The sequence below is a fragment of the Kitasatospora sp. NPDC048286 genome (assembly GCF_043201735.1).
In the GTDB taxonomy this organism is placed as follows: domain Bacteria; phylum Actinomycetota; class Actinomycetes; order Streptomycetales; family Streptomycetaceae; genus Kitasatospora.
This window is the reverse complement of the sequence record NZ_JBICZE010000011.1, coordinates 247,647-301,064: the sequence shown is the minus strand read 5'-3', so window position 1 is coordinate 301,064 and position 53,418 is coordinate 247,647. Positions and strand designations below refer to the sequence as shown.

Below are 53,418 nucleotides of genomic sequence, written 5' to 3'. Positions count from 1 at the left end.
TACGACCCGGACTTCGACCCCCACCCCACCTGCCTGCGCATCGAGGTCCACGACGCCCGCCGGGACCGCGAGCCCGTCCTGCGCGCCCTCACCCTCGACGGCGAGGCCGGACGCGGCCTGCACCTCGTCAAGTCCCTCTCCAAGGAGACCGGTTGTTCCCCCCGCCAGCCGATCGGCAAGATCGTCTGGTCCGAGGTGACCGCCGCGTGAGGGCCGACCACGACATCCGCGTGGAGATCCCGGGCCTGCGCCCGCCCACCGTCCACACCTGCAACGCCGACAACCTCGAACGCCTCTGGAACTCGCTCCACCACCTGCCGATGTCCCGCTTCCAGCACTACCTCCTGGAGCGCCGCCTCACCGGCCCCTGCGCCAGCCGCGACATCATCCGCGACCTCGACGACGCCCCCGTCCTCACCCTCCCCCTCGGCGAACACGAACTCCGCATCACCTGGGCCGACTGACGCCCACTGAACGGGCATTCGCCGCCCCGTCCCCCTCTGGCCCGCGTGCCCGCTCTCGGCGAGGATGGCCGTCAGGAGCGGAAGCGCGGGCAGCACCCCGGAAGGGACCGGCCGGGCTTCGAGCGAGCGGGAGAGGGCGAACGACGTGCCGTTACGCATGCACTTCACCGTCGAGGACCTCGCGCGCACCCGCATCGCCGACAGACCGGCCACCTGCATCGAGCTGGGCACCGCGGCACGGCAACTCCAGGAGCGCACCCACCCGGTACGGCTCGGGGCCTGGCGCCACCGCACGCTGTCCGCCCTGCGTCCCGCCTCGCGTATGGCCTTCGCGCTGATGCCCCCGCGCGGGCGGATCACCGACTTCCTGAGCGGCACGAACGCCGCTACACCCGCCGAGCTGATCGAACAGATCCGTTCCACGCCCCGCAGCCGCCTGCGAACCAGCCTGGAGGGGACGGCCCGGCACCAGCCCCTGCCCTCCTGGGCCCACCGGCTGCCCGAAGACCCGCTGCTGCTGCGGCAGTTGTGCGACAGCTTGGAACACGTGGCCGACCACGCCCTCCTTCCCCACTGGCAGGAGGTCCAGGCCATGGCCGCGGCCGACGCCGCGGTGCGTTCCCGCCAGTTGCTCGGCGGCGGCGTCGAAGCCGTTCTCGCGCGCATCAACCCGCGGCGGGTCCGCTGGCGGGCTCCCGTACTGGAGATCGCGATGGCCTCCGGTCTGGACGCCGACGTGAACCTGGGCGGACAGGGGTTGCTGCTCCAGCCGTCGGTGTTCGGCGTCGAGGCCCCGGTCGTCGACTTCGACGCGGTGCCGCAACCCGTCCTCAGCTATCCGGTGGCCCGGCTCCAGGAGGGCGCGGCCACACCACTGTTCGCGGCCCTCCCGTCCGGCGACGGCCCGGCGGTGCCGGCGGTCGACGCCGTCGGCTCCGTGCTGGGCCACACCCGGGCCGCGGTGCTCGGCACCATCGCCCGTCACCCGGGCTGCTCGACCCAGCAACTCGCCGCGCTCGTCGGCATCGCCAAGGCCAGCGCCAGCGAGCATGCCACGACGCTGCGCAACGCGGGCCTGATCGTCACCCACCGGGACCGCCGGACGACCGCCCATGTCGCCACCCCCACCGGCATCGCGCTGCTCAACGCGCCCTCCGCACGCCCCTGACCGGCCCCGGTCCCGCAACGGCGCCCGTCGGAACTCCCGGGCCGTCGCCGAGCACTGAGCAGGTTCCGCACCACGTCCACGCTGCCACGGGCCGCGCGGTCGCCCGGACCACCGGTGTTCGGGCCAGACCGAATCGCGTTGGGGAGCGGCTGCGCCGGCGTGCAGCCTGAGCACGGACGCCGGGTGCCAGGGGTTCGCAGCGCACCTCACGGCCCCGCGTCCGCCCCCCACCACCACCGCGAGCCGTGACCGTCCGCGCACCGCAGACGGCCACGGCTCCGAGAGCGAGAGAGAGGGAGCACATGTCGATGAGGAAGAGCGCGGCCCTGCTGGCCGCCGCCCTGGTCGCCGGCACGGCGTTGGGGCTGGCCCCGACGGTGGCCACGGCCGGGACCCCCGGGGAGGCCGGCCTCCTCAGCTGTTCTCACGCGTGGTCGAACCTGGACCCCGACGGCAGCCACCCGAAGACCATCACGCGCAGCAGCGTGAACATCCGCTCGGGCCCGCACGCGGCGCCCGGTACGACGTGCGGCATCGTGGGCGTCCTCAACCCGGGCGACCAGGTCTTCTATCACTGCTACACCACTACGCAGAGCGAAGGGACCTGGACCCACCTGCGCAAGAGCGGCACCTCGCTGGAGGGCTGGGTGAAGGACACCCTGCTCCCGGACGGCGGCAGCGTGTACGAGTGCTGACCTGAGCCGAGGCCTCGCGTGAGCGTCGGGGCTCCGACCGGCCGGAGCCCCGACGTGTCGTGAACCATCTCCGGCGCCCCGTAGCTGCCGCTGTCGCAGCGGGCGAAGCCGTGGCGCCGCTACGGTTCCTCCGTGACTTCACCTGCCTGGACCGATGACGAGATCGTTGCGAGGATCCGCGACTTCGCCGAGGCCCGCCGCCTCCCCTGCCCCGCACCGGCACAGGCCGCGGACGAGTTCGAGGCCCTCACCGGGTTTCCGATGCAGCCGCTGCTGCGGAGGATCTACTGCGAGGCGGCCAACGGGGGCTTCGGACCCTACGGCGGCGCCCTGCGCCGCCGCGGCAGCGTCCCGTGCGGCGTTGTGTCGCTCACCGACACCAAGCAGCGGTTCAGCAACGAGACGTCCCTGATGAGCCTCTACCGTAACTGGCTCTCCCAGCCGTCCGGGGAGCAAGACTTCTATCCGCGCAACGTGCTGCCGCTGGCGACCCTCGGCGGTGTCATCTGGTGGTGCATCGACCTCAGCACCCCGGAAGGCCGCATGTGGGGCGGGGACGAGAACGCCTGCGACCGCCACTGGCTGGCACCGCAGGACCTCACCCTCGCGCAGTGGCTCACCGACTGGCTCCGCGGCGACGACACCGCCCCGGAGATTCCGGCCGTTCCCGGCTGCCCCACCTGCTGACGGCCCGCTGCCTGCGGCCCCTCCCGCCCGCACGCCCGTGACCTGCGGTTTTCCGCTGAGCTGCGGGCGGCCTGACATCTGGCTAGCCTGGTCGTCGGGTGGCTGCGAAGCATCGCCGTGCCACCGGGCCCCTGGAGGCCCGGCAACCGGTGAGCGATCCGCCCCTCGGGCACGTGCGGCACCGCCCCGTGATCCACCAGGGCTTCCGACGCCATCCGCGGACGAGCCCACACACCTCTCGGACACCCCACAAGGGACACCACATGAGAGCGATCACCCTGTCTCCCGCCAAGCGCATCGCCACCGCCGCCATCACCGCCGTGCTGCTCGGCGGCACCCCCGGCCTGGCCACGGCAGCCACCCCGCAGACCGCACTGCCGACCCAGCTGACCGCGGACTGGTACCGGCTCAGGATCTACCCGAACAACACCCCGGCCAGGCAGCTGGGCGTCGACAGCAGCGGCAAGGTCGTCGTGTCCGTCGTCGACCCCGAGAACCAACGCCAGCAGTGGAGCCTGAGCGGCACCGGCAGCAGGCAGCTCATCAAGAACAGGGCGACGGGCACGTGCCTGACCGCGCCGAGCGACACCCTGGACCCCGTCACCCTCCAGACCTGCGACAAGAACAACACGCACCAGCAGTGGGACCTGCACTACGTGACGTCCACCCAACTCCAGGTCTCGCCCCGGAACCACCTCTCCCTCGCCCTCACCGGGGGCGCACAGGCCGGCAGCAACAGGGCCGTCCTCCGGGACTATGCGGCACAGGCCAACCAGCAGTGGGCCTTCCGGCCCGTGAAGTAGCGATCCCCCGAGGCACCCGGTCCCCCGCCCCGGCAGGCCCTTCGGCGCCACGGCACGCCCGTGACCTGCGCTTTCCGGCTGAGCTGCGGGCGGACGGACATCTGGCTAGCCTGGTCGGGTGGGTACGAAGCACCTCCGTATCCACGGGCCCAGGAGGCCCGGCAGCCGGGACGGCGAACGATCCGACCCCTCGGGCACGCCCGGGCACGCCCCCGTGACCCGCAGGGCTTCCGGCACCACCCCCCGCCGAAGAGCCCGCACCGCACTCCTCTCGGACACCCCACAAGGGACAACCCACATGAGAGTGACAACCATGTCTCCTGCCAAGCGCATCGCGACCGCGGCCATCACCACGGCACTGCTGGCCGGCACCCCCGGCCTGGCCATGGCAGCCACCACCCCGCAGCCCACCCAGCAGACCCTGCCGACCCGGAGCTGGGTCCGGCTGGAAGTCCTGCCGCCGACCCAGCCCAGCGTCGTGAAGACGATGGAGGTCAACAGCAGCGGCACGGTCGTCATGGCCGACCGCGAGCCGAACAACAACCGCCAGTTCTGGAGCCTGAGCGGCCCCACCGGCAGGCAGCTCATCGAGAACAGGGCGACGGGCACGTGCCTGACCGCGCCGACCAGCGGCGCCAGGAGCCTCGTCACGCTCCAGACCTGCGACAGGAACAACGTGAACCAGCAGTGGAACGTGCGCTACTGGTCGGAGGGCAGGTTCACGGTCTCGCTCACGGCCCGCCCCGCCCTCTACCTCACCGGGGGCGCGACCATCGGCACCGAGGTCACCATCAGGATCTACACCTCGACCTTCGCCCAGCACTGGGCCGCGGTGCCCCCGGGGCGCTGATCCCCCCGGACGAGCGCCCGACCCCATGGCACGCCGACCCACCCCGCGGCCCTGCCCGACCCCCGGTCGGGCAGGGCCGCGTACGTGAACGCCCCCTCGACATCCCCGCATCCGCCGCATCCCCCGCCTCCCCGACACCCCCATCACCGCGATCCCCCTAGGGAGTTCCCATGGCCGCCCCCGTACGCCCCGCCCCGACCGGCACCGAGGCCACGTTCCCCATCGACGAATCCTTCATGTCCGGAAAGACGGAGAACCAGCACTGGGTCCTGCACGGCAACGCGACACTGACCACGGGACCGAACGGCAGTCTGCAACTGACCCCCGACAAGAATGACCAGGCCGGCACCGCCTACCTCGACCAGCCGTTCTCCTCCCGGCTCGGCGTCAGCATCGAGTTCGACTACGCCTGCGAGGGCACCGCCACCGGCGGCGACTTCGGCGACGGCTTCTGCCTCTACCTCATCGACGGGAGCAAGACCACGGACACCGGCGCCTACGGCGCCGCGCTCGGGTACTCCCGCATGGGCGAGACGCCCAGCACCACGAAGCCCGGCGTCACCGCCGGATACGTCGGCATCGGCTTCGACAACTACGGGAACTACGCCTCCTCCCTGGCCGGCCCCAACGCACCGGGGCGCACGCCCGACATGCTCGGCCTTCGCGGCTCCGGCAACCTCCTGGACAACTTCCGCTGGCTCACCGGCGTGAAGGTGCCCGGCGGCTTCCGGGCGAACTGGCAGAACCACGCCCGCATCCGGATCAGCATCATCGAGGGCAAGTTGACGGTACGTCACACCAAGGGCTCCGACACCGAGACCCTCATCGACAACTACGACCTCACCACAGCCCCGGGGCAGGTCTCCATGCCCGCCACCTTCAAGCTCGGCCTCTCGGCCGGCACCGGCGGGGCCAGGGCGTCCCACTCGATCAGGCACCTGTACGTCGCGCTGCCCGCCGACCTGCCGCTCACCATGACGGGCCCGGCGAAGGCCAAGGTCGGCGAGAAGGTCTCCTACACGATCACGGTGGAGAACAACGGCCCGAACGACACCCCCGACGCGGAGGTCACCGGCACGATCCCCGCCGGCCTGTCCGACGTCTCCGTGACGTGCGACCCGCACGGCGCGGCCGTCTGCGGGATCGGCTCCACCACGAACGGGCTGCGCCAGCCGGTGACCCTCCCCAAGGGCGGCAGCGCGAAGATCACCGTCACCGGCACCGTCACCCGCGCCGCCGCGAACAGTACCCTCAAGGCCACCGCCAAGATCTCCTCGCCGACCCGCGCGAACACCTCCATCCACTCCTCCGGCGCGGTGGACACCCAGGTGCCGGCCGTACCCGTCCCGGTCGGCGGCCAGGTCGTCGCCCACCAGGGCCAGACCGGCTGGGCCCAGGGCGACGACCCGAACACCCTGATCGTCACGGTGGACACCAGCCAGGCGAAGTACGAGCAGACCCCCGTCTACGTCGTCTCCGTCGCCGGCCACCAGTACGTGGCGAACCTCGGCGCCCCCGGCATCCACAAGACGTCCAAGGACGGATTCGAGGTCGGACTGCGCTGGGTCGACCAGTCCGACCTGGACGTCGCGGAAGCGGAGAAGGACGGCTTCCGGCTGGACTGGATCGCCTGCCCCCAGGACGCCGAAGGCGTCGCCTGCGGCCAGACCAGCCCCGACGCCTGGCGGCAGGAGAAGGACGAGTCCCGGATCATCCTGGTCGACGTGGACACCCGCCACAAGGGCTTCACCACCACGCCCGTGATCGCCGCCTCCGTCGTGGGCGACCAGCTGACGGCCGACCTCAGCACGGTCGCGGTCATCGACCCCAGCCGCGACGGCTTCACCGTCGGCATCCGCCTCAGCAACCAGAGCGACCTCAGCCCGGCAACGGCGAAGAGCCGGGGGCTGCGGATCAACTGGATCGCCTGCCCCGAGAACACCACGACCCTCGCCGCCGGCCACACCGCCTCCGACGCCTGGCGCCAGGGCGGCGACGCGAGGATCCTGTTCACCGACGCCACGGCGCAGCAGTCGAAGCTGCCGGACAGCCCCGCGTTCGTCGCCACCGTCGTGGGCGGCATCAAGGCCGCCGAACTGTGTGTCCCCGGGATCTACAGCGCCAAGAGCACCGGGTTCACCGCCGGTGTCCGCCGCAGCGACCAGGCCGCGCTGGCACCGGACTTCGCCAGTGCCAACGGTATCGGCGTGAACTGGATCGCCTGCCCGATCCCGCCGAAGTGACCCGACCGCTCACGTAGCCCGTCGAAGTGACCGTCGGCCCAGGGGAGTTCAGCCGCTCCCCTGGGCCGACGGGTCTGCCGGGCGCGCGGTCGCGCGGGTGACCATGCGGTGCATGACCGCGGCGGGGACGGCCGGGTTGCGGGCGGCGGCTTCGGCGTTGCACGGGTCGAGCAGGCGCGTCGCCAGCTCGGCCGCGGGCAGCACCGGGTTGGCCAGCGCGTGCCACCGCACGCCCCGGTCGGGGTCGGCGGCCAGCCGGACCAGGGCCTCGGGGTCGATCCGCGGGTCGCCAGCGGCGCCGCGGCGCACGCCCGGGTCGGAGTCCCGGGCGAGCCGGTCGACGTGGGCGGTGGTGGAGGCCGGGTCGTCGAGCGCCAGCACCCGCAGGCGCGGGTTCGGGTCCGCCGCGAGACGCAGCAGGCCGTCGCGGGGGAAGTTGGGGTGGTTGCGGGGGCGGCCGGGGAAGGAGAGGCTTCCGTCCCACCAGGCCGCCACCTCCAGCAGCATCGCGGGCGGGGCGTCGTCGCAGGACTCGGCCAGGAAGAGCCGCACCACGCGGTCCTCGTCCCGGGCGAGCAGGGCCGCGACGTCCGCGGGCAGGTGCGGTGCCCTGGCGACGCTGCGGCGGATCAGGAGTTTCGGGGAGGCGGCGAGGCGGCGCATGGCCGCGGCGTCCTGGTGCAGTGCGCCGACCCACCACAGGGCCGAGGAGAATCCGTCGGGCTCGATGTCGGGGACCTCGGCGGCCATCGCCTCGATCTCCTCGGGGGTGGCGGGCGGCACGGCGTCGGGGTGTGGGGCGCGGGCGATGCCGCGGCCGCCGCCCGGGCGCTTGCGGGCGTTCAGGTGCTCCTCGGCGAGCTCCGCGAACAGCCCGCGCCGGGGCGTCCCGGGCTTGGCGGCGATGAGGCGTTCCCACTGGGCCGGTGACAGGTGGCCGGCTTCGGCGGCGGTGACGCGGACCTGCCGGGCCGGGTGGACGACGGCGGCGTCCAGGACGGCTTCGGGCAGGTCCTCGCGGTACAGGAACCAGGGCCGGCCGGCGTCCAGGAGCCGCAGGAGCAGGTCGGTGGGCGCGGCGTGGTTGAAGCCGAGTCCGGTCAGCCAGGCGGCGCCTGTCTCCTCGTCGACTGTGGCGGCCGAGGTCAGCGCGGCCCAGGCGGGGGCGGGGGCGGCGGGGTGTGTCTGTGTCACCGGCCGAAGCCTACGCGCGGCCTGTGGCGTTGGCGCTGGTCCCGCGCCACACCGTGGTGCACGTCGCGGGCGGCCCCAAGGCCGCCGAGCTGTGCGTCCCCGGGATCTACGGCGCCGACCGTACCGGCTTCAAGGCCGGCGTCCGTCTCGGCAACCAGGCCACGCTGCCCCCGGGCTTCGTCCGCGCCAACGGCATCGGCGTGAACTGGATCGCCTGCCCGCTCCCGCCGAAGTGACCCGTCGAGGCGGCCCGCCGGCGTGACTTCACTCCCCCGGCCGATAGTTTGTCTACGTCCTAGATGTTTTGATGGGAGTCCACACATTCGGTGTGGGTTTTTCTAAGGAGATCCACGCATGGCCCAGCTCCCCCCCGGCGTCGTGAAGCTGACCGACGGCGAGACCGCACCCCCCAAGACGCTCGCCATCTACCGCGACAGCAACCGAAAGGGCCCCGCCTACGGGATCGGCGCCGGCTTCGCGGTGAACCTCAGCGACCTGCCCATGGACGGCCACAACGGCACGAAGAGCGCGTCCAAGAACATCTCGTCGTGGGTGAACAACACCGACAGCGATGCCGTTCTGATCGACGACACGGGCAAGCGGACCTTGCAGGCCAACAGCACCCTTGAGGAGTCGTCGGCGACCAACGACAGCGTCACCCGCGTCGAGTGGGTGGCGTGACGCCCGACCACCGGGAACGCCTGGTACTCCAGCAGGGCTTCGATATCCGGCCAGCTCCCGGCTTCACGGCGGGGGAACCAGGCTGACGCCCGATCGAGGGGCGGTCTCCATGAGACCGCCCCTCGATCACGTGCGGTGGGCGTCCTCGACACCCCCTTCCGACGGGGTGCGCCCGTGTCACCGGCCGAAGCCGGCGCGCCGGGCGGGGGCCACCGGAGTCAGGAGTGCTCGATCTCGACCGACGTGATCACCACGTCCTCGAGCGGGCGGTCGTCCGCGGTGGGGGTGGTGGCGATCGCGTCGACGACGGCCTTGGAGGCGGCGTCGGCGACCTGGCCGAAGATGGTGTGACGGCGGTTGAGGTGGGTGGGGGTGCCGACCGTGATGAAGAACTGGGAGCCGTTGGTGCCCGGGCCGGCGTTGGCCATCGCGAGCACGTAGGGCTTGGTGAAGAACAGCTCCGGGTGGAACTCGTCGGCGAAGGAGTAGCCGGGGCCGCCCGTGCCGGTGCCGGTCGGGTCGCCGCCCTGGATCATGAAGCCCTTGATCACCCGGTGGAAGAGCGTGCCGTCGTAGTACGGGCCCTGGCCCGGCTCGCCGGTGCGCGGGTCGGTGTACTCCCGGGTGCCCTCGGCGAGTTCGGTGAAGTTGCGGACCGTCTTCGGCGCGTGGAACGGGAACAGCTCCAGGCGGATCGGACCCGCCGTGGTGTGCAGGGTGGCGAACCGGGCAGTGGCCACGGGTGACTCCTCGGGTGCGGCTGGTACGGGCGGTGCGGGGCAGAACGGGCGGTGCGACGGACGGCCGATGCGGTGACCTGGGCCGTTCGGCTACCGCATCCTGGCACAGCGTGCGCCCGCGCGGCCGAACCGGGTGGGACGATCCACCCGTCACACGTACAGAGGGCTTCACGGGAGAGGGCAGGTGGTCGTGGTGGTCGGCGCGGTTCTGGTGGGGGTGCTGGTCCTGGTCGTCGCGGGGTGCGGCTGCGTGGTGTGGGCCGACCGGGGCGGGCCGCGCTGGGCCCGCGTGGTCGCAGCCCTCACCCTCGGCGCCGGGCGGGCGGTGCGCGGCTACCAGCGCAACCGGCCGCGCCGGTTGGGCAGCGGCGGGGGTGGCGGGGACGGCGGGGACGGCGGGGACGGCGACTGAGCCGCCGGGCCTTGACGGCGCCGGACGCGGCGGTGCCGGACGTGACGCGTCCCCGGCCGCCGGAGTGGTGATCGGCGGCGGCCGGGGACGCGAGGGAGTGTCAGCTCTCGGTGGAGCCGGTGGAGCGGCGGCGGGCGGCCACGACCAGCGCCGCGCCCGCGGCGAGGGCAGCGGCGGCGCCGCCGGCCTCCCAGCCGAGCCCGTCGGTGCCGGTGGAGGCGAGCGTGCCGGTGCCCGTACCGGTGGTGCCCGTACGGGTGGTGGTCCCGGTGCCGGTGGTCTCGGTGAGGCCGGCGGGCTGGACGGTCTGCGGCTGCTGCCCGGAACCGTCGGTGCCCGTGCCGGTGCCCGTACCGCTCTCGGTGCCGGTGCCGGTGCCGTTGCCGGTGCCGGTGCCGGGCTTGGCGGCCGCGGCCGCGGCCTCGTCCTCGGCGCGGGCCTTGGCCCAGCCCTCCTTGAGGAAGGCCGTGATGTCCGCGTCGTTGCCGTCGAAGGCGACCAGGGCGGCCTTGCGCACCGCCGGGCCGCCGGTCTCGATGATCTGGGAGACCTTCACCCGGTTGTCGCTGGCGCGCAGGCGCGGCAGCTCGACGGTCATGAAGTGCCGCGCGGCCTCGGCGTTGCCGTCCATGGCCTTCTGGGCGGCCGCGACGGTGTACGAGCTGCTCTCCTTGTCGGCGATGACGCGCAGGATGTCGACCCGGTCGTCCTCGAACTGGGCCTTGGCGAAGCCCTCGTTGAGGAACGCCTCGACGGCCTCGTCCGTGCGGGCGTCCAGCGCCTTGCTGGCCGCCTCGCGCACGGCCCGACCGCCGGCGTCCATGAGCTGCACGAGCTTGACCCGGTTGTCGTCGCCGCGCAGCTTGGGCAGCTCGGCGGTCAGGAAGTGGCGCAGCTCGGCGGCACCGCCCTTGAGGGCCTTCTCGGCGCCCTCGCGCACGCCGCGGCCGCTCTTCGGGTCGGCGAGGATGGCCTCGACCCGGGCGCGGTCCTCGTCCTCGGCGCGGGCCGTGAACTGGCCGGTCTTCAGGAACTCGGCGATGGCCTCGTCGCCGCCGTTGATGGCGGCACGGGCGGCCGCCTTGACGGCCGGGCCGCCGGCGCTGTGGATCCGGGCGGCCAGGAGCCGGTTGTCCGACTTCCGCAGGTCGTCGAGCTCGACCTCCAGGAAGTGCCGCAGGTCGGCGGCGGTGCCCTTGAGGGCCTTCTCGGCGCCCTCGTGCACCCTGCTCCAAGATTCCGCCGGCGACTCGGCGAGGATGCGCTCGACCTCGGCGCGGTCGCGCTGCTCCTGCGCGTCGCCCTGCTCGGGCGCGGTGTCCTTGGCGGAGTCCGAGCCGGTGTCAGGGCCGGAGATGCCGGTCGGCTTGGGGGTATCGGAGGCCGAGGCCGCGGTGGGGAAGAGGACGGCGGGGGCCAGGACGGCGGCCGCGACGACTGCGGACACCCGGGGCAACTTCATCGAGGGCAGACCTGCTTCGTGTGAAAGGCTTATGAACGACCGACAGCATAGATCCACTTTTTACGATTGCCATACCAATTATCTGCCGCTCCCCCGTCCAGGGGCGCGGCTAGGGTGTGGCGGATGAGCTTCCACCTCATCGTCGGACACGGGCCCGCCGGGGCCGCCACCGCCCGCCTGCTCGCCGAACAGGGTCACGAGGTGCGGGTCGTCACCCGCACCGGGGCCCCCGCCGGGCCGGCCGTCCCCGGCGTCGAGCACCTCGCCCTGGACGCGAGCGACCCCGTACGGCTGGCGAAGGCCGCCCGCGGCGCCGTCGCCCTCCACGGCTGCGCCGCGCCGCCGCTGCCGCAGTGGACGCGGCTGTGGCCGGCGCTGGCCGACTCGCTGTGCGCGGCGGCCGAGGAGAGCGGCGCCGTGCTGGTCATGCTCGGCAACCTGTACGGCTACGGGCCGGTGGCCGCCCCGATGACCGAGGACCTGCCGCTCGCCGCGACCGGCCCCAAGGGGCGGGTGCGGGCGGCGGCCTGGGAGCGGGCGCGGGCGCTGCACGAGGCCGGGCGGATCCGGGCGGTGGAGGTGCGGGCCTCGGACTTCTTCGGCCCCGGCGTCACCGACGGCGGCCACCTGGCCGCGCGGGTGATGCCCGGTCTGCTGAAGGGCCGCTCGCTCGGCGTCGTCGGGGCCCCGGACGCCGTGCACAGCTGGACCTATCTGCCGGACGTGGCCCGGGCGATGGTCGAACTCGCCGGCGAGGAGCGGGCCTGGGGCCGGGCCTGGCACGTGCCGACCGCTCCTGCCGTGTCGATGCGGGCGATGGTCGACCGGCTGGTCGCCGAGGCGGGTGTCGGGCCGGTCGCGGTACGCCGCCTGCCGGCGGCGGTGCTGGCCGTGGCGGGGCTGTTCTCCCCGCTGCTGCGCGAACTGTGGGAGGTGCGCTACCAGTTCGACCAGCCGTTCGTGGTGGACTGCTCCGCGTACGAGGCGGCGTTCGCGGTGCGGGCGACGCCGCTGGAGGAGCAGGTGCGGGCGACGGTCGCCTGGTGGCGCGAGCGCACGCAGCCGTAGCCGGTCGGGTGGTGGAGGCGAGGTGCCGCTGGGGCCCGCAGCGCACGCCGCGGGCCCCAGCGGTCGACGGACTCCGTTCGTCCGGCAACGCCGCGTCTCCTACTGTCCGTTCGTCGGCGGCTTCTCGCCGTCCAGCCCCGCGCGGATGTTCTGGGCGAGGATTCCGGTCTTCGGGTCGTCGCCGTCGAGGGAGTAGACCATGACGCCGCCGAGTTTCTGGTCCTTGGCCCACGCGGCCTTCTGGTAGACCACGGTCGGATCGTCGTAGGTCCAGAAGATGTTGTCGTCCTTGCTGTACCGCCAGGCGAAACTCGGCTTCTTGTTGTCCGGCTTGTAGGAGACCGGGTACTTGCCGGAGTCGAGTGCGGCGAGGTCGCGGTAGTCTTGGATACCGTCTTCGTACTTGCCGGGGGGCTTCCCGTTCGCCGAGTTGCCCAGTCCGTCGGCGTTCTCGGTGCCCACGTTCTTCCAGCCGCGGCCGTAGTACGGGATCCCGAAGGTGAGCTTCGCCCGGGCGCTCTCTCCGGCCGCTTTGATCCACATGCCGACGGCCGTCTCCACGGAGAGGTCACCGGTCGTCGGAGGTTGGAGTGCCGACTGCTGGTTGGTCTTCTTCTCCCAGGCCCCGTGGAAGTCGTAGCCCTGGATGTTGCCGAAGTCCAAGCACTTCATGACCTCTGCGGCGTTCCAGCCGGCATCCATGATCTTCGGGTCGGCGGGGAGGAAAGCGGTCAGCAGGTACTTGCCTCCACGCGGGGGGTAGGCCTTGACCAGGGCCGGATCGTCGAGCTGCTTGCGGAACTCCTTCAGCAGTTCCACGAAGTTGGCCTTGTCGTCCTTGGTGTACTTGTTCCCGTGGGTGCCGTCATCGGCTTTGAGGCCGCTGTCGCAACCGGGCCACTCCCAGTCGATGTCGATGCCGTCGAAGATTCCCTTGGCCACGCCGGTGCCGCCGAATTTCTTCACCAACACGGGGGGCTTCGGCTTCTCCGGAGGCGGCACCCAGGCCTGCTGCCAGATCTCCTCGGGCAGATTCCCCTTGATGTACAGGTCGATGCAGGAGCTCACGAAATCCTTCCGGCTCTGGGCGGTCGCCGCGACGGACGACCAGTTGCGGCTGCACGTCCAGCCGCCGAGCGACACGAGGACCTTCAGCTTGGGGTGCTTGTCCTTGAGCTGCTTGAGCTGGTTGAAGTTCCCCATGAGCGCCGACGCACCCCAGCCCGGGTCGTCGGCCTCGATGGACGGCGCGAAGTCTTTGTCGTTCTTCTTGAACGGTTTGCCGTAGTCGGCGTCGGCGTCTCCGGTGTTGATGTTCGCGTCCGCTCCCAGCTTCGCACTGTCCCCGGCGCTCCTGGTCTCCTCGAAAGCCCGGTAGCCCGTGTACCCCTCGGGGTAGTCGGTGGATGTCGCCACATCTCCGGATGTGATGTTCCCGAACGCGTAGTTGAGGATGGTCAACCTGTCGGCGGTGCCGTTGTCGTGGATGGTCTTGAGATAGACCTGCCTGCCGTATATCGACCACTGGGTGAAATAACCGACGAATTCCATGCTTTCTCCCTTGACGAGGCGTGTCGGGCGTTCGGCGGATGCGGTTCGTCCTGGCCGACGCGCGGGCGCGCGCCCGGAGGCCGCATGCCCCCGTTGCCGCACCAGCGGTTCACGGCCGACGCTCCTCATTGACACGCGGTTCCCGGCGGCCCGCATCCCGGCACTGCGGCGCGGGCCATCGCCGGGAAGGCGCCGGCGAAACGGGATGCCGGCGCGCCGAGCGGGTGGAGCACAGGCACAGGCGGCGGCCGCCGGAGCCCGCGAACTCGCGCTCGGACACGGCCGGGCACCCCATCACCCCATGCTCCGTTCGGGTGGCGGACATCCGCCGCCGCCCCGTGGCCCGTACACCTTCCCGGCGACGGCCCGCGCCGAACAGTGGCGCGCCCTGCGCCCTGCGCCCCGTGTTCCGTGTTCCGTGTTCCGTGTTCCCGTGACGAACCCCTCCGTGCCCGCCCCTTCCTCGTCCGTTCACCGGACGCCGGGCCCCGGCTTCCGTAGTATTCCGTCCGTGGCCAAACGACGTGACGTTGAGCGGGAAGTCCTGGCATCCATAGGCGAGTTGGCGTCCTCCGGGTTACCCGCCGCCGAGCTGTTCCGCGAGCTGCACACCCTGCTCCAGGAACCGCTCGGCTTCGACGGCGGCTGCTGGCACGGCAACGACCCGGTCACCGGGTTCCCCACCTCCACCGTCTCCGACGGCCTCGATTTCGCCCAGTTCGAGCAGGCCGTGCAACTGGAGCTCCAGGGCGGGGACTCCACCACCTTCACCGCGATCCGCACCGCCGGCCACCGGGTGCAGACCATCGACCGGGCCACCGACGGTCGCCCCGAACGCAGCGTCCGCTACCGGGAGTTGCTCCATCCCTGCGGCTACGGCGACGAACTGCGGATCAACTTCGACCTCGGCGGCGGCCGCTGGAGCTCCGCGGCGTTCATGCGCGAACGCGCCCGCGGCCGCTACGACCTGCCCGACCTGCGCCTGGCCGAACGCGTCGCCGCGCCCATCGGCGCCGCCCTGCGCGACACCCACCTCGCCGCCCTGCGCAGCGCCGGCCCGCCGCAGCCCGCGCACACCCCGGCCGTCGCGATCCTGGACGGGTACGGGCGGCTGCGCTCGGCGGACGCGGCGGCCCGCCAACTGATCGGGCGGATGGCCGAACCCACCGCCCACACCGGCGGGGTGCCCAGCGGCTTCCTCACCGTCGCCCGCCTGGCCGCCCGCCGCGGCGGCCCCACCGAGATGCGGGTGTCCACCCCCGACGGGCAGTGGCTGACCCTGCACGCCTCCCCGCTGGACGGCCGCCGCGGCGGCGTCGCCGTCGTCGCCTCCCCGGCCTCCCCCGTCCAGCGCCTGCCGCTGGCGATCCTCGCCCACGGCCTGTCCCCGCGCGAACAGCAGGTCGCCCTGCACGCGGTGCGCGGCACCAGCACCAAGGACATCGCAGCCCTCCTCCACCTGACCGTGCCCACCGTCCAACAGCACGTCACCGCGATCCTCCACAAGACCGGCGTGGGCAGCCGCCGCGAACTCGTCGCCCTGCTGATGGCCGACCACCTCCCCACCCTCGGCCTGCCGCCGCAGTAGCGCCCCCTGCGGCCGCCCTTATCCGGCCGCCCTTCTCCGGTCTGCCTGCTCCGGTCACCGGGCCGAACCGCTGTGCCCCGCGCCCCGCCGGTGTCCGCGCATCGCGGCGCCTGCTAGCATCCGCGCAGTTCAGCGGCATGATCACAGGAAAAACAGAGTGGGGTCCGGATGCAGGACGGTACCGGCGAGCAGCCGCACGACACCGCGGCGGCGCAGGACGCGGCGACGGCACAGGACGCAACGGCAGCGCAGGGCGGCGAGGTGACACGCCGTCGGCGGCGGTCCCTCGCCGTCGCGGCGGGGGTGTGCGTCCTCGGGGCGGCCGGGATCGGCGCGGCGCTCCTGGTCTCCTCCCCGGGCGGCACCTCGGCCGGGCCGGGCGGCGCGGCGAGCCCGGCCGCGTCGGCCAGCCCTTCGGCCGACCCCTCGCCCAGTGCCCCGGCGCAGGCCGCGCCTGCGGCCGCCCCGGAGGCGACGGCTCCGGCGAACACCGACCCCGCACCCGCACCCGACCCCGCTTCCACCCCGCCCGAGGCGGCGGTCGCGGCGACGCAGGACGCCGGGGACGCCGAGGCCGGCGAGCCGTCCGCCCGGCCGGCCACCTCCCGCCCCCGGTCCCAGGCCGCGCCCACCACCGCGGCCGCCGGTACGAGCGGGGCGCAGTCTGCCGGGGAGCAGTCGGCGGGCCGCTCGCAGGCGCCGGCCGGCAAGCCGTCCCCGTACTGGACGATCCCGCCGCGCCCGGAGCTGCCGGCCCCGCCCACGTCGGTTCCGACCAATGCCCACTGCCCGCCGCTGCAGGCCATGACCTACGACGGCTGCCGGTCCATCGGCCCGGTCATCACGCTCCCTCCCGTGGTGCGGCCGACGGGCTGACCCGAAGGCTGCCGCGGCGTGGCTGCTGCTGGAGGAGTGGCCGGACGCCCTGCCGGGGCGGCATTGCCAGGACATCGCCGTCGCGCCGTTCGAGGCGCTTCGAGGGCCGTTCGAGGTGCGGTTCGAGGGCTGCCCTGTTCGGCCCGGTCCCGGAGGTGGGCGGGGACGAGCAGGACGGTGCGGGCGGGGAGTTCCGTCCGGCCCGGGCTTCCGCCCCGGTGGGACGGGTGCGCGACGGCCTGGTGCGGCGCGGCGTGAACTGTCTGCTGTTCACCGCCGACGGCGCCCACGACACCATGCAGCAGGGCGGCGCCATCCCCGGCCACCTCGCCACCGCCACGTTCGGCTCGCGCGCCCCCGAACGGCTGGCGGTCCTGCGCCGCCACCAGGGCGAAGGGCCGCTGACCGCCATGGAGTTCTGGATCGGCTGGTTCGACCAGTGGGGCCTGCCGCACCACGTCCGCGACCCGAAGGAGACCGCCGCCTCGCTGGACGAACTGCTCGCCACCGGCGCCTCCGTCAGCCTCTAGATGGCGCACGGCGGCACCAGCTTCGGCCTGTGGGCGGGCGCCAACCACTCCAGCGCCCACCCGCTGGACGCCGGCTACGAGCCGACCGTCACCAGCTACGACTACGACGCGCCGATCGGCGAGGCCGGCGAGCTGACCGAGAAGTTCCACGCCCTGCGCGAGGTCATCGGCCGCTACCTTCCCCTGCCGAACGGCGAACTGCCCGGCCCCGTACCCCGGGTGGCGCCGCAGCGGCTGGAGCGCGCGCGGGGCAGGCGGTCCTGGCGCGGGCCCTGGACGCGCTGTCGCGGCCGCGGCGGCACGCGGCGCCGCTGCCGATGGAGCAGGTCGGGCAGGACCGCGGCCTGATCCACTACCGCACCCGGGTGCCCGGCCCGCGCCCCGAACTGCCGCTGCGCATCGACGGGTTGGCCGACCGGGCGCAGGTCTTCGCGGACGGCCGCCCGATCGGGGTACTGGAGCGCAACTCCCCCGGCGCGACGCTGCCGCTGGCCACCGGGCCCGACGGGGTCGTACTGGACATCCTGGTCGAGGCGCTGGGCCGGGTGAACTACGGCCCGCAGATGGACGACCGCAAGGGCATCACCCGCGGCGTCTCGCACGGCCACCAGCGGCTCTTCGGCTGGGAGATCCGCCCGCTGCCGCTGACCGACCTGTCCGCGCTGAGTTTCACCGACGGCGCCGACGGCACCGAGGCCGGGGAGGCAGGCGACGGGGAGCCGGGCGACGGGGAGCCGGCCTTCCACCGCTTCACCGCCGAACTCCCCTCCCCTGCCGACGCGTTCGTCGCCCTGCCGGACTGGGGCCGCGGCCTGCTGTGGCTCAACGGCTTCCTCCTCGGCCGCCACTGCGCCGCCGGCCCCCAGCGCACCCTCTACGCCCCCGCCCCCCTGTGGCGGGCCGGCACCAACGACCTGGTCGTGCTGGAACTCGAACGGCACGGCACCGCAGTGGAGTTGCGCGACGAACCGGACCTCGGCCCGGTCACGGCGGCCCCCAGCTCCGACTACTGACCGGCCGGGGCCGAACGGTTCCGCTTTCGGCCCCGACCATGCGCCCCCGGCACGGAATCGGACCGTCCTGGCGCGGAATCGGACCGTCCCGGCGCCGATCCGGACAACCGTTACGGGCGACGACCCGCCGTTGCCGGGCGTTCCTGTGTCCTTGTCCGGCACGTCAATCGCCAGGAGCGCGAGTCGCATGAAGGAGCCAGGATGTTCCGCAGGAATTCCGCCCGTACGACGGCCCTCGCCGTGATGGCCGGCTCGATTCTGCTCGCGGTGCCCGCCACCGCCGACGCGACCACCACCGCCTACACCCCGCAGACGGCCTGCGGGTCCAGCTACGCCACGATCGATTCCTTCAACCTGCCGGGCGGCACCTCGACCGTCTACCTGACCTACAGCAGGACGACCGGCAAGAACTGCGTCGCCACCATCAAGAACACCAGGACCGGATCCCCGACACTGACCGGCGCCTACCTGACCTACGGCGACGGCAGCGGAAGGCAGCAGGACCTGGGGAACTACAGCTACTACGCCGCGGCCTACCTGTCCGCCCCCGGACAGTGCATCTACTACGGCGGCCGGGACTACAACTCCGGTGACTGGTGGGGCAAGGGACCGGGCTGGTGCAGCTGAGCGGCGTCCCGGCACCGGCCGGGTAGGGTCCGGCGAAGGCCGGCGGGCGGCCGTGCGCGGCCGCCGCGACCGACCGGTGAGTGCGCCGGTGCCCGTGGCCGCATCGCGGGGTGCGGCCACGGGCGCCGGTCCCGGTCACCTCCCGATCAGGTGCCGATCAGATGCCGATCAGGTCCCGATCAGCTGCAGGGAGGCCCACAGGGCCAGGACGGCGGCGGTGAGGGTGGCCGGGACGGCGAGCAGGCCCAGGCGGGTGAACTCACGCAGGTCCACCGGCACTCCGCGGTCACGGACGATGCTGCGCCACAGCAGGGTGGCCAGCGAGCCGGCGTAGCTGAGGTTGGGGCCGATGTTCACCCCGAGCAGGACCGCGAGGACGGCACCCGGCCCGGCCGGGGCCGCCAGTGGCACCAGGGCGAGGGTGGCGGGCAGGTTGTTGATGGCGTTGGCGAGGACGGCGGCCAGCGCGGCGATGCCGAGCAGGGCCGGAAGCCCGGTGCCGGCGGGCACGAGGTGGGCCAGGCCGGCGGCCAGGCCGTTGTCGACGACCGCGCGCACCACGATGCCCAGGGCGAGGACGAACGCCAGGAACGGCAGGGCGGCCGAGCGCACCACCGTCGCGGGGGTGGCGTGGCCGCGGGCCAGGGCGCGCACGGCCAGGACGGTGGCGCCGGCGGCCGCCGCCCAGGCCGGGTCGACGTCCAGCGCGGAGGCGAGGCCGAACCCGGCGAGCGTGCAGCCCACCGTGACCAGGGCGAACAGCGGCATGGCGGGGGCCGGTGCGGCGTCGGGGGCCCCGGTGGGGGCGGCGTCCAGGTCGGTGGCGAAGAAGCGGCGCAGCACCAGGTACTCGACGCCGACGGCCGCCAGCCACGGCAGTGCCATCAGGACGGCGAAGCGGCCGAAGCTCAGGCCGCTGGCGGTGAAGGCGAGCAGGTTGGTCAGGTTGGAGACCGGCAGCAGCAGCGAGGCCGTGTTCGACAGGTGGGCGCAGGCATACAGGTGCGGTCCGGGCCGGGCGCCCAGGCGGGCGGCGGTGGCCAGGACGACCGGGGTGAGCAGCACGACGGTGGCGTCCAGGCTGAGCACCGCGGTGACCGCCGAGGCGACGACGAACACCTGGACCAGCAGCCGGCGCGGGCGGCCGGCGGCGCTGCGCGCCATCCAGGCCCCGCAGGCGCGGAACAGTCCCTCGTCGTCGCAGAGTTTGGCCAGCACCAGGACGGCGGCCAGGAAGCCGATCACCGGGCCGAGGCGGGCGGCCTCGGCCGTCGCGTGCTCCAACGGGACGGCGCCGGTCGCCACCAGCAGGGCGGCGGCCGGCACCGCGGCGGCGGCCTCCGGCCAGCCCCAGGGGCGGGCGACGGCGCAGACCAGGACGAGTATCAGCAGGCCCGCGGACAGGACTTCGGCGCAGGCGGTGTTCAGGGGTGCTCCTCGGGGGCGGGTGGGGTGGCCGGTGCTCGGGCCTGGTTCGCGGCCCGGCGCAGCATGCCACACCGGTCGGCGGCGGGCGCCTGGCGGGTCCGTGCGCCCGGATCCGCACCCCCGCCCTCCCCTCCCCCTGGGAGCAAGTCAGGTCAGTCCCACCAGAAGGACCACTGGTGGGCGCCCACCAGCTCCTCGGCGTACTCGGTGAGGCTGCCGGAGCCCTGGAAGACCAGGTCGGGGCAGAAGGCGGTGTGCTCGGCGGCCAGCGGGAGCGCCTCGGCGAGGGTGGCGGGCGGCACGGGGACGCTCAACACCAGGGTGTCGAAGCCGACTTCGACGACCTGGGCGCCGAAGCGGCGCTCCCAGTCGGCGAGCACGGCGGCGATCTCGGCGGTGCCGGCGTGGTTCATGGGGCCGCTCCAGCCGCACACCGCGAGTGCGTGGGCGCCGCTGCCGGCGCGCACCAGGCCGAGGCGTGCGTCCTTGCCGGACCCCAGCACCTCGGCCAGCTCCCGGGCCTCGGCGCCGGCGGCGCCGTCCGGGACGGTGGCCGCGGGGGCGAGACCGGGCCAGGTGCGGCCGTAGGGGGCGAGGGTCTCGTCGATGATCTCGGCGTCCTCGTCCGTCTCCCCGTCCTCGTCCTCGTCGACCTGCTTCCACCAGGTGCTCAGCAGGGCGGCCGGGTCGTAGAGGTCGGGTATGGCGGCGTCGGTCGGGTAGAGCTCGCCGGACAGCCAGGGTCGGTAGTCGGGGTCGGTGTGGTCGAGCGGGCTGAGCAGCAGCGGCCACAGCCCGGTCTGCGGGTGGGCGCGGTGCAGCTGCCGCCACAGCCCGGCGGGCGCGGGGGCGTCGCTGATCCACAGCAGCGGCCGGCGCCCCTCGTCCTCGGCGACCGTACGGCCGGGCGGCAGGTCGACGGGCAGGGCGGCGAGGGCGGCGGCGAGGTCCGGGTGCTCGGTCATGCGGCTCACCGTAGGCGCCACCACCGACAACGACCGCCGGCGTCCGGCCGCAGGCGCCCCGGGCGCCGACGGCGGGCCGGCCCGGCGAACCCCCACCCCTCAAGCACGAGAAGTCGGCCCCGCCGACTTCCCACGCCACACGGGGACCGCACGGGGACCGCCGCGCACCTGCACACCTCGGCCGGCTCTGCCACGGCGCCGACGGGCGGCGACGGGCGGCGACGAACGGCGAGAACCCGAGGGGCAGGCCTGGCCCCACCAACCGCTCAGGACCAGGGCAGCCCCGACCGCGTGCGCCAGTACGCCTCGGCCGGCTCCGCCATGGTGGCGAGGGTGGCGAGGTCCTCGGGGGTGGGGCGCAGGGTGGTGGCGGCGAGGTTGGAGGTGAGCTGGGCGGGGGTGGCGGCGCCGGAGAGGACGGTGTCGGCCCAGGGTTGGGCGGCGGCCGCGGCGAGGGCGAGGGCGTCGGGGGTGGTGCCGGTGCGGGTGGCGAGGGTGCGCAGGGGGGTGGTGTCGGGGCCGGTGGCGTTGCGGCCGGCGAGGCGGCCGTTGGCCATGCCCTCCTTGACGACGACGAGCCAGCCGGCCGCGTGGGCTTCGGCGAGGGCGGGGGCGGCGGAGGTCTCCAGGAGGTTCCAGGTGGCCTGGACGGCGGTGAACAGGGGTCGGCCGTCGGTGGTGACGGCGAGGGCCCGGCGGATGGTGTCGGCCTGGGCGGGGCCGCTGGTGGACAGGCCCACGCGTACGCCTTGGGCGGCGAGGGCGGCGAGGCGCCCGTGCAGGGCGGGGTCGGTGAGGGCGGGGCTGTCGGGGGTGACGGAGTGGACCAGGTAGACGTCCAGGTGGTCGCCGAGCAGGGCGCGGGTCTCGCGGATCTGGCGGTCGTAGACGGCCGTGGAGTGTTCCTTGACCTCGTGTGCGGCGACTCCGCTGGTGCGCCAGTCGGCGGTGTAGGTGTAGCCCCACTTGCTGCCGACCGTCACCTCGGCCGCGGCCTCGGGGTGTTCGGCGAGCCACTGGCCGAGGAACTCCTCGGCGCGGCCGTAGGAGCGGGCGGTGTCGAGGTAGCGAACGCCGGCGGCGTACGCGGCGTCGAGGAGGGTGTGGGTGCGCTCGCGCAGGGCGTCGACGGTGCGGTCGGCGGGCAGGTCCGTGTCGCGCCCGAGGTTGATGTAGCCGGGCCGGCCGACGGCCGCCGTGCCCAGGCCGAGGCGCGCGGGGTGCGGGCGCGCGGTGGCGGGGGCGGGGGTCGGGGTGGCGGCGGGGTCGGTCGGCATGGCGGGGTCTCCTCGGGCGCGGTGGTTCTCACCTGGGACTTTAGTCGTGCCGCCGCGGCCGCAGGTGGTGCCGGCGGGCTACCAGGACGCCCACCCGCCTGCTTCCGAAAGCGATGACGGCGAAGACGGCAGCACCGCACGCGCGGCGCCCTGGTCCAGGCGCAGCACGAAGTTGACGTAGTCGAGCGGCTTGCCCGGCCAGTGGCGGTCGTTGCTGGTGAGCAACTGGCTGCGCAGGCCGCCGTGTTCGGTGACGGGCCCGGGGGTGGTGCGCAGGTTGGGCTGCCAGCCGCGGCCGCGCTGGTGGTGTTCGAGGGAGAGCGTCCAGCTGTCCTCGTCCATCTGGATGGTGGCGCCGACCCGTCCGGGTAGCACCCGCAGTCCGTGTGTGCCGCGGACGACCGCCCGCTGGTCGAAGTCGGCGCTCCTGCCGACGACGGTGATCCGCCATGCGCCGTGGAACCTGAGCACGCCTGTCTCCTGACGCCGCGGCGCCCGCTCCGGCAGAGGGCGCCCCGTCAACGTCTACGGCTCCGGACCGCTGCCGGGCTCAGTGAGCCCGAACCGGGCGGGATACCCGGTTGGGCCCGGGCCGGCTTCTCGGTCACTCGGGTCGTGCGGCGGTCGGGGCGCCCGCGACGCGGCGCTCGCCGCCGTTGCGTTCCTGCCAGAAGCGGTACACCTCGACGGCGGCGTCGCGCTGCTCGTGGCGCATGGGCATCCGGCGTTCCTGGTAGGGCTTGGCGAACTCGGCGTAGAAGCTGTCCAGTTCGAAGTACTTGCGGTCGTCGACGTAGTGGGGTTCGTAGGCGTCGCGGGTGGTGAGGAAGACGACCTCGTCCGGCGAGCAGTAGTACAGGGAGCCGAGGCACATCGGGCAGGGGTGGGCGAGTACGTAGATGATGGTGCCGGTCAGGTGTTCGGTGCCCAGTTTGGTGCAGGCTTCGCGGATGGCGAGGATCTCCGCGTGGGCGGTGGGGTCGTTGGTCTGGGCGACCTTGTTGGGGCTCTCCGCGAGGATCCTGCCGTCCTTGACGATGACGGTCGCGAACGGGCGGCCGCCTTCGGCGACGTTCTGGCGGGCGATGTCGATGGTGCGCTGGGCGAAGTCCACGGTGTTCCTCCGGAGTTGAGAGAGATGGGGGGCGGGCCGGATGGCTGTGCTCCCGGCCCGCCCGGCGCCGACTGGCGTGTCGCGTGTCGTCCTGTCGGTGTGTGTCAGAACGGCTTGGTCGGCAGGTACTTGCCGTCGAGGGTGATGACGGCGCGCTCGCCGCCGTCCGGGTCGGCGACCTTCTTCACGTCGAGCCGGAAGTTGATCGCGGAGATGATGCCGTCGCCGAACTCCTCGTGGACCAGGGCCTTGAGGGTGGTGCCGTAGACCTGGAGCATCTCGTAGAAGCGGTACATCGTCGGGTCGGTCGGGATGCGGTTGGGCATCGAGCCGCGGACCGGGATGGTCTGCAGCAGCAGCGCGGCGTCGTCGTCCAGGCCGAGCAGTTCGGCCACGGCCTTCGCGGACTGCTCCGGCAGCGGGTGCTGGCCGAGGACGGCGGCGGTGGTGAAGGCCACCGACAGGCCGGAGACCTCGGCGATCTGCTTCCAGGACAGGTTCTTGCGGGTCTTGGCTTCGACGGCCTTGTCGGCGAGGGCTTCGCGGGCGGTCTGGCTGGTCTGGGCGTGCACCATGATCGGTACGTCCTTTCGGGGGGTGTGTCGCCCGGAGACGGGACGACATGAGAAGGGGAGGGGGTGTGGTGGTCAGGCGGCGAGCGTGGGGGCGGCGGTGAGGTCCTCGACCCGGCCGGTGGGGATGTCGTAGACCCAGCCGTGCAGGGCGACCTTGCCTTCGGCGAGGGCGCGGGCGACCGAGGGGTGGGTGGCCAGGTTCGCCAGCTGGGCGTGCACGTTCTGGCGTACCAGCGCGGGGACGTCGCCGTCGGCGGCGGTGCGGGCCACGGAGGCGTCCGCGTGGCGCAGCCAGGTGGCGACCGCGGGGGCGGCGCTGAGGTCGTGGCCCTGGGCGAGGGCGGTCATCGCGCCGCAGGCGGAGTGGCCGCAGATGACGATGTCCTTGACGCCCAGCGCGGTGACGGCGTACTCGATGCTGGCGGCGACGCCGTCGGCCTCGGGGCTGTGGGCGGGTACGAGGTTGCCGGCGGTGCGGATGACGAACAGGTCGCCGGGTTCGGTGCCGGTGATCAGTTCGGGGACGACGCGGGCGTCGGAGCAGCTGATGAACAACGTGTCCGGGGTGTGGTGGGTGGCGAGGTGCGCGAAGAGCTGCGCCTTGGCCGGGAAGACGTCCCGCTGGAATCGGGCAACGCCGTCGGTGAGGTCCTGCACGGTCACTCCCTTCGGATGGTGATCGGCCCTGTGGGCTGGTGAGATCCACCATGCATGACCTGCTCCTATAGTGTCCAAGAGCCGTTGACCATGGGATTCATTGGTCTCATCTATAGGTGGGGCTACAGTGGTGGCCATGGCCGCTCTCGAACTGCGTCACCTGCGCTACCTGCTCGCCGTCGCCGAACACGGCAGCTTCACCCGCGCCGCCGAGGAGCTGCACATCTCCCAGCCCACGCTCTCCCAGCAGATCAAGCAGCTGGAGAGGACCCTGGGCGTGCAGCTGCTGGACCGCACCGGCCGCGCCGTGCGGCTCACCGACGCCGGCGCCGTCTACACCGACCACGCCCGGCGCGCGCTGCGCGACCTGGCCGCCGCCGAGCGCGCCGTCCACGACGTCCAGGACCTCACCCGCGGCCACCTGCGCCTGGGCGTCACCCCCACCTTCACCGCCTACCTGGTCGGGCCGCTCACCGCCGGGCTCCACGCCCGCCACCCCGGCATCGGCCTCACCCTCGCGGAGATGCCCCAGGAGCACATCGAAGCGGCCCTGCTCGCCGACGACCTCGACGTCGGCATCGCGTTCGCCGGCGCCCACCTGCCCGGCATCGCCGCCGCCGGGCTGTTCACCGAGACCCTCAGCCTCGTCACCGGCACGGCGCGCGCCGAGGCGATGCCCACGCCGCTACCGGTCCACGCCCTCCAAGACGAGCAACTCGCCCTGCTCACCGGCGGATTCGCCACCCGTGGCCACATCGACGCCTACTTCGAGCGTCACCGGGCCGTCCCGCGCATCGCGGTCGAGGCCAACTCGATCCAGGCCCTCACCGAGATCGTCCGGCGCACCGGCCTGGCCACCGTCCTGCCCGACGCCATCGCCCACGACCACCCCCACCTCGCCCCCGTGCCCCTCGACCCGCCGCTGCCCACCCGCACGGTCGCCCTCCTGCACCGCGAGGGCGCCTACCGCAGCGCCGCCGTCCGCGCGTTCACCGGGCTGACCCACGACCTGGTCCGCGCCCGCGGCTACGCGCCCGTGCCGTAGGGGCCGACGGCCCCCGGGCCGTACGGCTTCAAGGGTCAGCGGCGGGCGGTGGCCAGGGAGCGGAGCTGGACGTGGACGGCGGCGGGTTCGGTGCCGGTGAGGGCGGCGACCTCGGCGGCGGACAGGTCGAGGACCAGGTGCAGCAGCAGGACGTCCTGCTGGGCGGCGGTCAGGTGGGCGACCGGGCCCAGCGGCCGGGGGCCGGCCTGGGCGCAGACGCGGCGGCGCACCGCCTGCCAGGCGCAGGCGGTGGGGCTGGCGGTGGCCAGGGCGTCGAGCCAGTGGCCACTGAGTTCCTCGAAGGCCGCACGGACGGCCAGGGGCGCGTCGGCGGGCGGCAGGAGCAGTCCGGCGTAGTCGAGGTAGTGGCGCAGGTGGAGGTCGTGCAGCGCCCACAGGCCCAGGGCGGGCCCGGGGGCGGCCGAACGGCGTGGTGGTGTCGGCATGGTGGTGTCCCGGGGTGGCGCGGGTGGGTGCTGGTCCGCGGCCGGGCGCGGGCGGGTGCCGGCCCGCGGCCGGGGCGCGGGTGGCGCGCCCCGGCCGCGGACCGGGTCACACGAGCACCGGCGGGTTGTCGTCGGTGCCTTCGCGGCCCGCCGCGGCGGGGTGGCCGGGGCCCTCGTCCCGTTCGGCGGCGAGGCTGTTGCGCAGGGTCACCCACAGGCGGAACAGGATGTCCGTCGAGGTGCCGGCGCTGGAGGACTGCATGGCCCGGGCGAACTCGCTGTGGTGCGTACGCGAGTTGACCGGCAGCGGGGTGCGGGCGTTGTTCGTCCGGTCCCAGGCCGCCGCCCACAGGGCGCGGCGAGCCTCCCTGACCCCGCAGACCTCCATGTAGGCGAGGAACACGGGTTTGCGCAGCGGGGCCTCGCCCTTGAGGACCATGGCCAGGGTGCTGGAGGGCAGGCGTCCGCCCCGGTCGCGGGCCCGGCGGTCCAGTTCCCGCAGGGAGGGCCAGTCGGCCTTGCGGCGCATCTCGTGCATCGCGCGGCGCAGGTCGGCGAAGGAGTCGGCCTGTTCGGGGTCGATCCGCCGGGGCGCGCGCAGTCTGCGGCTGCCCGAGGGGCGGGGCACGTGGGCCCAGTAGTTGGCCTGGACCCACTTGCGCCGGGCGGTCTTGAGGTCGCCGCCGCATTCGCGGGTGACGGCCTCGACGACCTTCCAGCTCGGCACGGAGTGCCCGCCGGCGGCCCGTTGCAGGGTGGTGGGGTGGTAGTTGGTCCGAGCGGCGAGCTGACGGTACGTCAACTCGGCCTGCTCGCGCTGCTCCCGCAGCCAGGCGGCCAGCCGGCCCAGCGCCGGCTCGGTCGCCTCGATCGGGTTCTCTCGGCGTCCCATCGCTGGCAGGCGCTCTTCCTAGGCCCGCTCCCGTCGGAGCCTGGCGGCCAACAGGCAGCCGCCGGTGGCCAGTTCGAGCGCCGCTCCGGCGGACATGCCGGTCGCGACCAGGGCGGCGGCCAGCGTGACCGCCAGGACGACCACGACGACAACCACGGCCGTCCCGTACGGGCGCGGGTGGCGCGGGCGCGGCGGCACCGGGTCCGCCGTCGCGCAGTGGGTGGTGCGGGTGCGGGTGCGGATGCGCTTGTTCCGGTTCCTCTTCATCGAGGAGTCCTCCATATCACTGTCCACTCCAACTGGCGGGCACTTGTGCGGTTGGCGTCGCACGGGGTGCCCGGTGGCCTCACACTCTGTCAGGCGTATGGGTGAATCCCAATCGGTTCGGTGAACATCGCGCAGATTGATGCGCCACGGTCCCGGCCACTCGCCGCAATCTCGTGAATGCTCTACCAGAGAAGCACAGTTCAGCGAACTGAAACCGAATTTTGATGCGCCTTTGTGCAGCGCGCCCTTGTGAGGCCTCCTGGCTGGATGTGACGATTCGGAGTGCGGCGTCATCCGGACTCGCGGGTTCGGAACCCGGGGCGCTGTTCACTCCAACAATCGGGATCATCGGCAGCGGGCCGTGTTGGCGCATGGGTCCGCCCGAACAGCAGAGACCGCCCGGCCCTGGTGGCCCGAGCGGTCTCTCTGCGTTTTCCGGCGCGTTTCCCCGGCGCGCTTGCCGCGCGGTGGACGTCAGGTCAGTCGCGGGTGGTCCAGCGCTGGGTGGCGCTGGTCGCGGAGGGCGCCGAGAGCATCACGCCCTTGCCGGACTCGTTGCTGGGGGTGTCGAGGACGTAGCCGGTGTTCGGGTCGGTGATCTTCAGGCTGCCGTCGTCGTTCCGGGTGACCTGCCACTTCTGGGACGCGGACTGCGCGTTGGACGGCGTCACCGTGACCCGGTAGCTCGGGTAGCCGCTGGACGTCAGGGACAGGGAGGGGTTGCAGCCGTCGTGGATGCGCACCGTGCCGTCCGCGTTGGCGTCCAGCCGCCACTGCTGCCCGAGGTCGGACGCGCCCTTGCCGGAGATGGTGGCGTAGGCGCCGGGGAGCACCATGCAACCGCTGGTCTGGTGCGACAGCACGAGGAAGCCACCGTTGGAGAGGAAGTGGGGCCGGCCGTCGCCGACGGGCAGGGGCCCGTAGTAGATGGTGTGCTTGGCCAGCAGGTCGAGCGTCGTGCCGGTGGTGGCGAGCGGCGGGACGGCGGCGGGGCGGACGGTCTTGTAGTGGTCGGCGAACGTGGACGACGTGTGGTCGAGCATCACCTTGGCGGTCCCCTGCCAGCCCCCGTCGACCTTCCGCCACAGGTCGAGCAGCGAACCGGCGACGTTGCCGGAGACCGCGTCGCCGACGTCCCAGCCGCTGCCGTAGGTGAATTCGGTGCTGCTCCCGTTCGACCACACGTAGCGGTTGTCGCCGAGCAGGTAGGCTCCGACGGCGCTGGCGAAGCCCTCGACCCAGGCGCAGGAGCGGGTGCTGGCCGCCCAGACGGACGTCGGAGCGCAGATGCCCTCGCGCGGTATGCCGCCGTAGAGGCGGTCCATCAGGAAGTGGCCGCCCTCGTGCAGGACGATGTGCTCGGAGTCGGGGTCGGCGTCGGGGAGGTTGATGGTGTTGTCGAGGTTGTACACCGGGCCGCCGCGCGCGCCGGGGCTCCAGAAGACGGTGAGCTCGGTGCAGGAGTCGTTGTTCGGCTCGCGGGCGCTCCAGCAGGCGCTGACCGGGTTGTTGCGGCCCCACCACAGGAGGTTGAGGGTGTCGAGGACGTGCCAGGCCCGGGAGGTCTCGGCCGGGGGCTTGATGACGCCGAGGGAGACGCTCGCGGAGAGGTTCTGCTGGACCGGCGAGTCGACGGTGTACCGGGAGGCGGGGATGTCGTTGGTGATGACCCTCCACATCCTGGTGCTCTCGGAGGTGAACCGCACCCACATGCTGTTCATCGTCGTGGTGGTCGTGGGGGTGTAGCAGAGGTTGAAGCCGCCGTCGGTCACGGCCGTGAGGCCGTAGTTGCCGAGCACGTGCGGGGTGTCGCCGGCCTTCTCGGTGCCCCACAGCTCGACGTTGGCGTTGCGGACGGGCTTGGTCCGGGTGGGCTTGGACGGGCCCTCCTCCGCGTTCTGGTAGTCGAACTGGAAGATGCCGCTCAGGCAGATCGGGCTCGCGGTGACCGCCGCCGAGGCGGGGGCCGCCGCGAGCGGGACGACGGCGAGCACGGCGAGCAGCGCCGTGCCGAGCGCGGCGAGCCGTCGGGTCAGGCGGGTGCGCAGGGGTATGGCCATCGAGGTCCTCTCGGTGGGGGCCGCCGGCCGCGACCGGACATCGACACGGGTGCGGGCGTTCGGCGGCGGTCGGTCACGGTTCGTGTGCCCATGGTCGGTGCACGGTTCGGCTCGCGGTAGGGCGTGCGGAAGGTGGGTGCGGGAGGGGGATGCGGCGTGCGAGGCGCCGCCCGCGCCGGTGCGCGGCAGACGCCGTCGTCGCGATGGTGCTTCCTCCCCGAAGACTGCGGGCTGCTGCCCCTCCGGCCTTCGCCTCGCGGTGCGGGCGTGGGGACGGACAGGGCGGCGCGCCCGGTGAATGAACTCCCTTAGGCAGGTGGCAGCTTGCGCAGCCCCCCGAACCAAGCAGGAATCTACACAGCTCAGTCACGAGCGGAGTGTCATCTTCCGATTTTCCTCGCTCGACGGTCAAAACCAGTCACGCCTTGGCTTGTTCTGACTATGCATCAAGAGTGTTTCAAGCCAACCGCCCTGCTTGTGTCGTGACTTGAATCACCGTCATCTCGCAGAGGCGACCTGGCGGCAGTGCTTCCCCACCAGCCCGTCACCGAGTGCGCGGGAAGTCGGCGGGGCCGACTTCCCGTGCGGGGTGTGGGTTCAGGTGCGGGTGGCTTGGGTGCGGCAGTGGGTGAGGGCGTATTTGAGGCGAGGGTCGGGGTTGGGGGTGGTGGTGAGGAGTTCGCCGGCGCTGGTGAGGGTGGTCCAGTACTGGGCCGGGTCGCCGGTGCGGGGCAGGGGGTGGGTCGCGGCGAGGGAGAGGTACGCGGCGGTGAGGTTGCCGGTGGTGAACCAGCGGGTGAGGCCGTGCTGGTGGCCGGGACGGATGCCGCCCAGGGCCTCGATGGCGACCAGGAAGAGGTCGACGACGGCCAGGCCGGTGGCGTCGAGGGTGACGGGGATGTCGAAGACGCCGAGGGCTTCGAGGAGTTCGCCGGTGTCGGCTTCGGAGTTGGGGCGGGGGTCGGCGAGGAGGGCGTCGTGGCAGTCGGCCAGGCGGCGGGTGGTCTCGGCGTGGGGGATGTCGAGGGCCAGGCAAACGGCGCGGGCGACGGGCAGCGGCTGGTGGCCGAGGCGGGCAAGGAGCGCGTAGGTGGCGGCGGGAGTGGCGCCACGGGAGAGGGTGTGACGGGCGAGGGTCGCAAGGCTCATGGGGGTTCGGGCTTTCAGACGGTGACGAGCGCGGGGGCGGGGGCGGGGGCGATGTGGGCCCAGACGAACTTGCCGATGCCGCAGGGGCGGTAGGCGCAGCCCCAGCGCTCGGCGAGCTCGTTGACGAGGAACAGCCCGCGCCCGTGCTCGTCGTCCGGGGCCGCAACGTGGAGGGCGGGGTGCCCGGAGCTGGCGTCGTGGACTTCGATCCGCAGCCGGGAGTTGACGAGCGAGAAGCGGACCTCGATGTGCCGGTCGTCGGGCGCGTCCGAGTGCTGCACGGCGTTGGCGAACAGCTCGCCGAGGAGCAGTTCGGCGGTGTCGCCGTAACGCTCGCCCGAGGGCAGCCCGGAGAGGTACGCGCGCAGCACGTACCGGGCCAGGGGCGTGGATTCGACGCAGGAGTCGAGACGCGCGACGAACAAGCGGGGACGGTGGGTTTTGAGCATGGGAGTACCTCAGAGAGGACGGAGAGAGAACGTGCGGATGGAGCTCGGCATCACGCAGTGCTTGTCTGACGTGGCGCCACCCAGTGGCTGGCGTTAAAACTTGATCGCATGTACTGAGATCGCCGCACCGAGCGAGACCAGGCCAGGTCTGATGCGCACGTGGATGTGGCCCGCCGGAACCAAATCGCCATCCTCGCCGTCACAGCGGATGCCGGCCGCGGCCTGGAGCTGAACGCGGGTAGACGGTGCAGCATTTGTCACGCTCGAATCGTCGGGCAATCCGACGGGACGTCATACCGCGTTTGCGGGACGTTTTGGACATCTGACTGGTAGACCTTGAAACGTCCCTAACGTGGAAGGCCTGCCGGTGAACAGCCCACTCCGTGACGCAATGGCCCGTGCCAACATGACGTCGTCCAAACTCGCGCGTGTGTGCGGTGTCGACCCGAAGACTGTCGACCGATGGCTCGCGAACCCAGCGCGCGAGCCCCACGCCCGACACCGCTCAGCGGCCAGCCGGGCCCTCGGCGAGGAGGAAACCGTGCTCTGGCCGTCCGTACAGCAACTCGTGAAGTCGGGCCCGGATCGGGAGCTGGTGCAGATGTACCCGTACCGATCTGCAGCGCCGGCCGCGCTGTGGCGTCAGCTGATCAAGGGGGCAACCCGGGAACTGACGTTCGCTGGATACACCAACTACTTCCTGTGGCTGGAGCACGCGAACTTCGGCGGCTTGCTTCGGCAGAAGGCAGCGGCCGGCGTTCGGATCCGCTTCATCCTTGGCGAGCCCGGACACCCGGTCACCCGTCAGCGCGAGCTGGAGGAGGATGTCCCCCTGAGCTTGTCGACCCGGATCGAGGTCACCCTGTCCGAACTGGCCAAGCTGCGGGACACGTCGGTCGAGGCGCGACACGAGAGCGCGCACGTCTCACTCAGCGTCTTTCGCTTCGACGACGACATGATCGTCACGCCGCTGCTGCCCGGTAGGATCGGCCACGACGCCCCGATGATGCACTTCAGGCGGGCCCAGGACGACGGCGTGTTCGACCGCTTCGTCGGTCACGTCGAGGATCTGTGGACGAGAGGGCGTGACGTGTGGACGGTCTCGGCAGCGGAGGTGGCGAATCATGCCCAGGCGTGACTACGTGGACGACCCGGACGCCCCGAAGGCGAACTCGCTAGTCCCCGCCGCGTCCGTCATCGTGGTCGACGACGCGGGCCGCGTCCTGCTCCAGCGCCGCACCGACAACGGGATGTGGGCGCTGCCCGGCGGCAGGATGGACATCGGTGAGTCGCTCGCCGGGTGCGGCATCCGCGAGACCCGCGAGGAGACCGGCATCGACGTCGAGATCACCGGCATCGTCGGTACCTACACCGATCCCGGCCACGTCTTCGCCTACGACGACGGCGAAGTCCGCCAGGAGTTCTCCATCTGCCTCCTCGCACACCCCGTCGGCGGGGAACTGCAGGTGTCCGACGAGTCCCACGAGGTGGAATGGTTCACCCCGGCCGAAACAGACGCGCTGCCGATGGTGGCGAGCATCCGCAAACGTCTGACCGACTGGCGATCCGGGGCCATCCCCGCAGTGCGCTAGCCGCTATTCGCTCCGAACAGGTGAGCGCCGTCCCACAAGAGCGCAGGTGCCTCGGCCCCGCTGCCTGTCCGAGGCAGCGGGGCCAGCACATCCCAAGGAAGAACCGGCATGGCGATCGAGGCGGAGCTCAAGGCCGTCGTACGCGACCCCGAACTCGACGCCACGTTCATCGAAGTCGAGACCGCAGCGGCCGCCCCGGACAGCCTCTCAGCGGCACTCGACACCGTACGGGCCGTCCTGGCCGACCTCGGAATCAGCGAGGCCGACCTGACGACCGAGCTGTACACGGACCCGGTGGCCGCGGCCCGCACGTGAACCCGGCAACAGACCGCATCGTGCGCAGGAAGTCGGACCCGCCGACTTCTTGCGCGCGGAAGTCGGTCCACCACCAGGAAGCCCCCTCGTTCCGGCGGGCCGCGTCACGAACCGGCTCGCCAGGGCGAAGCCTGCGCGCCGGGTGGAAGGCCTGGTTTCATGCGGTGCTGAAGAACACCAGCACCCGACGACAACCGGAGGAGCACCGCGTGACCGTCGAACTCCGCCACCACACCACCCTCTCCCCCGAAGCCCGGCAGGATCTGCTGCAGGTCTACGCCGACGTGCGCGCCCCGCTGCTGCACCTGCCGAACTACTGCCTCGCCGCCTTCGTCGAACGCCTCGAGCGGCACACCGCCGACCCCGGCTTCGAGCTCGTCCTCGGCTACGACGGCCACCTGCCCATCGGGTACGCCTACGGCAACACCGTCGACACCGACGACCGGTACTGGAAGCGCATGGCCGACCCCCTCCCCCACGGCTTCACCGACGCCCCGGCCCTGGCCGTCAAGGAGATCGGCGTCCGCGCGCCCTGGCGCGGCACCGGCACCGCCCGCCGTATCCACGACGCGCTGCTGGCCGGGCGCGCCGAGGGCCGGGCCACGCTCATGGTGAACCCGCTCGCCGGGGACGGCAAGGTTCAGCGCGTCTACGAGACCTGGGGGTACCGGGCGTTCAACACCCAGCAGCCCACGCCGGATTCGCCCCGGCTGAGCGTGATGATCCGTCCGACTCGCTGAATCCCGTAGCCGCGCCGAGCGCCCCGGGCGGCGGCCCGGGGCGCTCGGCGCTTGCGCCGTCGGGGCTACTCGCGGGGGCGGGCGAGCAGGGCGGCGGAGGCCGGGTCGCCGACGCGGGTCGCGACCGCGCCCTTGACCACGCTCAGGGCGGCCGGCAGCGCCGCGACCGCCGCCGCCTTGAGCGCGCCGATCGAGGTCAGGTCGAACTTGTCGGCCAGCAGCAGGCCGAGGAAAGCCGCGGCGTACGTGGCGACGGTGCGCTCGACCAGGTCGAGAATGAACTTCTGCATGATCAGGACTCCTTCGTGATGGAGGCCGGTGTGGTGCACGGTCTGCGCGCGACGGTCGCGCGGGCGTTGCGTCGGGGTCGGCTGTCAGGGGTCGGAGGGCATGCGGCAGACGCCGCCGGGGAGTTGCCGCCCCTCATGTACACGTTCACGCCGCCGGATTCGACGACGGTCCGGCAGAAGAAAATCCGGCGGCCTCGCGCACACCTCAGAGGCCCGTCACTGAGGCCTCCCACCTGCCCGTCTACCCTGACGGGCATGACCGAAGCTCTGATGAACCGCTACCGCAAGGCCGTGGAACCGCTGCTGGAACCGGGCGAGCACCTGCTCGACCTCGCGACCGTCGTACCGGTGGCCGGGGCGCGCGGCGTCGGGGACGGGCTGGGCGCGCGGGTCGGCAACAAGCTGGGGCAACTCGGCGCGGTGGCAGGGCAGTCGGGCAGTATCGCGAGCGGCTTTCCGACGACCACGGGCGGGGCCCGGACCAGGCTGCTGGCCGTCACGGACCGCCGGGCCGCGTTCGTCACGGCGCTGGACGTCCGCAAGGCCGGCCAACTGGTGTGGCACGCGCCGCGGCAGCTGGTCCTGCGGGTGGAGCGGCGCCCGCGACTGCAGGCGATGGCGAGGTTCCGGCTGCACTTCGCGGACGGCTCCGCGGTGTCGCTGTACACGGCGCGGCGCCGCACGATCGAGGCCCTGGCCGATCACCTCGGACGCTGACCCGCCTCGACGCTGACCCGCCCCGGCGCCGACCAGGCGGTCCGGGCCCGACCACGAGGCCCGAACCGCCGTTCCCCGCCGCCGGCTTCGGGTGGACCGAGGCCGGGGCGGAATCCGGGAGAGACGGAGGGAGAGGGCCGGTCAGAGCCCGAAGTTCCAGTCGACGATCATCTGCAGCAGGTCCTTGCGCTCGTCCACGAAGTCCATCGCGATCACTCCGTAGTGCGCGCGCTGGGAGATGCGCGGCGTCAGGTAGTCCTTGATGGAGGGGTTGACGACCTTGGCGATCTGGTACGGGGTCTCCGGGAAGCTGCTGGAGCTGGCGAAGTGGAGGTACAGCTTGCCGTCGTCCTGGCCGTAGAACGCCGTGTCCAGCCCTTCCCTGACCCGCTGGACCTTGCGGCTGGAGCCGTCGTTCCACTGGTCCTGCAGCCAGATCCGGCCACTGTCCCCCCACCGCAGGGGGTCGTAGCGCCCGTCACCCCAGGTGAAGTCCGACATGATGGGGACGATCTTGCCGCGCACCTGGCCCAGGGTGGGCAGCCCGGTGGGCAGCGAACCGGCCTTGGGGAGCCAGAACCACGGCCGGTAGTTGCCCTTCCCGTCCATGCCGTCCATGTAGTAGTTGAAGATCTCGCTGAACCGGTAGTCCTGGCCCTCGGTGTACTCCTTCTTGACCCGCATGATGATCGTCTCGCGGGGATTCGCCTTCAGGAAGTCGATGCACAGGTTCAGCACGTCACCGAAGTTGATCTTCTGGTAGATCTTGTCGTGGTGGATGGTGAAGACGTCGCCCATCACCCGGCACCGGATGTCGAGGAAACGCACCCCCGCCGCGAGTTGCTGGGGGATGCGCCACTCCTGGCACTGGGCGAAACCGAAGGCGCCACCGTCGTAGAGCGCGCACGTCTCGTGGGTTCCGGGGATCGTCAGCTGCGACAGCTTCACGTTGTCGCCCAACAGCGACATCCACCTGTCGGTGGGGCGGTGGACGAGGCGGTCCGGGGCGGCGGAGGCCGGCGCGACCGAGCCGGCGACGCCCAGCGCACCGGTCGTGGCCGCGAGCGCTGCGCCCCTGAGCAGGGTCCTACGATTGATCGGCATGCAAGAAACCTCCGGGACGGGGCCCTGATGGTGGTCGGGTTTGAGGATCTTCCTCTCCGACTCCAACGGGTCGCCGCCCCAAGCCGGTTCATCGCCTACGATCGGCCCGCGGAGCGTACGCCGCCCGACCCCGCCGACGTCCGCCCGACGGCAGCGGCGGCAGCAGTGACGGCGGCGGTGACGGCGATGGCGACCGGTCGCAGAGCGGTCGCCACCATCGTGGCGCGCCCCCGCCCACCGGTGGCGAACGCACTCGGCAATCGGGCGGCCACGGAGGGGAGTTGAGTACGGCAGCGGATTGCGGCGCGGGGTGCGGGCGGGACAGGGTGTGGGCGCAGACGCGCGTGCGACCCGAGAGGACCCCTGCTGGTGAAGGCTTTCCTGGAGAAGGTGGCGACGAACCTCGTCTACCTCGTCGGCATGCTGGTGAACCCGCTCCTCAACGGCGCGCAGGAGCTGCGGGCGTCGAGCTGGCCCACCGAGCGGCGCAAGCTCAGGCTGATCAACTCGCCGACGGCGCGGGCGGCCCGGGCGGCGGAGCGGGAGCGGTTCCGGGGGCTGGTCGAGGCGCTGGGGGCGGTGGAGGGGGTCGAGCACGTGCTGACCCAGGTCCTGGACCAGTCCACCCGCCCGACCTTCCACGGCCTGGACCACCCCAGGGACACGCTGCTGGTCTGCCGGATCCACGCCCGCGCCTACTTCGTCGTCCAGGAGGACATCCTCGACGTCCTGCCCCGGATCGCCGCGGCGAACGTGGCCGACTGGCGGGCCCACGGCCAGGGGCCGGACCCGGAGGGGAGCCTCGACCACGCGCTGCGCTGGTACCGCGACGGCGGCATCGACGCCGACGGCTGGCGGATGCACTCCCCCTGCCTGTCCAGCCCCGGCGCGAAGCTGACCTGGGACCGGCCCGGCATCCCGCCCCGGGACCCGATCCCGGCGGGCCCGTACGTCAACCGGCTCTTCGTGCTGGAGCAGACCCCGCCGGACGCGGACGCGGCGCGGCTGCTGGCCGAGGCCCGCGCGGGCGGTCGGGGCACGGTCCTGGAGCTTGCGTTCGGCGCGAACTGGGTCGACCACTGCCAGTACCACAAGGTGGCGCGCGGCGGCTTCCTGGGGCGCGGACGGCTCTGAACGGGTGACGGGTGACGGGTTCCCGGCCCGGCCTGCGGGGCCGGTCCGGGCGCCCTCACCCGTTCAGCCGCGGCTCAGCACTGGGGGCGGCGGCCGTGGTTGGCCCCGCGCCTGGCCCTGGCCTTCTTCTTGCGGCGGCGCTTCGACGACATGGCCACTCCTCTCGCAACCGGGACACCCGAACCGGGACAGCCCCGGGCTACCACCGTTCCACACCCGGGCGAACCCGGCCCGTCGAGCGGCTTGCCGAGCGGCTTGCCGAGCGGCTTGTCGAGCGGCCCCGGGAGGCCCGTGCTCGGGCGCCATCACGCGGGCAGGTTCCCGTTGCCGCCCAGGTTCGCCACCATGCGGCGCAGCACGTTGACCGTGGTCACGAACTCGTCGGTGCCGATGCCCTCGTGGGCGCGCTCGTTGACCTTCAGGTTGCGTTCGCGGGCGCGCAGGCGCCCGGCCTCGCCCTGCTCGGTGAGGGTGAGGGCCCCGGCGGCGTCCTCGGTGAGCCAGCCGCGGGCGATCAGGTCGTCGAAGACGGCGTCGAAGGCGGTGTCCTGGTCGTCGTAGGGGGTGAGCCGCTCGATCAGGGCCGTGCGGGTCCAGCCGCCGGGGCGGCCGGCGGCGTGGTTGAGCGTCCACCAGTGCGGCTGGGTGAGGCCTTCCACCGCCAGTTGTCCGCGCAGGCCCTCCACCACCAGGAGGCGGTAGACCTGCCCGGTCCAGGCCCCGATGGGCTGGGCGGCGATGACCTGCGGCTCGTACGTCTCGATCGTCATGTCCGGTACTCCTTCGACTTCCCTGATCTGACCTGATCCGTCAGGACACGACCGACCGTAGGACCTCAAGTCGGCTTGAGGTCAAGGAGGATCCGGCGAGCCCGGCCCAGCGTCCGTCAACTCCCTTCTAGGCTGGCCGACATGAAGACCGCACCGGCGCTCGCCAGCGCCCTCGCCCTGTCCGCGGCCACCGTGCTCACCGCGGCCGCCCCGGCCTCCTCCATACCGTCCGGCGCCGACCCGCTGGAGCGCTTCCGCCGCCAGCCGCTCGCCTGGTCCGCCTGCCAGGAGCCGCAGTTGGCCGCCTCCGGCGCCGAGTGCGCGACCCTGACCGTCCCACTGGACTACCGCGAGCCGCGGGGCCGCACCCTCGCCCTGGCCGTCTCCCGGATCAGGTCCGCCGACCCGGCCGGGCGCCGCGGCATCCTCCAGACCAACCCGGGCGGCCCCGGCGAGCGCGGGCTGGACCTGCCGGTCGCACTGCGGGAGCGGCTGGCGCCCGGGACGGCGGCGGCCTACGACATCATCGGCATGGACCCGCGCGGCGTCGGCGCCAGCGACGGCCTGAACTGCGGGCTGACACGCGGCACTTGGCTACGCTCGACCGGCAGCACCGGAACAGGCTTCGAGCAGGCCTGGCGCCTGGCCAAGGCCGACGCGGACGCCTGCTGGACCAAGTACCCCGACCTGCTGCCCCACCTGACCACCCGCAACACCGCCCGGGACGTCGACGTGCTGCGCGCCGCGCTGGGCGAGCAGCGGACCTCCTTCTTCGGCCAGTCCTACGGCGCGCTGCTGGGCGCGGTGTACGCGCAGCTGTTCCCGCAGCGCGTGGACCGGCTGGTGCTGGACAGCGCCCTCAACCCGGAGCGGTACGGCGTCGGGGCGTTCCAGGACATGGCCGGCGCCAACGAGCGCGCCCTGGACGACTTCGCCGCCTGGGCCGCCCCGCAGGACGCCGTCCACCACCTGGGCGCCACCCCGGCGGCGGTGCGGGCCACCATCGAGGCGCTGGCGCGCCGGGCCGAGGCCGCGCCGATCGCCGTCGACGGCTTCCACCTCGACGGGGCCCTGCTGCCGGTGCTGCTCGCCGTCTGCCAGAGCGACGACCGCGACAACGCCACCTACGCGGAGGTGCTGCGCCAACTGCTGGACGCCGCCGACGGCAAGCCCGTCCAGGCGGGCCCGGCCCTGCACCAGCTGCTGACGATGCTCCTCACCCCGGACCCGGAGGCCGGCGCCGGCCTCTCGTCGACGATCGGCATCCTGTGCGACGACGTGGCGATGCCACGCTCGGCACCGTGGTACCGCGCCGCCGTCGAACGCTCCCGCCCCACCCAGCCGCTGTTCGGCCCGGTCTACAACGCCCCCACCCCGTGCGCCTCCTGGCGCAGCACCCCGCAGGAGCCGCCCGTCGAGGTCCGCAACGCCGTCCCCGCCCTCCAGCTCCACGCCACCGGCGACACCCACGCCCCCTACCAGGGCGCCCTCTCACTGCACTCCCGCCTCCCGGGCTCCCGCCTGCTCACCGTCCCGGGCCGCGTCCACACCCTCTACCTCAACGCCTACAACCCCTGCGCCGACAGCGCCGTCGACACCTACCTGTCCACGGGCGCACTGCCTGCCTCCGACACCGTCTGCTGAGCGGCGGGGGCGGCCATGAACGAGCCGTCCCAACTGTTCAGAACGGCCAGTCCTTTCCGAAGGTCCTCGGCCCAGACGTCGTCCATGGTCTCCGGGATCACCCGCCCCTCCGTGACCATGGCTTTCCGCAGCGCCTGGTCCAGCTCCGAACACCCGTGCTCCACACAGGCCTTGTGAAGCCGGACCAGGTGCTCGGCCGGCGCGAAGGCGGCCATCGCCGTCAGCAGACCCGAACGCGCCGGGCTCTCGTGACCCTCGCCGGAGAGCCAGTGGAAGAGGTCGACGGGATTTCGCAGCCGGGCCAGTGTCCGTTCGACGTCGGCACTGTCGTACACGCGGCGCATGGCGTCGAACTCGCCGACGAGGCGCATGACATCCCGCACGGAGTGGCCGCGCGCGATCTGTTCGATGAGGCGCTCGGCAGTCTCGTCCTCGTCGGCGTCCCGCAGGTGGACGATCGTCGTGCGGATCCCGGCCAGGCCCCCCGGGCTGCCGTTCTCCCAGAGGACCAGTTCGGCGTCCGTGACGCACACGAGCTGGTCGAGCGTCTCGACGTCCTTCTCGCGGAGCCTGAGGACGGCTCCTGCCTGCCGGATCTGGTGCTCGAGCTGTTCGATGCGTTCCAGCGCGAGATCCCGCTCCCCGGTCAGCACGCGGACCTCCTCCCGGCTGCGGATGTCGAGGTCTTCCAGCGCGCTCTCCGCCTCCTGCCGCCGCTGCCGCTCACCATCGAGTTCCTTCCGGAGATCGGCCAGTTCCTGGACGGCCCGGGCACGGTGACGGCAGAGGTCCTCACGGGCGGTCGCGAGCTCGAACTCGCGGGCCTGCAGCGGACTGCGCTCACAGGCCGCCGCATACATGGCCGCCCGGGTCCGCGCGAGCTCGTCGGCGTCGACCGGTTCCCCTTCGCGCTCGGCCACCAGCCGGTGGAGCTGGACGGCGATCTCCCGGCGCGGCACCTCCCGACCGTTGAGGAACTTCGACAGCCGGGTGCTGTCGACACGGATCCCCTCCCCGTTCAGCCGTTCGGCCAACTCCTCCGAGGTGAGGCCGATCCGCTCCCTCAAGTCCCGCAGGCGCTCCGCACAGCGCCGCTCCGGCTCCGACAGCCGCTCGTCCAGTGGGGCCAGTCCCCTCCGTACGGGCGCCTGGTCCCGTGTCACGCCGTTCCCCCTTCGCGTTGCACCGCCGGCAAGTTGCGCTCCCCCACCGCAAGTCGTGGTTGCGACCTGACACAACCACCGTGCGGACCATTGTGATGGGCGCTGTACCGAGAGTCGTCCCATCCACGGAGATCCCCATGCCCCGACAGCAACGCCCCGCTCGCCCGTTCCTGGAGTTCCGCGTGGGCGGCTTCCGCCTGACCCTGCGGTCCCGGCCCCGCCACCTGGCCGTCCTGCTCCTCGGCGGCCCGGCGGTCAGTGCCCTGACCGCCGTCCTCGCCCTGCGTCGTTAGTGGGCCCCTCCGCCGGCTCCCCTGCCCTCGGCGGTTCGCCGGGGGCAGGGGCAAGCGGGGCACGCGAGGCGCCCGTCAGCCGTGCGAGAAGGTGATCCGCGGCAGCGCCCGGGGTGTGCCGGGCGGCGGTGTGGCCGCCGCCCGCCGCCCGCCGCCCGCGCCCGCCCCCGCTAGCCGATGACCGCGTCCACCTCGACCTCCACCAGCCACCGCTCGTCGATGAAGCGCGACACCTCCACGAAGGTGGTGACCGGCCGGATGTGCGCGAAGCGCTCGCCGTGGGCGCGCGCCGCCTCCCGCCACTGGCTCATGTCGGTGAGCATGATGCGGGTCCGTACGACGTCCGCGAGCGTGGCGCCCGCCTCCCGCAGGGCGGCCTCGGCGATGTCGAGGCAGCGGACGGTCTGGGCGTGGACGTCGCCCTGGCCGGCGGTCGTGCCGTCCTCGCCGATCGGGGCGGTTCCCGCGACCGCGACGTAGTCCCCCTTGCGCACGGCCCGGGAGAAGCCGATCCGCGGTTCGAGGGGCGAGCCGGAACTGACTGTCTGTCGAGTGCTCTCCATCGGACCATGGTGCCGCACGGGGGTGCGCATCGGGCCGTGATCACGGGCGGGTCGGGCGGGGCCTTCGGTCTCATCCGCGCGGGTTACCAGCGCGGGCCGAATCCGCGGGGAGAGGAGACAAAGGAAGCCCGGCCCACTCCCCCGCACACACCCGCACGGAGGTACGGACAATGACCCAGAGCATCGCCAGGAGCGACACCGAGCAGGACGTGGACGCCGCCGCACTCGTCGCGAGCGTCGAGCAGGCGCTGGCCATGGCGCGCCTGCACCGGATCGCCGATCCCGAGGAGCGCCTGGCCTACTACGACAAGATCGTCCCGAAATACGTCTACAACCTCGGCATCGCGAACAACGTGCTCCTGTTCGACCTGCTGAACGAGCACGTCTTCTCCAAGATCAAGCTGACGGAGCAGGACGCCAAGTACGCGCTGCCGCCCTACGGCGTGCAGGAGCTGCTCGACCCGATCACCAGGTTCCTGAACCTCAGGTTCCCGGACGGGATCGACCCGAAGGAGGACGTGTTCGCCACAGCCGGCGGCTCGGGGGCCCTGGAGTGCCTGGCGTTCGGGCTGATCCACGGCGGGGTGCTGAAGCCGGGCGACCGGGTCATGCTGCCGGCGCCGTTCTGGCCCGGCTTCCTGTGGTGCTTCGAGCAGCGGCCCGGGCTGCAGTGCGTGCCCGTTCGCCTCGACGGGGACGACCGCTTCACGCTGTCGGTGCCCGCCCTGCAGAGGGCGTACGACGCCGCCTCCGAGCCCAAGCCCAAGCTCCTGGTCCTGACCAACCCGCACAACCCGCTCGGCGTCAACTACGGCAAGGAGCTGCTGGACGACGTCTGCCGGTGGGCGCTGGACAAGCAGATGCACATCGTCTCCGACGAGATCTACTCCTTCTCGCAGAGCACCGACACCGACGGCTTCCACAGCGTCCTGTCGACGGACGCCTACCGCACCGACCCCGCCCGCATCCACCTCGTGTACGGGCTGACCAAGGACTTCGGGCTGTCCGGCTTCCGGATCGGCTTCCTCGTCTCCAAGTCGAACGACGTCCGCAAGGTCATGCAGGGCGACGAGACGCTGAAGTCGCTGGCCTGGTTCGGCCCGCTCGACTCCCTCAAGAGCGCCTACGTGCGCAAGCTGTTCGTCGCCGACGACGGCAGGCCGAGCGACTTCCCCAAGACCCTCATGGCGGAGTACGCCAAGCTCCTCAGGAGCGCGTTCGACCGCACCGCGAAGAGGCTCCAGGCCAAGAAGATCCCGTACGTCGGCGAGAAGGAGAAGTCCCGCAACGCCGCCCAGTTCTTCCTGCTCGACCTGAGCGCCTACCTGGACAAGGCGTTCCCCCCGGACCTGGTGTCGATCAACCACGAGATCGACCAGCGCGAGGCCCTCCTGGGGGCGTACCTGGCGAAGGACGCGAGCGTCACCCTGCTGCCCGGCGGGGAGATGCACTGCCCCAAGCCCGGGTACTTCCGGCTGTGTTACACCGCCGACACCCCCGAGCACGTCGAGCAGGCCGTCGACAACATCGCCGCCTCGCTCGCGAAGCTCAAGCCCGCCAACGGCTGAAGCCGCCCCCCGGACCGGACACCCCGCACGGTGCACCAGGGCACCGTGCGGGGTGTCCTCCCGCACGCCGCCCGCGCCGCCCGATGATCAAATCGCTTGCGCCGTCCGATGATCTCCGTAGGCTGACGGACCATGGCATGCCGTATCAGTGAACTGGTCATCGAAGCCGCCGACGTCGAGCGGCTCGCCGCGTTCTGGAGCGAGGTGCTCGGCTACGTCGAGGTCGGCCGGGAGGGCGGCGGCTGCGTCGAGATCGGGCCGCCCGGCACCGGCTTCGGCGGCCCGCAGCCCACCCTCTTCTTCATCCCCAACAGCGCGCCGCGGCCCGGCAAGCTCCGGCTGCACATCGACGTCAACCCCACCGACCGCGACCAGCACGCCGAGCTGGAGCGGCTGCTCGCGCTCGGCGCCAAGCCCGTCGACGTCGGCCAGCCCGACGACGCCGGTTGGCACGTCCTGGCCGACCCGGAGGGCAACGAGTTCTGCCTCCTGCGCACCCGGCTCCAGCCCGTCTGAGCCGCCGTACGCCTCGGCCGTCCGACCGGCCGTACGCCTTCGACCGGCCGCCGTGAAGGCCGCTTCGCGCGCGGCTACTTCGCGCGCGGCTGGTTGAAGCGCAGCATGTTGCCCGACGGGTCGCGGAAGGCGCAGTCGCGCACCCCGTAGGGCTGGTCCATCGGCTCCTGGAGGACCTCGGCGCCGGCCGCGCGCACCCGCTCGAAGGTGGCGTCGCAGTCGTCGGTGCGGAAGATGACGCCGCGCAGCAGGCCCTTGGCGAGGAGTTCGGCGGCGGCCCGGCGGTCGGCCTCGGAGGCGTGCGGGTCGGCCAGCGGGGGCTCCAGGACGATCTCCACGCCGGGCTGGTCGGGCGAGCCGACGGTGACCCAGCGCATGCCCTCGAAGGCGACGTCGTTGCGCACCTCGAAGCCGAGGACGTCGCGGTAGAAGGCGAGCGCCCGGTCGTGGTCGTCGACGGCGATGAAGCACTGCGCGAGTTCGATGCTCATGCCCCTCACGCTACCGTTCGGCACCGCCCGCGCCCTGGGCTCCGTGAGCCCCCTCGGCCCCCCTGGCGTCCGGGCGCCGCACCGGGCGGGTGCGGACCTTGGCGACGCAGGCCGGGATCGCCGCGCCCTGCTCGTGGTCGCGGGCCCGGTAGGCGCTGGGGCTCTGCCCGACCAGCTCGGTGAAGCGGGTGCTGAAGGAGCCCAGCGAGGTGCAGCCCACCGCCATGCACACCTCCGTCACGCTCAGGTCCCCGCGCCGCAGCAGCGCCTTGGCCCGCTCGATCCGGCGGGTCATGAGGTAGCTGTACGGGGTCTCGCCGTACGCGGCGCGGAAGCTGCGCGAGAAGTGGCCGGAGGACATCAGCGCGGTGCGGGCCAGCGCCTGCACGTCCAGCGGCTGCGCGTACTCGCGGTCCATCCGGTCCCGGGCCCGGCGCAGCCGTACGAGGTCGTCGAGCGGCACCCGGCCGGCGGAGGACGACGAGGAGGACGGCGAGGACGACGGCGCGGGCGCGGGCGCGGACGAAGGCGCGGGCGAGGCCGGGGATGGGGGCGTGGGCGGGGGCGACACACCGGCCACCGTACCGGCCCGCACCGACAGGCGGTGTCCCCCGCCCGGCGCAGCCCGCTCGCGCCCGCCCCGCCGCGCCGACCACCCTGGGGAGGAACGATCACGGCGAGAGGGCGGCGGGTGGACAGCGACAGCACCTCCCCGCGCGCCCCCGGCAACGGGACGGTGGCGTTCGCCGTGCTGGCCGCCACCGCCGCCGTGGTGCTCGTCCAGGTGGTGGCCGGCGGTACCAGCTCCCGCCTGGTGCTGCTGCTGGTGTTCCTGCCCGCGCTGCTGGCGGGCCTGGGCACCGTCGCCCAGACGGTGGCCGCCGCGGCGTGGGTGACCGCCGTGATCGTGGTCCACTCGGTGCTGTACCCGCCCGGGGACCTGTCGGCCCGTCTGGGCACCCTGCTGGTCGTGATCGCCGCGCAGGCCGCCGTGATCGGCCTGTGCGCGCGGCGGGTGCGGCGCGAGCGGCAGCTGTCCCGGATGCGGCAGAGTGCCGTGGCCCTCCAGCGCCAGCTGCTGCGCCCGCTGCCCGTCACCACCCCGGACGTGCGGCTGGACGGGCTGTACCGGCCGGTGGAGGAGGACGCCATGGTCGGCGGCGACCTGTACGACGTCGCCCACACCCCGCACGGCACCCGGGTGCTGGTCGGCGACGTCCAGGGCAAGGGCCTGCCCGCGATCGGGACGGGCTTCGCGGTGCTGAGCGCCTTCCGGGAGGCGGCCTTCCGCGAGCCGCACCTGCCCGCCGTGGCCGACGCGCTGGAGGCGGCGGTGGAGCGGCACAACGCCTACGCGGTGCAGAGCGGCGAGCAGGAACGGTTCGTCACCGCCACCGTGCTGTGCGTCGGCGGCGACGGCGACGGCGACGGCGACGGCGACGGCGACGGGGGTAGCCCCGGCGGGAACGGCCACGGCGGCGGGGCCGGGGATGCCACCGAGGTGCGGGCCGTCAACTGCGGCCACCTCTCCCCCTACCTGCTGCGCCCGGACGGCCGCGTGGAGCCCGTCCCCCTGGACGCCGGGATCCCGCTCGGCCTCGCCGCCCTGGCCGGCCCCGGCGAGCCGCGCCCGGTACGGCGCTTCGCGCTGCCCGGGGACGGGGTGCTGGTGCTGCTCACCGACGGCATCACCGAGGCCCAGGACGCCTCCGGCACGTTCTACCCGGTCGAGCAGGGCCTGGCCGACCTCACCGCCGTCCCCGCCGACGCCCTGCCCGAGGCCCTCGACCGGCGGGCCCGGCGCTGGAGCGGCGGCCGCAGCCGCGACGACGTCACCGTCCTCGCCCTGCGGCGCGCCCCCGGGCACCCGGCCGTACGCCCGTGAGCACCCGGCCGTACGCCCCGTGGGCACCCGGTCGTACGCCCGCGAACGCCCGCTCGTACCCCCCGTGGGCACCCGCTCTGCGGCCGTCCGCCCCGTGACCCCCTGCTGCGGGCTCCACCTGCGGCGATCTAGGGTGCTGGCATGATCCCCACACCGATACCCGACCCCGAGCCCCGCCCGCTCGACGGCCCGACGGACGACTTCCTGACCGACCCCGCCCAGGCGCTGCGGGTGATGATGCAGGGCAACGCCCGGTTCGTCGCGGGCAGCCCCGAGCACCCCAACCAGGACGCCGGGCGCCGCGCGGCGCTCGCCCCGGCACAGCGGCCCTTCGCGGTGCTGTTCGGCTGTTCGGACTCCCGACTGGCCGCCGAGATCATCTTCGACCAGGGCCTGGGCGACCTGTTCGTGGTGCGCACCGCCGGGCACGTCACCGGCGCGGAGGCGCTGGGCAGCATCGAGTACGGGGTGAGCGTGCTGGACTGCCCGCTGGTGGTGGTGCTGGGGCACGACTCCTGCGGTGCGGTGGCGGCGGCGCTGGAGTCCCTGGAGCAGGGGCAGCTGCCGGGCGGCTTCGTCCGGGACGTGGTGGAGCGGGTGACGCCGAGCGTGCTGTCCGCCAAGGCGGCGGGCATCGAGGACAGCGACGGGATCGTCGACGAGCACATCCGCCAGACCGTGGACCTGCTGGTGGAGCGCTCGCAGGCGCTGGCCGCGCGGATCGCCGAGGGGAAGGTGGCCGTGGTGGGCCTGTCCTACCGGCTGCGCGACGGCCGGGCCCGGCTGGTCGCCGCCCGGGGGCCGGTGGGCTGACGGCGGGTCCCCTGCCCCGTCCTCGGGAACTCCGGGAACGTCCCGGAACTGGATGTCCGATCACCGCCAGCGCCCTCGCCCGGGCGGCGGCACAGTCGTGACCAGCAACGATTCGTTTCCCGAGTTTCCCGAGGACGGCAGTTCCCGTGCACAAGGTCATCGATCTCAAGGTCCTGTACTTCGGCACCCCCGTGGTGCTGATCGGCTCCCGCAACGAGGACGGCAGCTCCAACCTGATGCCGATGTCCTCGGCGTGGTGGCTGAACCAGTCCTGCGTACTGGGCCTGGGCGACAGCTCCCAGACCGCCGCCAACCTGCGGCGCGAGGGCGAGTGCGTGCTCAACCTGCCGTCCTCCGCGCAGGTGGACGCCGTGGACGCCCTCGCGCTGCTGACCGCCAACCCGCACATCCCCGAGTACCGGCAGCGCCAGGGCTACCGCCACGAGCGGCGCAAGTTCGAGGCCGCCGGGCTGACCGAGGTGCCCGGCGAGCTGGTGCGGGCGCCGCGCGCCGCCGAGTGCCCGGTGCAGCTGGAGTGCCGGGTGGCGTCGACGACGGCGCTGACCGGCAACAGGTGCACCGCCTTCGAGGTGACGGTGGTGCGCGCCCACGTCGAGGAGAGCCTGCTGGTGCCCGGCAGCGACCACTACGTCGACCCGGTCGGCTGGGACCCGCTGATCATGAAGTTCTGCGAGTTCTTCGGCGACGGGCAGCGCCTGTCCCCCTCCCGCCTCGCCGAGGGCTGGCAGATGCCCGGACGGCTGCCCGCCGCCGTGTGACGCGGCGTCCGCTCAGTCCTCGGCCCGCTGCTGCTCCCGCTCCTGCTTTTGCCGACGCTGCGGCTCCTGTCGGCGCCGCTGCCGGCGCCCCCGGACGCGGCGGCCGGCCGTGGTCGCCAGGCCGAGGACGAGCAGCAGGAGCAGCAGCGCGGACAGCAGCGCCTGCGCTGCGGCGGACACCGGCCAGTGCGCCCACGCGAAGACCGCCGCCGCGACGGCCGGGGGCACGGCGGCGCCCGCGATCCGGCGCACCGCCTCGCCGTCCGACCAGCTCGCCGGGCGGCCGCGCGAGGACCGCCGCAGCAGCGACGCGTACGTCAGCACGAAGATCGCCGCCACCTCGGCGGCCGTCAGCACCAGGGCCACCGCCGCGTCCACGGCCCACCCGGGCGCGCCGCTCACGGCCGTACGCCCCCGCTCACGGCCGAAGGCCCCGGCTCACACCCGCTCACGGCGCGACGGTGGCCCCGCAGGAGTCGCACACCCGGGTCGCGGGCAGTTCCAGGAAGCAGTTCGGGCAGATCGCCGGCGGGCGCGGCGGGGCGGCGACGGCGGCCTTGCGCTCCACCGAGGCACGCAGGCGCGGGGCCAGGGCGGGGATGCCGCCGTCGGCGGGCAGGTCGGCGCCGAAGTGCCGGTAGCAGGCCAGCCGGGCGGCGGCCGCGTGCTGCTCGCGGTCCATCTCCGCGGCCACCGGCGGCTGCCCGGCCACCGCCAGCACCTCCTGGTAGCCGGGGCCGACCTTGCCGTCCGTGGCATGCACCACCAGGGCCGTCAGCGGTGGGTCGCCGCGCCGGTGCGCCTCGCGGATCACCAGAGACAGCACCTTGCCGATCCAGTGCCGCTGGTTGATCCGGGTACGCACCCCGGAGGCCTCCTGCACCGCCTCGGCCAGGTCCTGGTAGCTGATCACCGCGTGGTAGCGGCCTGCCACCTCCACCAGAGCGGGATAGGCCGCCCTGGTCCACACGATGTGCGCCTGGGTGGCGCTGACCGCCGACCCGTCCGACGCTCGCCAGTAGCCGTGCTGCTGCTCAGTCATCCGCCCGCCCCTACCCGTTCTGTGTCCGTCTTGTCCGTGTCTGTCCCCCGCAGGCCCCCGCCGGGAGCGAGGCTACCCGGCCCAGGAACGGCACCCTCGGGCGGGGCCTCGCCTCGGGCGGGGCTTGACTTCAAGTGCTGTTGAAGTCGTGGAATGGGTCCCGACCGCAGCCGTACGGGCATCGCGGTCGATGCCCCGCCCGTACGGACCCGTACCGGGGCCGGGGTCGCCGTCTTCCCGATCGTGCCGACGGCGGCCCCGGCCCTCGTACACCCCCGCCCGCTCCCCCACCGGGCCCTCACCACAGGCCCGGGACCAGGCGCCTGCGGCCACGCGCGTACGCGCCGTAGCGCTCGCCCACCGCCCGCAGCAGGGCCCGTTCCTCCACCCGGATCCGGTGCACCACCCCCACCGTGACGGCCGCCGTCAGCGCGAGCAGGGACAGCCAGTTGCCGATCACCAGCCCGACCCCGGCGACGGCCAGCAGCACGCCGCTGTAGCCGGGGTGGCGCACCAGGCGGTACGGGCCGGTGGTGATCACGGGCTGGTCGGGGCTGGTGCGCACGGTGAAGGTGAAGTACCGGCCCACCGCGACACCCTCATCGGCTCCTCCCCCCGACCACCACCGTCCCCCTCCTGCGCACCACCGTCCGCCGCTTCCTCACTCATTACCTCCCCGCACCAGAAGTCGACCCCACCGACTTCCCGCGCACGCCGCCGCACCAACAACCACGCTGAACAGCTGATCCGTCGTACGACTCGCCGCACACCACGGCGTGGCGTCAGGTCCTGGGACCGGCCGGCCTACGTCTCCAGCCCGTTACGCCCGCCGCACCCTCCCGCCTACTGTCCCCGCCATGGATGTCACAGGGACTTTGGACGAGGCGCTCGAACGCCTGCACCACTCGGGGCCCGAGCGGCTCGGGCGGCTCACCAACCACGCGCCGATGGCCGTCGAGGCACTCACCGCCCGCGGACAGGCACGTGCGGTGCACCGTTGGCTCGACCTGTACGCTCGCAAGCTGGAGGAGTTTCCGTCCCGCGTCGAGCCGGTCACGACCGCCAACTGGCGTTCGGCACTCGGCGAACCGAGCCGCGTGGCCGACTGGATCGGCTTCTTCGAGCGCGAGGTCGCCGAACGTCCCTGGCCCGATGTGCTCGGCCAGTGGTGGCCCCGTCTCCTGCCCGGCATGTACGGCGGCTCCACGCACCCGGTGATCCGGGTGGGTCACGCCGTCCGCACGCTCCTGTCCGGCGAGATCACCGAACCCCGCCTGTCCGAACTCGCCCACGGCCTGGGCTACTGGGCCGCGCGCCACCGGCCCGTCACGGATCTCGCCCCGCTGGCCGGCGGCGACAGCGCGGCCGCCGCTCTCGACGCGGTACCGCCCATCACCGCCCAGGACGGCGGCTTCCCCACCCGGCTCGACCGCGTCGAGGCGCTGCCGGTATGGGCGGCAGAAGTGGTGGAACCGGCCGACGCACACCGCCGCCTCACCGAACTGGTGCGGGCGGCGACCCACCGGTACGCCACCCACGGCCACGGCGAGGAAACGATGCTCGTCCACGCCGCCACGGCTCCCAACGCCGTCCTGCGCGCTCTGCCCGCCCTCCCGCACGCCCTGTGGCCGTCCAGCCTGCGGGCCGCCTGGACGGCCTCCGCGGCGGTGACCGCGATGTACGCACCAGCCGCGGCTGTCCCCTGCACCCCGCCCGGCGGCCTCACCCCAGAGGAGGTCTTCGAACTCGCCCTGTCGCACGGCGACGAACACGTCATCAAGCTGACGGACACGGCCCTCGACGTCGGCGACGCACCAGCCCTGGCAGCCGCTCTGCGCTCCATGGAGCTGAGCGCTCCGATGAGATGAGAACGGAAGGGGCCCCGCACGCGCGAGAAGTCGGCCCCGCCGACTTCCTGTGCGCTGGCGCCACCAGAGGGTCCCGTACACACACGGCACGCCACGAAGCGCTCCGAACCGGCACCCCAACTACGCGCGAGAGGTCGGGCCCGCCGACGACTTCTCGCGCCGGGGCCGGCCCGGTCAGTGGGATGGGCGTTGTGGCGGGGGCACGGTGATCAGGGGGTGGAAGTGGGCGAGTTCGGCGGGTTCGTCGACGGGTTCGCCGTCGGCTTCGATCCAGGCGTGGGCGCGGAACGGCGCGGTGCGTACGCCGGTGCGCCACGTGGGCCAGGTGCCCCGGGTGCGGCACAGCAGGGTTGCGGCGATGGAGCGTTGGAGGCATCCCTGGCCGGCGCAGCGCATGCTGAGCGCGACCACGGCCTGTCGGGCGGCGAGTGCCTCGGTGCGGGTGGCGGGCCGGGCGCCGCGGCGCAGTACGAGCATCACCCGGCGGATCCGGGCCGGGGGAGCCGCTCGATCAGCCGGGCCGCGCCGATGGCGGCGAGCGCGGCGGGGCGCCGGCGCCAGGGCGGGCGGCCGGCCCGGGTGGCGTGGGTGTGCAGGCTCATCCGGTGACCAGCCCGGCGGCGCGCAGGTCCTGGTGCAGCCGCTCGACGTCGGTGCGTGCCCGGTCGGCGGTGACGGGGTGGCGGGCGGTGAGGTCGGCGGCGATCTCGTCGGCGGCCCGGCCGTCCAGCAGGGCGCGCAGGATGAGCAGTCCGGTGCGGTTCAGCTGGAAGTAGCGGCCGGAGCGTTCGTCCAGGACGACGGCGCCGTCGTCGGTCGGGGCGAGTGTCACGTCGGCGCGCAGCCTGACGGTCATTCAGATTCCTTCGGGGGTGGGGGTGGTGGAGTGAGTGCGCAGCCAGTGTTCGGCGGCGAGGGTCGCGTCCAGGGCCGCGTAGGGGGTGGCGGCCGGGTAGAGGCCGAGGCAGGCCCGGCGCAGCGTGTCGGGGTCGATCAGTCCGGCGCGGGCCAGGGCGCTGTCGTCGATGAGTGCGGCGAGTGCGGCGCGGTGGCGGGCGAGTCCCTGGTGGGTGTCCGGGGTGAAGTCGCCTTTGCCGGTGCGGCGCAGGAGGTCGGCGGGCATGTGCGGGGTGAGGGCTTCGGTGAGCAGTGGCTTGTACGCGAAGGGTGTGCCGCGGGTGGCGGAGTCGGCGGCCAGGCAGGCGTCGAGGACCTGGTCGTCCAGGTAGGGCGCTTCGTGGGGGATGCCGAAGTGTGCGGTGGTGTCGTTCAGTTGGCGTATGGCGGAGGCGCTGTGGCGGACCGTCTGCAGGGTCTGGTGCTGGGTGTGGAGGGGTGCGAGCGGTTGCGTGCCCTGGAGGGTGGCGAGTTGTTCGCGGATCAGGTCGGCGGTGTGGGCGGTGGCCCAGGGTGGCAGTCGGGGTTCGGTTCCCCAGCCGAGGAGTTGGGTGGCGGGTCGGGGCGGGTGAGGCGGTGGGCGGCGTGGGTGAGCCAGGCGGGGTAGGGGCGGGGGTCGGTGAGGGCGCTGAGGGCGTCGGACGGTTTCCAGCGCAGGCGGGCGCGGTGTCCGCGCAGGTGGCGGGCGGCGGTGGCGGGGTGGCGTGGGAGGAGGGTGCGCAGGTAGGCGGGGAGGGCTTGGAGGACCTCGTCGCCGCCTTCGCCGGTGAGTCCGAGCCGGGCGCCGTGGGTGGCGAGGAGGCGGGTGACGGCTTCGTCGCGGGCCCTGGTGCGGGTCCAGGCGAAGGGTTCGTCGCCCTGGGGGCCGGGGGTGTCGATGTCCGCGAACATCGTGGGGAGGTCTTCGGCGGGCAGGACGAGTCGGCTGCCGGGCAGGTGGCGGGCGGCGCGGTCGGCCCAGGCGGCGTCTTCGTGGTGCGGGTCGAGGGAGCCGAGGGTGACGGTGAGCAGGTCGGCGGGGCCGGTGGCGGCGAGGAAGCACAGGGGGGTGGAGTCGAGTCCGCCGGAGAGGTCGGCGGCGACGAGTCCGCCGTCGCGGGTGCGGGCGGCGACGGCCCGGTGCAGGGCGTGGCCGAGTGCGGCGGCGGCTTCGGGCCGGGGCCGGGTGGGGGCCGGCGGCTGCCAGTGGGCGTGGGTGCGGGCGGGGCGGCCGGGGGTGAGCAGGGCGGTGTGGTGTGGTGGCACGGGGGTGATGCCGGGCCACAGCGGCAGGGTGTCGGCGGGGTGGGCCAGGCGCAGGGCGAGGCGTTCGACGCAGGGGGTGAGGCCGGCCGCGGCGGCGAGGGTGTCGGCCCGGTCGGCGAGGACGGGGGTGCCGTCGATCTCGGCGAGATGGAGGCGGCGCAGGGCGGACAGGGTGCCGCGGGCGGCGACGGTGCCGTGCACGGTGGCGATCAGGTGGAAGCTGCCGGCCAGGTCGGCGGCGAGGGCGAGGGCGTCGTACGGGTCGCGGATGCGTGCGGCGTGGCGGCGCAGGTGGTGGGCGTCGGTGTCGCAGGTGCCGAACACGGCGAGCGCGACGGGCCCGGCCTGGGCGGTGGCCGGCTGGCCGTCGGGCCAGTGGCCGAGGATCCAGGGGCGTCCGCTGGGGTGGTGCAGGGCCCGGTGGTCGACCGTGCCCCACACCGCGGCCACCGCGGTTCCGGCTTCGGTGTCCGGCAGGACGACGAACCAGGTCCGCCGGTGACCGCTCACGGCCCGGTCCTCAGGGGATGAGGTAGTAGCCGTGGACGTCGGACTGGTTGCCGAAGTCGAAGCCCCGGGTGAGGTCCGCGAAGTCGCCGAGTTCGATCAGCATCGGGGGCTCGTACACGTCGTCGTCGGTCATGGCAATGTCCTCTCGTTCGCGGGGAGTTGGACACGGTCGCCGGCCGGCGGGACTCCACTCTTCCCTCCCGGTTCGCCGACGGACAAGCGTCGTCGGGGGCTTCGGCCGGATCCCGACGGCCCGCGTGGGAGTGGTCGGCGGCGCTGACGGGACTGGTGGGCCCCGGGGTGGCCGGGCGGCGGGGGCGGCGTGGGGTGCGGCCGGTTTCGGCCAGCCTGGGGCCAAGTGGTGTAGACCTGTCCGGTGTCAGGCGGGTCCGACACCCGACTCCGGGACGCCGGGCCCGCGCGGGGCATTTGGGCGGGCGGCGACGCCGCCGCGGGGGGGGGGGTGGGGGGGGCCGCGCGGGCCCCCGGGGGGGGGGCCCCCC

64 protein-coding genes and 1 pseudogene (1 of these 65 cut by a window edge) are annotated in these 53,418 nt (G+C 73.0%); 32 read left to right on the top strand and 33 right to left on the bottom strand.

Annotation, left to right across the window (positions count from 1 at the left end; all coding sequences use genetic code 11):
• The 8 genes from ACGF13_RS26715 to ACGF13_RS26680 form a co-directional block, all read left to right on the top strand.
• Positions 1-210, top strand: the end of a protein-coding gene (locus ACGF13_RS26715; protein WP_392879533.1) for an ATP-binding protein. Its footprint begins 213 nt before the window's first position; only the last 210 of its 423 coding nucleotides appear in the window; its start codon lies off the left edge, out of view; the stop codon is at positions 208-210.
• Entirely contained in the window at positions 207-464 is a 258-nt protein-coding gene (locus ACGF13_RS26710; RefSeq protein WP_392879530.1) for a hypothetical protein, read from the top strand. The genes ACGF13_RS26715 and ACGF13_RS26710 overlap by 4 nt, the downstream gene beginning before the upstream one ends.
• Positions 465-609: 145 nt before the next feature.
• Positions 610-1,632: an ArsR/SmtB family transcription factor gene (locus tag ACGF13_RS26705; RefSeq protein WP_392879528.1), complete on the top strand. Its 1,023-nt coding sequence runs from the start codon at positions 610-612 to the stop codon at positions 1,630-1,632.
• A 308-nt stretch (positions 1,633-1,940) separates the two neighbouring features.
• Entirely contained in the window at positions 1,941-2,327 is a 387-nt protein-coding gene (locus ACGF13_RS26700; protein WP_392879525.1) for an SH3 domain-containing protein, read from the top strand.
• 132 nt (positions 2,328-2,459) lie between these two features.
• Positions 2,460-3,014 (top strand): hypothetical protein, encoded by a 555-nt coding sequence (locus ACGF13_RS26695; RefSeq protein WP_392879522.1) that lies wholly within the window; start codon positions 2,460-2,462, stop codon positions 3,012-3,014.
• 263 nt (positions 3,015-3,277) lie between these two features.
• Positions 3,278-3,817, top strand: a complete 540-nt coding sequence (locus tag ACGF13_RS26690) for a ricin-type beta-trefoil lectin domain protein (RefSeq protein WP_392879519.1) — start codon at positions 3,278-3,280, stop codon at positions 3,815-3,817.
• Positions 3,818-4,130: 313 nt separating this feature from the next.
• Positions 4,131-4,667 (top strand): ricin-type beta-trefoil lectin domain protein, encoded by a 537-nt coding sequence (locus ACGF13_RS26685; protein ID WP_392879516.1) that lies wholly within the window; start codon positions 4,131-4,133, stop codon positions 4,665-4,667.
• 170 nt (positions 4,668-4,837) lie between these two features.
• A complete protein-coding gene (locus ACGF13_RS26680; protein ID WP_392879514.1) occupies positions 4,838-6,910 on the top strand; it encodes a hypothetical protein in 2,073 nt (690 codons plus the stop codon).
• 48 nt (positions 6,911-6,958) lie between these two features.
• On the opposite strand, the gene ACGF13_RS26675 is transcribed toward ACGF13_RS26680, so the two are convergent.
• Positions 6,959-8,104 carry a hypothetical protein gene (locus ACGF13_RS26675; RefSeq protein ID WP_392879511.1) on the bottom strand — a complete coding sequence of 382 codons (1,146 nt, stop codon included), beginning with the start codon at positions 8,102-8,104 and terminating at the stop codon, positions 6,959-6,961.
• Between the two features lie 23 nt (positions 8,105-8,127).
• On the opposite strand from ACGF13_RS26675, the gene ACGF13_RS26670 reads away from it, so the two are divergent.
• Positions 8,128-8,340, top strand: coding sequence for a hypothetical protein (locus ACGF13_RS26670; protein ID WP_392879509.1), 213 nt, complete (start codon positions 8,128-8,130; stop codon positions 8,338-8,340).
• Positions 8,341-8,458: 118 nt separating this feature from the next.
• On the top strand, positions 8,459-8,785 hold the full coding sequence (locus ACGF13_RS26665; protein WP_392879506.1) for a hypothetical protein: 327 nt from the start codon (positions 8,459-8,461) through the stop codon (positions 8,783-8,785).
• 218 nt (positions 8,786-9,003) lie between these two features.
• Here the strand turns inward: ACGF13_RS26665 and ACGF13_RS26660 are convergent, their stop codons facing one another.
• A complete protein-coding gene (locus ACGF13_RS26660) occupies positions 9,004-9,525 on the bottom strand; it encodes a peptidylprolyl isomerase (RefSeq protein WP_392879504.1) in 522 nt (173 codons plus the stop codon).
• A 184-nt stretch (positions 9,526-9,709) separates the two neighbouring features.
• Between ACGF13_RS26660 and ACGF13_RS26655 the strand changes: the two genes are divergently transcribed.
• Positions 9,710-9,937 carry a hypothetical protein gene (locus ACGF13_RS26655; protein ID WP_392879501.1) on the top strand — a complete coding sequence of 76 codons (228 nt, stop codon included), beginning with the start codon at positions 9,710-9,712 and terminating at the stop codon, positions 9,935-9,937.
• A gap of 100 nt (positions 9,938-10,037) precedes the next feature.
• Here the strand turns inward: ACGF13_RS26655 and ACGF13_RS26650 are convergent, their stop codons facing one another.
• On the bottom strand, positions 10,038-11,384 hold the full coding sequence (locus ACGF13_RS26650; RefSeq protein ID WP_392879498.1) for an ALF repeat-containing protein: 1,347 nt from the start codon (positions 11,382-11,384) through the stop codon (positions 10,038-10,040).
• A 138-nt stretch (positions 11,385-11,522) separates the two neighbouring features.
• Here ACGF13_RS26650 and ACGF13_RS26645 point away from each other — a divergent pair, with 138 nt between their 5' ends.
• Positions 11,523-12,467, top strand: coding sequence for an NAD-dependent epimerase/dehydratase family protein (locus ACGF13_RS26645; RefSeq protein WP_392879496.1), 945 nt, complete (start codon positions 11,523-11,525; stop codon positions 12,465-12,467).
• Positions 12,468-12,566: 99 nt separating this feature from the next.
• Here the strand turns inward: ACGF13_RS26645 and ACGF13_RS26640 are convergent, their stop codons facing one another.
• Positions 12,567-14,018, bottom strand: coding sequence for a glycoside hydrolase family 18 protein (locus ACGF13_RS26640; protein WP_392879494.1), 1,452 nt, complete (start codon positions 14,016-14,018; stop codon positions 12,567-12,569).
• 511 nt (positions 14,019-14,529) lie between these two features.
• Between ACGF13_RS26640 and ACGF13_RS26635 the strand changes: the two genes are divergently transcribed.
• From ACGF13_RS26635 to ACGF13_RS26615, 5 genes and pseudogenes are all read left to right on the top strand, one after another.
• Complete coding sequence (locus ACGF13_RS26635; RefSeq protein WP_392879492.1) at positions 14,530-15,606, top strand: LuxR C-terminal-related transcriptional regulator; 1,077 nt, start codon at positions 14,530-14,532, stop codon at positions 15,604-15,606.
• 168 nt (positions 15,607-15,774) lie between these two features.
• Positions 15,775-16,482 (top strand): hypothetical protein, encoded by a 708-nt coding sequence (locus ACGF13_RS26630; protein WP_392879490.1) that lies wholly within the window; start codon positions 15,775-15,777, stop codon positions 16,480-16,482.
• A 296-nt stretch (positions 16,483-16,778) separates the two neighbouring features.
• Positions 16,779-17,360: pseudogene (locus tag ACGF13_RS26625) on the top strand (beta-galactosidase).
• Entirely contained in the window at positions 17,330-18,025 is a 696-nt protein-coding gene (locus ACGF13_RS26620; RefSeq protein WP_392879489.1) for a hypothetical protein, read from the top strand. The pseudogene ACGF13_RS26625 and the gene ACGF13_RS26620 overlap by 31 nt, the downstream one beginning before the upstream one ends.
• Before the next feature lie 201 nt (positions 18,026-18,226).
• A complete protein-coding gene (locus ACGF13_RS26615) occupies positions 18,227-18,652 on the top strand; it encodes a spore-associated protein A (RefSeq protein ID WP_392879487.1) in 426 nt (141 codons plus the stop codon).
• Positions 18,653-18,820: 168 nt separating this feature from the next.
• Here the strand turns inward: ACGF13_RS26615 and ACGF13_RS26610 are convergent, their stop codons facing one another.
• The 7 genes from ACGF13_RS26610 to ACGF13_RS26580 form a co-directional block, all read right to left on the bottom strand.
• Positions 18,821-20,080 carry an SLC13 family permease gene (locus ACGF13_RS26610; RefSeq protein ID WP_392879688.1) on the bottom strand — a complete coding sequence of 420 codons (1,260 nt, stop codon included), beginning with the start codon at positions 20,078-20,080 and terminating at the stop codon, positions 18,821-18,823.
• 152 nt (positions 20,081-20,232) lie between these two features.
• Positions 20,233-21,045, bottom strand: a complete 813-nt coding sequence (locus ACGF13_RS26605) for a DUF4253 domain-containing protein (protein ID WP_392879484.1) — start codon at positions 21,043-21,045, stop codon at positions 20,233-20,235.
• A 266-nt stretch (positions 21,046-21,311) separates the two neighbouring features.
• Positions 21,312-22,322 (bottom strand): aldo/keto reductase, encoded by a 1,011-nt coding sequence (locus ACGF13_RS26600; protein WP_392879482.1) that lies wholly within the window; start codon positions 22,320-22,322, stop codon positions 21,312-21,314.
• A gap of 78 nt (positions 22,323-22,400) precedes the next feature.
• Positions 22,401-22,793 (bottom strand): hypothetical protein, encoded by a 393-nt coding sequence (locus ACGF13_RS26595; RefSeq protein ID WP_392879479.1) that lies wholly within the window; start codon positions 22,791-22,793, stop codon positions 22,401-22,403.
• A 133-nt stretch (positions 22,794-22,926) separates the two neighbouring features.
• Positions 22,927-23,436, bottom strand: a complete 510-nt coding sequence (locus ACGF13_RS26590; RefSeq protein WP_392879476.1) for a nucleoside deaminase — start codon at positions 23,434-23,436, stop codon at positions 22,927-22,929.
• Positions 23,437-23,540: 104 nt separating this feature from the next.
• Positions 23,541-24,011, bottom strand: coding sequence for a cyanase (gene cynS, locus ACGF13_RS26585; RefSeq protein ID WP_392879473.1), 471 nt, complete (start codon positions 24,009-24,011; stop codon positions 23,541-23,543).
• Positions 24,012-24,083: 72 nt separating this feature from the next.
• Positions 24,084-24,668: a carbonic anhydrase gene (locus ACGF13_RS26580; RefSeq protein WP_392879470.1), complete on the bottom strand. Its 585-nt coding sequence runs from the start codon at positions 24,666-24,668 to the stop codon at positions 24,084-24,086.
• Positions 24,669-24,804: 136 nt separating this feature from the next.
• On the opposite strand from ACGF13_RS26580, the gene cynR reads away from it, so the two are divergent.
• A complete protein-coding gene (gene cynR, locus ACGF13_RS26575; RefSeq protein WP_392879467.1) occupies positions 24,805-25,713 on the top strand; it encodes a transcriptional regulator CynR in 909 nt (302 codons plus the stop codon).
• A 35-nt stretch (positions 25,714-25,748) separates the two neighbouring features.
• On the opposite strand, the gene ACGF13_RS26570 is transcribed toward cynR, so the two are convergent.
• The 6 genes from ACGF13_RS26570 to ACGF13_RS26545 all read right to left on the bottom strand — a co-directional run bounded on the left by ACGF13_RS26570 (position 25,749) and on the right by ACGF13_RS26545 (position 30,952).
• A complete protein-coding gene (locus ACGF13_RS26570) occupies positions 25,749-26,159 on the bottom strand; it encodes a sigma factor-like helix-turn-helix DNA-binding protein (protein WP_392879464.1) in 411 nt (136 codons plus the stop codon).
• A gap of 106 nt (positions 26,160-26,265) precedes the next feature.
• Positions 26,266-27,051: a helix-turn-helix domain-containing protein gene (locus tag ACGF13_RS26565; protein ID WP_392879461.1), complete on the bottom strand. Its 786-nt coding sequence runs from the start codon at positions 27,049-27,051 to the stop codon at positions 26,266-26,268.
• Between the two features lie 18 nt (positions 27,052-27,069).
• A complete protein-coding gene (locus tag ACGF13_RS26560) occupies positions 27,070-27,318 on the bottom strand; it encodes a hypothetical protein (RefSeq protein WP_392879459.1) in 249 nt (82 codons plus the stop codon).
• Positions 27,319-27,797: 479 nt separating this feature from the next.
• Positions 27,798-29,378 (bottom strand): RICIN domain-containing protein, encoded by a 1,581-nt coding sequence (locus ACGF13_RS26555; RefSeq protein WP_392879457.1) that lies wholly within the window; start codon positions 29,376-29,378, stop codon positions 27,798-27,800.
• Between the two features lie 597 nt (positions 29,379-29,975).
• On the bottom strand, positions 29,976-30,527 hold the full coding sequence (locus ACGF13_RS26550; RefSeq protein ID WP_392879455.1) for a hypothetical protein: 552 nt from the start codon (positions 30,525-30,527) through the stop codon (positions 29,976-29,978).
• A 14-nt stretch (positions 30,528-30,541) separates the two neighbouring features.
• Positions 30,542-30,952: an ATP-binding protein gene (locus tag ACGF13_RS26545; RefSeq protein ID WP_392879452.1), complete on the bottom strand. Its 411-nt coding sequence runs from the start codon at positions 30,950-30,952 to the stop codon at positions 30,542-30,544.
• Between the two features lie 376 nt (positions 30,953-31,328).
• On the opposite strand from ACGF13_RS26545, the gene ACGF13_RS26540 reads away from it, so the two are divergent.
• The 4 genes from ACGF13_RS26540 to ACGF13_RS26525 all read left to right on the top strand — a co-directional run bounded on the left by ACGF13_RS26540 (position 31,329) and on the right by ACGF13_RS26525 (position 33,623).
• Positions 31,329-32,114 carry an XRE family transcriptional regulator gene (locus ACGF13_RS26540; RefSeq protein WP_392879450.1) on the top strand — a complete coding sequence of 262 codons (786 nt, stop codon included), beginning with the start codon at positions 31,329-31,331 and terminating at the stop codon, positions 32,112-32,114.
• The gene (locus tag ACGF13_RS26535) at positions 32,101-32,568 is read left to right on the top strand and encodes an NUDIX hydrolase (RefSeq protein WP_392879447.1); all 468 of its coding nucleotides are present in this window, start codon (positions 32,101-32,103) and stop codon (positions 32,566-32,568) included. Before ACGF13_RS26540 ends, ACGF13_RS26535 begins: the two co-directional genes overlap by 14 nt.
• Positions 32,569-32,676: 108 nt before the next feature.
• The gene (locus ACGF13_RS26530; RefSeq protein ID WP_392879444.1) at positions 32,677-32,883 is read left to right on the top strand and encodes a hypothetical protein; all 207 of its coding nucleotides are present in this window, start codon (positions 32,677-32,679) and stop codon (positions 32,881-32,883) included.
• A 209-nt stretch (positions 32,884-33,092) separates the two neighbouring features.
• Positions 33,093-33,623, top strand: coding sequence for a GNAT family N-acetyltransferase (locus ACGF13_RS26525; protein WP_392879442.1), 531 nt, complete (start codon positions 33,093-33,095; stop codon positions 33,621-33,623).
• A 65-nt stretch (positions 33,624-33,688) separates the two neighbouring features.
• On the opposite strand, the gene ACGF13_RS26520 is transcribed toward ACGF13_RS26525, so the two are convergent.
• The gene (locus ACGF13_RS26520) at positions 33,689-33,913 is read right to left on the bottom strand and encodes a holin (RefSeq protein WP_392879439.1); all 225 of its coding nucleotides are present in this window, start codon (positions 33,911-33,913) and stop codon (positions 33,689-33,691) included.
• A 255-nt stretch (positions 33,914-34,168) separates the two neighbouring features.
• Between ACGF13_RS26520 and ACGF13_RS26515 the strand changes: the two genes are divergently transcribed.
• On the top strand, positions 34,169-34,630 hold the full coding sequence (locus ACGF13_RS26515; RefSeq protein ID WP_392879436.1) for a hypothetical protein: 462 nt from the start codon (positions 34,169-34,171) through the stop codon (positions 34,628-34,630).
• Positions 34,631-34,771: 141 nt separating this feature from the next.
• On the opposite strand, the gene ACGF13_RS26510 is transcribed toward ACGF13_RS26515, so the two are convergent.
• Positions 34,772-35,734: a phosphatidylinositol-specific phospholipase C gene (locus tag ACGF13_RS26510; RefSeq protein WP_392879433.1), complete on the bottom strand. Its 963-nt coding sequence runs from the start codon at positions 35,732-35,734 to the stop codon at positions 34,772-34,774.
• A 369-nt stretch (positions 35,735-36,103) separates the two neighbouring features.
• On the opposite strand from ACGF13_RS26510, the gene ACGF13_RS26505 reads away from it, so the two are divergent.
• Positions 36,104-36,868 (top strand): hypothetical protein, encoded by a 765-nt coding sequence (locus ACGF13_RS26505; RefSeq protein ID WP_392879431.1) that lies wholly within the window; start codon positions 36,104-36,106, stop codon positions 36,866-36,868.
• A 305-nt stretch (positions 36,869-37,173) separates the two neighbouring features.
• On the opposite strand, the gene ACGF13_RS26500 is transcribed toward ACGF13_RS26505, so the two are convergent.
• Positions 37,174-37,638: a MarR family transcriptional regulator gene (locus ACGF13_RS26500; RefSeq protein ID WP_392879429.1), complete on the bottom strand. Its 465-nt coding sequence runs from the start codon at positions 37,636-37,638 to the stop codon at positions 37,174-37,176.
• A gap of 141 nt (positions 37,639-37,779) precedes the next feature.
• Here ACGF13_RS26500 and ACGF13_RS26495 point away from each other — a divergent pair, with 141 nt between their 5' ends.
• Positions 37,780-39,282: an alpha/beta hydrolase gene (locus tag ACGF13_RS26495; protein ID WP_392879426.1), complete on the top strand. Its 1,503-nt coding sequence runs from the start codon at positions 37,780-37,782 to the stop codon at positions 39,280-39,282.
• Here the strand turns inward: ACGF13_RS26495 and ACGF13_RS26490 are convergent.
• Positions 39,237-40,568 carry a helix-turn-helix domain-containing protein gene (locus ACGF13_RS26490; RefSeq protein ID WP_392879424.1) on the bottom strand — a complete coding sequence of 444 codons (1,332 nt, stop codon included), beginning with the start codon at positions 40,566-40,568 and terminating at the stop codon, positions 39,237-39,239. The two genes, ACGF13_RS26495 and ACGF13_RS26490, sit on opposite strands and share 46 nt — an antisense overlap.
• A gap of 14 nt (positions 40,569-40,582) precedes the next feature.
• On the opposite strand from ACGF13_RS26490, the gene ACGF13_RS26485 reads away from it, so the two are divergent.
• Complete coding sequence (locus tag ACGF13_RS26485; RefSeq protein WP_392879421.1) at positions 40,583-40,738, top strand: hypothetical protein; 156 nt, start codon at positions 40,583-40,585, stop codon at positions 40,736-40,738.
• 170 nt (positions 40,739-40,908) lie between these two features.
• On the opposite strand, the gene ACGF13_RS26480 is transcribed toward ACGF13_RS26485, so the two are convergent.
• Entirely contained in the window at positions 40,909-41,301 is a 393-nt protein-coding gene (locus tag ACGF13_RS26480) for a RidA family protein (RefSeq protein ID WP_392879418.1), read from the bottom strand.
• Positions 41,302-41,471: 170 nt separating this feature from the next.
• On the opposite strand from ACGF13_RS26480, the gene ACGF13_RS26475 reads away from it, so the two are divergent.
• Together ACGF13_RS26475 and ACGF13_RS26470 are read left to right on the top strand one after the other, a co-directional pair.
• Entirely contained in the window at positions 41,472-42,869 is a 1,398-nt protein-coding gene (locus ACGF13_RS26475) for a pyridoxal phosphate-dependent aminotransferase (protein ID WP_392879416.1), read from the top strand.
• A gap of 132 nt (positions 42,870-43,001) precedes the next feature.
• Positions 43,002-43,385, top strand: coding sequence for a VOC family protein (locus tag ACGF13_RS26470; protein WP_392879414.1), 384 nt, complete (start codon positions 43,002-43,004; stop codon positions 43,383-43,385).
• Between the two features lie 74 nt (positions 43,386-43,459).
• Here the strand turns inward: ACGF13_RS26470 and ACGF13_RS26465 are convergent, their stop codons facing one another.
• A complete protein-coding gene (locus ACGF13_RS26465) occupies positions 43,460-43,876 on the bottom strand; it encodes a VOC family protein (protein WP_392879411.1) in 417 nt (138 codons plus the stop codon).
• A 10-nt stretch (positions 43,877-43,886) separates the two neighbouring features.
• Complete coding sequence (locus ACGF13_RS26460; RefSeq protein WP_392879685.1) at positions 43,887-44,294, bottom strand: helix-turn-helix transcriptional regulator; 408 nt, start codon at positions 44,292-44,294, stop codon at positions 43,887-43,889.
• A gap of 273 nt (positions 44,295-44,567) precedes the next feature.
• On the opposite strand from ACGF13_RS26460, the gene ACGF13_RS26455 reads away from it, so the two are divergent.
• From ACGF13_RS26455 to ACGF13_RS26445, 3 genes are all read left to right on the top strand, one after another.
• Positions 44,568-45,761, top strand: coding sequence for a PP2C family protein-serine/threonine phosphatase (locus tag ACGF13_RS26455; RefSeq protein WP_392879409.1), 1,194 nt, complete (start codon positions 44,568-44,570; stop codon positions 45,759-45,761).
• Positions 45,762-45,995: 234 nt separating this feature from the next.
• Positions 45,996-46,574: a carbonic anhydrase gene (locus tag ACGF13_RS26450; RefSeq protein WP_392879682.1), complete on the top strand. Its 579-nt coding sequence runs from the start codon at positions 45,996-45,998 to the stop codon at positions 46,572-46,574.
• A 146-nt stretch (positions 46,575-46,720) separates the two neighbouring features.
• Positions 46,721-47,353: a flavin reductase family protein gene (locus ACGF13_RS26445; protein WP_392879407.1), complete on the top strand. Its 633-nt coding sequence runs from the start codon at positions 46,721-46,723 to the stop codon at positions 47,351-47,353.
• A 12-nt stretch (positions 47,354-47,365) separates the two neighbouring features.
• Here ACGF13_RS26445 and ACGF13_RS26440 read toward each other — a convergent pair whose 3' ends face one another.
• From ACGF13_RS26440 to ACGF13_RS26430, 3 genes are all read right to left on the bottom strand, one after another.
• On the bottom strand, positions 47,366-47,755 hold the full coding sequence (locus ACGF13_RS26440; protein ID WP_392879404.1) for a hypothetical protein: 390 nt from the start codon (positions 47,753-47,755) through the stop codon (positions 47,366-47,368).
• A 46-nt stretch (positions 47,756-47,801) separates the two neighbouring features.
• Positions 47,802-48,395, bottom strand: a complete 594-nt coding sequence (locus ACGF13_RS26435) for a hypothetical protein (RefSeq protein WP_392879401.1) — start codon at positions 48,393-48,395, stop codon at positions 47,802-47,804.
• 298 nt (positions 48,396-48,693) lie between these two features.
• A complete protein-coding gene (locus ACGF13_RS26430; RefSeq protein ID WP_392879398.1) occupies positions 48,694-48,984 on the bottom strand; it encodes a methyltransferase family protein in 291 nt (96 codons plus the stop codon).
• Between the two features lie 268 nt (positions 48,985-49,252).
• Between ACGF13_RS26430 and ACGF13_RS26425 the strand changes: the two genes are divergently transcribed.
• Positions 49,253-50,263 carry a questin oxidase family protein gene (locus tag ACGF13_RS26425; protein WP_392879395.1) on the top strand — a complete coding sequence of 337 codons (1,011 nt, stop codon included), beginning with the start codon at positions 49,253-49,255 and terminating at the stop codon, positions 50,261-50,263.
• Between the two features lie 174 nt (positions 50,264-50,437).
• Here the strand turns inward: ACGF13_RS26425 and ACGF13_RS26420 are convergent, their stop codons facing one another.
• From ACGF13_RS26420 to ACGF13_RS26395, 6 genes are all read right to left on the bottom strand, one after another.
• Complete coding sequence (locus ACGF13_RS26420; RefSeq protein WP_392879679.1) at positions 50,438-50,740, bottom strand: lasso peptide biosynthesis B2 protein; 303 nt, start codon at positions 50,738-50,740, stop codon at positions 50,438-50,440.
• Entirely contained in the window at positions 50,740-50,865 is a 126-nt protein-coding gene (locus tag ACGF13_RS26415) for a hypothetical protein (RefSeq protein ID WP_392879392.1), read from the bottom strand. The genes ACGF13_RS26420 and ACGF13_RS26415 overlap by 1 nt, the downstream gene beginning before the upstream one ends.
• Positions 50,862-51,119: a lasso peptide biosynthesis PqqD family chaperone gene (locus ACGF13_RS26410; protein WP_392879389.1), complete on the bottom strand. Its 258-nt coding sequence runs from the start codon at positions 51,117-51,119 to the stop codon at positions 50,862-50,864. The genes ACGF13_RS26415 and ACGF13_RS26410 overlap by 4 nt, the downstream gene beginning before the upstream one ends.
• On the bottom strand, positions 51,120-51,575 hold the full coding sequence (locus ACGF13_RS26405) for an asparagine synthase-related protein (protein ID WP_392879677.1): 456 nt from the start codon (positions 51,573-51,575) through the stop codon (positions 51,120-51,122).
• Positions 51,576-51,643: 68 nt separating this feature from the next.
• A complete protein-coding gene (locus tag ACGF13_RS26400; RefSeq protein WP_392879386.1) occupies positions 51,644-52,915 on the bottom strand; it encodes an asparagine synthase-related protein in 1,272 nt (423 codons plus the stop codon).
• A 10-nt stretch (positions 52,916-52,925) separates the two neighbouring features.
• Positions 52,926-53,048 carry a lasso RiPP family leader peptide-containing protein gene (locus tag ACGF13_RS26395; protein ID WP_392879383.1) on the bottom strand — a complete coding sequence of 41 codons (123 nt, stop codon included), beginning with the start codon at positions 53,046-53,048 and terminating at the stop codon, positions 52,926-52,928.
• Positions 53,049-53,418: the final 370 nt, after the last annotated feature.

Excerpts from the sequence above, each read along its gene's own strand:
- ACGF13_RS26700 (WP_392879525.1), top strand. The coding sequence starts at position 1,941 with ATGAGGAAGAGCGCGGCCCTGCTGGCCGCCGCCCTGGTCGCCGGCACG.
- ACGF13_RS26690 (WP_392879519.1), top strand. The coding sequence starts at position 3,278 with ATGAGAGCGATCACCCTGTCTCCCGCCAAGCGCATCGCCACCGCCGCC.
- ACGF13_RS26685 (WP_392879516.1), top strand. The coding sequence starts at position 4,131 with ATGTCTCCTGCCAAGCGCATCGCGACCGCGGCCATCACCACGGCACTG.
- ACGF13_RS26680 (WP_392879514.1), top strand. The coding sequence starts at position 4,838 with ATGGCCGCCCCCGTACGCCCCGCCCCGACCGGCACCGAGGCCACGTTC.
- ACGF13_RS26665 (WP_392879506.1), top strand. The coding sequence starts at position 8,459 with ATGGCCCAGCTCCCCCCCGGCGTCGTGAAGCTGACCGACGGCGAGACC.
- ACGF13_RS26645 (WP_392879496.1), top strand. The coding sequence starts at position 11,523 with ATGAGCTTCCACCTCATCGTCGGACACGGGCCCGCCGGGGCCGCCACC.
- ACGF13_RS26640 (WP_392879494.1), bottom strand. The coding sequence starts at position 14,018 with ATGGAATTCGTCGGTTATTTCACCCAGTGGTCGATATACGGCAGGCAG.
- ACGF13_RS26630 (WP_392879490.1), top strand. The coding sequence starts at position 15,775 with ATGCAGGACGGTACCGGCGAGCAGCCGCACGACACCGCGGCGGCGCAG.
- ACGF13_RS26620 (WP_392879489.1), top strand. The coding sequence starts at position 17,330 with ATGGAGCAGGTCGGGCAGGACCGCGGCCTGATCCACTACCGCACCCGG.
- ACGF13_RS26615 (WP_392879487.1), top strand. The coding sequence starts at position 18,227 with ATGTTCCGCAGGAATTCCGCCCGTACGACGGCCCTCGCCGTGATGGCC.
- ACGF13_RS26605 (WP_392879484.1), bottom strand. The coding sequence starts at position 21,045 with ATGACCGAGCACCCGGACCTCGCCGCCGCCCTCGCCGCCCTGCCCGTC.
- ACGF13_RS26600 (WP_392879482.1), bottom strand. The coding sequence starts at position 22,322 with ATGCCGACCGACCCCGCCGCCACCCCGACCCCCGCCCCCGCCACCGCG.
- cynS (WP_392879473.1), bottom strand. The coding sequence starts at position 24,011 with ATGGTGCACGCCCAGACCAGCCAGACCGCCCGCGAAGCCCTCGCCGAC.
- cynR (WP_392879467.1), top strand. The coding sequence starts at position 24,805 with ATGGCCGCTCTCGAACTGCGTCACCTGCGCTACCTGCTCGCCGTCGCC.
- ACGF13_RS26570 (WP_392879464.1), bottom strand. The coding sequence starts at position 26,159 with ATGCCGACACCACCACGCCGTTCGGCCGCCCCCGGGCCCGCCCTGGGC.
- ACGF13_RS26565 (WP_392879461.1), bottom strand. The coding sequence starts at position 27,051 with ATGGGACGCCGAGAGAACCCGATCGAGGCGACCGAGCCGGCGCTGGGC.
- ACGF13_RS26560 (WP_392879459.1), bottom strand. The coding sequence starts at position 27,318 with ATGAAGAGGAACCGGAACAAGCGCATCCGCACCCGCACCCGCACCACC.
- ACGF13_RS26555 (WP_392879457.1), bottom strand. The coding sequence starts at position 29,378 with ATGGCCATACCCCTGCGCACCCGCCTGACCCGACGGCTCGCCGCGCTC.
- ACGF13_RS26550 (WP_392879455.1), bottom strand. The coding sequence starts at position 30,527 with ATGAGCCTTGCGACCCTCGCCCGTCACACCCTCTCCCGTGGCGCCACT.
- ACGF13_RS26535 (WP_392879447.1), top strand. The coding sequence starts at position 32,101 with ATGCCCAGGCGTGACTACGTGGACGACCCGGACGCCCCGAAGGCGAAC.
- ACGF13_RS26530 (WP_392879444.1), top strand. The coding sequence starts at position 32,677 with ATGGCGATCGAGGCGGAGCTCAAGGCCGTCGTACGCGACCCCGAACTC.
- ACGF13_RS26520 (WP_392879439.1), bottom strand. The coding sequence starts at position 33,913 with ATGCAGAAGTTCATTCTCGACCTGGTCGAGCGCACCGTCGCCACGTAC.
- ACGF13_RS26515 (WP_392879436.1), top strand. The coding sequence starts at position 34,169 with ATGACCGAAGCTCTGATGAACCGCTACCGCAAGGCCGTGGAACCGCTG.
- ACGF13_RS26510 (WP_392879433.1), bottom strand. The coding sequence starts at position 35,734 with ATGCCGATCAATCGTAGGACCCTGCTCAGGGGCGCAGCGCTCGCGGCC.
- ACGF13_RS26500 (WP_392879429.1), bottom strand. The coding sequence starts at position 37,638 with ATGACGATCGAGACGTACGAGCCGCAGGTCATCGCCGCCCAGCCCATC.
- ACGF13_RS26495 (WP_392879426.1), top strand. The coding sequence starts at position 37,780 with ATGAAGACCGCACCGGCGCTCGCCAGCGCCCTCGCCCTGTCCGCGGCC.
- ACGF13_RS26490 (WP_392879424.1), bottom strand. The coding sequence starts at position 40,568 with ATGGGACGACTCTCGGTACAGCGCCCATCACAATGGTCCGCACGGTGG.
- ACGF13_RS26485 (WP_392879421.1), top strand. The coding sequence starts at position 40,583 with ATGCCCCGACAGCAACGCCCCGCTCGCCCGTTCCTGGAGTTCCGCGTG.
- ACGF13_RS26480 (WP_392879418.1), bottom strand. The coding sequence starts at position 41,301 with ATGGAGAGCACTCGACAGACAGTCAGTTCCGGCTCGCCCCTCGAACCG.
- ACGF13_RS26475 (WP_392879416.1), top strand. The coding sequence starts at position 41,472 with ATGACCCAGAGCATCGCCAGGAGCGACACCGAGCAGGACGTGGACGCC.
- ACGF13_RS26470 (WP_392879414.1), top strand. The coding sequence starts at position 43,002 with ATGGCATGCCGTATCAGTGAACTGGTCATCGAAGCCGCCGACGTCGAG.
- ACGF13_RS26465 (WP_392879411.1), bottom strand. The coding sequence starts at position 43,876 with ATGAGCATCGAACTCGCGCAGTGCTTCATCGCCGTCGACGACCACGAC.
- ACGF13_RS26460 (WP_392879685.1), bottom strand. The coding sequence starts at position 44,294 with ATGGACCGCGAGTACGCGCAGCCGCTGGACGTGCAGGCGCTGGCCCGC.
- ACGF13_RS26450 (WP_392879682.1), top strand. The coding sequence starts at position 45,996 with ATGATGCAGGGCAACGCCCGGTTCGTCGCGGGCAGCCCCGAGCACCCC.
- ACGF13_RS26435 (WP_392879401.1), bottom strand. The coding sequence starts at position 48,395 with ATGACTGAGCAGCAGCACGGCTACTGGCGAGCGTCGGACGGGTCGGCG.
- ACGF13_RS26425 (WP_392879395.1), top strand. The coding sequence starts at position 49,253 with ATGGATGTCACAGGGACTTTGGACGAGGCGCTCGAACGCCTGCACCAC.
- ACGF13_RS26420 (WP_392879679.1), bottom strand. The coding sequence starts at position 50,740 with ATGCTCGTACTGCGCCGCGGCGCCCGGCCCGCCACCCGCACCGAGGCA.
- ACGF13_RS26415 (WP_392879392.1), bottom strand. The coding sequence starts at position 50,865 with ATGAGCCTGCACACCCACGCCACCCGGGCCGGCCGCCCGCCCTGGCGC.
- ACGF13_RS26410 (WP_392879389.1), bottom strand. The coding sequence starts at position 51,119 with ATGACCGTCAGGCTGCGCGCCGACGTGACACTCGCCCCGACCGACGAC.
- ACGF13_RS26395 (WP_392879383.1), bottom strand. The coding sequence starts at position 53,048 with ATGACCGACGACGACGTGTACGAGCCCCCGATGCTGATCGAACTCGGC.